The organism is Acidicapsa dinghuensis (assembly GCF_025685685.1).
Taxonomy (GTDB): Bacteria; Acidobacteriota; Terriglobia; order Terriglobales; family Acidobacteriaceae; genus Acidicapsa; species Acidicapsa dinghuensis.
Genome location: NZ_JAGSYH010000002.1, coordinates 402,873 through 460,543 on the forward strand (window position 1 = coordinate 402,873; position 57,671 = coordinate 460,543).

Here is a 57,671-nt window from a genome sequence, read left to right on the forward strand (position 1 = left end):
TATGCAGTGTGCTAGCTAATCCAGTGTTGATGCCACACAATCTATATTTCTGTGGCGCAGTAGTTGTCGGTTGAGGTGTAACACTCGCGGCCGTCATGAATCTGTAAGTAAGCAGTCAGGTTGGCGTATGTCGTCTTAAATTATATCTATATCTCTTTCAATCAATATTTCTTCGGCCGCATCATCGCAAGAGATTCTGCGTCTAAAGGAGTGACGGATCGAGAGCAGTTTTTGGGGAGCGCCGACTTAGCGCCTGCTCCGGTCTGGAAGGAGTAATGGAAATGAAGTTATGGAAATATGTTGCCGGTAGCGCTGCCGTGCTGGCATTGCTCGGTGTTTACGCCTTTCCGCAAGAGTACAGCGGAGGACAAGGTCAGGCAGTTATTACCGTGTTGCCGAAGAATGGCGCGCCGTCTCCCGACTCGCTGACGCAGGGGCTGTCACTTAAGGTCAATGGCAAGGACGTTAAGGTTACCGATCTGAGGGAGTTGCAGAACAGCCCAGTAGAGCTCGTGATCCTGATCGATGGTTCTGCGCGAACCAACTTTGCGCAGCAGCTTCGGGACATTGCACAGTTCGTAAAGTCGCTTCCTCCCAACGTACGAACCGCTGTTGCCTACATGCAAAATGGCACGACAAGATTCGCAGGAGCCTTCACGGCTGATCACAATGCCGTGCTCCAGGGACTTCGCGTCCCGGCTGGGCTTCCTGGCTCCAATGGCAGTCCTTATATTTGCCTATCCGATCTGGCAACGCATTGGCCGTCTCAGGACCGTGCAGCGCGCCGCGAGGTGATCATGATCACCGACGGTTTCGATGAATATAATCCGCGCTACGATCCCGAGGACCCCTACCTGCAGGCTGCGCTTCACGACTCCATACGAGCTCACCTTGTCGTCTACTCGATTTACTGGCGCGATCTGGGCCGTATCGATCGCACACGGTACGCTGACGACGCCGGACAAAATCTGTTGCAACAGTTGACCGACACGACAGGCGGAAAGAACTACTGGATCGGCCTCGGCAATCCTGTCTCCTTTCAGCCCTACCTTGAGGATCTTGCGAAGCGCCTGCAAAATCAGTACGAATTGAGCTTTACAGCGCAGCTTAAGGGGAAAGCTGAAATCCAGAGCCTCAAGCTGAAGCTCAACACGCCAGGCACAAAGGTGGATGCACCGCAACAGGTTTATGTCGCGCCTCCTTCAGTTGCACAGGAGTAGCGACGTGACCCAAATTTCGATGAGGGAGCGACGAAAAAGAGCAACTATTTGGTTGCTCTTTTCTATTGTCCCAATTAACATGCAACCAAAAGGTTGCTTATGGAAACAATGTTGAATAACGTCATCGAAAAGCAGATTGAGCTGAATGCGCCAGTATCCCGGGTTTGGCGAGCCATTACCGATCACCGTGAATTTGGCGAATGGTTTCGCGTCAATCTCGCGGGCTCATTTGAAGCAGGTAAGACAGCCCGAGGCAATATCACGTGGCCTGGATATGAGCATCTCGTCTGGGAAGCAGTCGTGCAAGTCATCGAACCGGAGCGTCTGTTCAGCTTCACTTGGCATCCCTACGCGGTTGATCCGAGTGTTGACTACGCAAAGGAACTGCCCACGCTGGTTGAGTTCAAGCTCGAACCGACGGCAACCGGAACCCGGCTGACCATTACGGAGAGCGGCTTTGAGAACGTGCCGGAAGCACGGCGCGCCGAGGCATTCCTGCGCAACGATGGCGGATGGACGCAACAGATTAGAAACATCGAAGTGTATGTCGCAACCAAGCCGTAAAAGCGCGCGCAAGCAGCGTCATAGGCTTGTCCCCGGACCGGAGCATGCCGCCGTCTTTGCTGCGCTGGGCGACCAGACGCGTCTGGTGCTGCTTTCACAGCTGATGGATGGCGAGCATGTTTCGATTGCCGGCCTTACCGAGGGCTCTGGTCTTACCCGCCAGGCAATCACGAAACATCTGCGCGTGCTGGAAAAATCCCGCATAGTCCGCTGCACTCGACGAGGCCGCGAGCAGCTTTACTCGCTCAATCCTAAGCCATTGATGGAACTACGCGAGTATCTCGATCTGGTGTCACGCCAGTGGGATGGCGCGCTCATGCGGCTCAAATCTCTCGTTGAAGAGCGATAGCAAAGAACCTCACAAAGAATGCGGAGCGGCGTAGGCTACTTCTTCGGCCGCTTGTAAAACGGTGTCGGCACCTGCTTTGCCCGCACCTTGTTTGTGCGCACCTGCACGAAAACATCTTCTTTGCTTTCGGCCACCGCAGCCGGCACGTAGGCATAGGCGATGTTGGTCTTCAGGAATGGTGCAGGCGATCCGCTGGTAATAGAACCGATCTCTTCACCAGCCGCGTTAAAGACGGGATAGCCATCGCGCGCGATGCCCCGCTCCACCATCTCAAGCCCCACAAGCTTGCGTATAGGGCCGCCGGAGTCTTTGACCGCCTGCAATGCTTCGCGTCCCAGGAAATCGGAATCCTTTTCGAGCTTCAGCCAGCGGTCGAGGCCCGCTTCAAAGGCATTGGTCTGCTCGGTGATCTCGTGCTCATAGAGCGGCATGCCCGCTTCAAGACGCAGCGTATTGCGCGCTCCCAGGCCGCATGGAATGATGCCAAACTCAGCGCCCGCCTCCATGATTGCGTCCCAGGCTTTCTCGCTCGTCGCCACATCCGAAGGGACATAGATCTCGAATCCGTCTTCGCCGGAATAGCCTGTGCGCGCGATCATTGTGTTGTGAATACCAGCAACCTGGCCCCAGGTAAACCAATAATTCTTGATCCCGGCGAGATCTACCTTGGTGAGCTTCTGCAGCGTCTCCGGAGCTCGCGGCCCTTGAATGGCTAGCTGAGAATAGTACGTGGAATAGTTGCTCACGTGTGCGCCCTGCATAGCGCCCACTTGCTTGCGAATCCAGGCGAAGTCTTTGTCTGTGGTGCCGGCGTTGACTACCAGCAGATAGTCATTGTCACCAAGTTTGTGGACAAGGATGTCATCAACGAACGTGCCTTCGGGCGTGAGCAGTGCGGAATATTGCGCCTGCCCGTTCTTGAGACGTGAGGCATCGTTCATCGTGATACGCTGGACGGCCGCGAGGGAGTTGGGCCCGCGGAACTGGATCTCGCCCATGTGACTTACATCGAACAGCCCCACACCGGTACGCACGGCCATGTGCTCTGCGATCAGCCCCGAGTACTCGACCGGCATGTCCCAGCCGCCGAAATCGACCATCTTGGCCTTAAGCTTGCGGTGGGTCGCGTTCAGCGCGGTCTGTTTCAGTGCAGGAGTTGTAGTGGGCGTTGCCATGATGATCACCTCGCAGGAACGGGAGCAATTTTTGACGGCTGCACGAAGCACTTGCTTCCGGCCGATCTTCCTGTACCTTAAGTGAAGATAGGGATTTCGGCCGCACCCGGTCAAACGAGCCTTTGACTGGGTTTCAATCTTCCCCCGCTGGCGAGCTTCGCCACTCGACCCTGGAGATACATTGCTCATGAGCGATAAGATTCGCGGCGCGCTCGCGATCTTTGTTGGCGCCTTCGGCCTCTTCCGCAGTTATCAGCTCTGGCATGCCGGCGTTCGAGGCTGGAATCCGCCATTGCTGCTGCTTGCCGGACTTGTGCTGATCGTCCTCGGAAGCTGGCGACTGCGCAAGAAGCGGGTCGATGTGCGCTCGGACTTGTTACAGTAGCGAACACATGATGGAGGCGATTTGCCGGCGGCGCTCTATAACGCAATCCAGGGACGCAGCAACGAGCGGCTGGCCGCGCTGAGCGATGGCATCTTTGCCGTCGCCATGACGCTATTGGTGCTCGACATCCACATTCCTTCCGCTGAAGCCATCCACTCCGAGGCTGCTCTATGCCACGCGCTTTTGGCGCTTGGTCCCCAATGGATTGCTTACCTGATGAGCTTTTTGACGCTAGGCATCTTCTGGGCCGGGCAGCAGACGCAGCTCAACCATTTCCGCGAGGGAGCGCGCGATCTGACCTGGATTCATCTCGGGTTTCTTTTCACCATTACGCTGATGCCGCTGACCACGCGCCTGCTGGCGGAATTTATCGAGTATCGCTCGGCACTCATTCTGTACTGGCTCAACATTCTGTTACCCGGCCTGATGCTGCTGTGGAGCTGGACCTACGCGACGCACCACGAACTGATCAAGAGCGAGACACCGCCCGAGGTGCATGGCGCAATCTGCCGGCGCATCCTGATCGCTCAGGGCCTGTATGCCTTTGGAGCGCTGCTCTGCGTCTTCAGCAATTATGTGAGCATTGCGTTCATCGTTCTTATCCAGTTGAACTATGCGATTGCGCCACGAGTGGGAAAGCGGCTGGGCTAGAGCCAGGTCGAAATCGGTCTGAGATCTTCACTTTTTTTTTAACCGCAACTCAAAGCGCAAAATCCCGTTAGTACAAGTGAAAGCGGCAGCTATGCAATCGATCCGCCGCAAGGAGACTTTATGACTATGAGTTCTTTAGCGCTTTACTTTCGCGGATGGCACGGAGGCGGTCGTGGTGGTGCAGAATTTTTACTAATTCTGCTGGGACTGGGATTTGCCGGATTGGTTGTATGGGCGATTGAGCGTAGCAGTCGGCCGAAAATTTATCGCTCTTAAAAATCCCTTAAGCAGGGCCCACAATTGGAAGCTGCACTACCTGATCATGATCTTACCCCCAGGCTGCATCTCGAATTCTGGCTCGGACAGCGTGGTTGTGAATTCGACACCATGTTGAGAAAGTTCCCATCGGAGCCGTCGCAGGCCAGCTAGGGGAAAGGTACGCTCCAGCTCTATGCTATTTCCGTTGTGCCATAGGCTAAGAACGCAGGTTCGTGCGAGACCGCCATGTGCTTTAAAATACCCGCCCAGGTCTGTGAGTGCGTTCCGGGGATAAACACTCGGAGCTCCTAATGGAATCCGGAACCAGGTGCGCTGCATCCGGATAACGTCCGATTCGATTTCCATTTCCACCCTTGCCACCATGGGAACGATCACAAACCAACTGGTGATGACAATAGAAAGGGATCCTCCCCACAGCAGGCTCAAGATCATTCCGTTGACAGAAAGTACGCTCAAGAGGATAACTGGCGTAAGCACAGCACCTGTACTGAGCAGTAGGGTTATGACTGTACCTGCTCGACTGGAAAGAAAACGAAGACGCAAGACGTCGCCTTGTTTGTCGAGAATAAAGTCGGGACGAGGAGGCATGGTTAGATGCTAACGCTTTCGCGATATTCGCCGAAGACAGAGCGGAGCGTATCAGCGATCTCGCCTACTGTGGCTAGGGCTTCCACGGCTTGCACGATGTACGGCATGAGGTTCTCTTCGAACCTGGCTGCATGCTGGAGCTGACTCAGGGCATCCTGCCATGGATGTTGGTCGCGCTTAACGCGCAGAGCACGGACGCGATCGATCTGGTGCCGCTCTAGTTCAGGATCGAGACGTTCGATCTTGGGCGCGGATTGCTCTTCGTTTATGAATTTGTTGACGCCGACGACGGTTGTTTCGCCTGCGTCAACTTTGCGCTGCCACTCGTAGGCCGCGGCCTGAATCTGGCGCTGCACCCATCCTGACTCGACGGCCCGGATTGGACCGCCCATTGCTTCGATTTGCGTGAAAAGGGTTTCGGCTTCGGCCTCCAGTCCGTCCGTCAATGCTTCGACGTAGTACGAGCCGCCTAAAGGATCGACTACCTGCGGCACCCCACTCTCGTGTGCGATGATCTGCTGCGTGCGCAGCGCGATGCGGGCAGCCTGCTCGGTGGGCAGCGCCAGCGCTTCGTCATAGCCGTTGGTGTGCAGGCTTTGTGTGCCGCCGAGCACCGCCGACAGGGCTTCGAGCGTAGTGCGGACGATATTGTTTTCAGGCTGCTGCGCGGTGAGCGTCGAGCCGGCGGTCTGGGTGTGAAAACGCAGCATCCACGACCGCGGATTCTGCGCGCCGTAACGCTCGCGCATCCAGCGCGCCCAGATGCGGCGTGCGGCGCGGAATTTGGCTACTTCTTCAAAAAGGTTCGAATGCGCATTGAAGAAGAAGCTGAGGCGCGGCGCGAAGCTGTCGATGGCGAGGCCGGCGGCAAGAGCGGCATCGACATAGGCGCGGCCATTGGCGAGGGTAAACGCTAGCTCCTGCGCCGCGGTGCACCCTGCCTCGCGCATGTGGTAGCCGCTGATAGAGATGGTGTTCCACTCGGGAACATGCTGACCGGCCCAGGCGATCAGGTCAGTGGTAAGCCGCATTGCCGGGGCCACGGGATAGATGTACGTACCGCGAGCGATGTACTCCTTCAGGATGTCATTCTGCACCGTCCCTGAGAGCTTGCGCACTTCCGCGCCGCTGCGTTTTGCCGCTGCCACGTAAAGCGCCAGAAGCGTGCTGGCTGTGGCGTTGATGGTCATCGACGTCGAGACCTGATCGAGCCGAATACCCGCGAAGAGCCGCTCCATGTCTTCGAGCGAGCTGATGGCAACGCCGACACGGCCTACTTCCCCGAGAGCCATCGGTGAGTCGGAGTCATAGCCGGTCTGCGTGGGCAGATCGAAGGCCACACTCAGGCCGCTGGTGCCCTGCGAAAGCAAATAGTGATAGCGCTTGTTCGATTCCTCGGCGTCACCCATGCCAGCGTACTGGCGCATAGTCCACAACCGGCCGCGGTACATGGTGGGCTGAATGCCCCGGGTGTAGGGGTATTCGCCGGGGAGTTGGCTCTTGAGATCACTTTGTAAATCTGCGGATGTATAAACAGATTTTGTTGGATCAGGTTTCATCACAGTCAGATCGTTTATCGGAAGCTGAGTGTAACAGCTTGTCAGGTACACATGCTGACTTGGATGGTTATTTGCGCTGCGCTCTCCAAAACGCGCTCACGCACAAATAGCAGAAGACCACAGTCATTCCCACGGCAATGAGGAAGTGCGTATGCTGCGGACCGGCGGCGTAACTCAGCCTTGTGCGCCATATATCGATTGCGAAGTACAGACCGAAGAGACCGAAGAAGAATCCCGTTACCTCAAGCCACAGAATGCCGCCCACACGGCCAAAGGGTCGCAGAAAACCGCCGATGCCGCGGCCCAGATTGCGCGTTGCGGCTCCGGCGGCTCTGCCATTCTTACGGCTGTTGGCTGGGGAGTAGATCGCCGGCTGCGACGCAGGACCAGGTGCATTGGGGACTGCATGTGATTTTGCCTGCGCGGAGGCTGCTGCTCGTTGCTGAGCAATGCGTCCGGCGACACGGACGCCAATTCCCAGCCGCTTTCCCATCTCTTCGGGCTTCATCTGCATCTGAAGTTTAGCAGTGTCCGCGGCTCGCGGCTGTCTTGGGCACATCAACCTGTGAGGCCGCCGGAGCTCTAGACCACGGTCCCGGCAAAAGGAGTTGATGTTGGTGATTCGCCGTCACTTCCGTGGGTAAGACACGTTGACTGTCGCAAACGGTACTGATTTCCCACACGCGGATACCGGTTGGCAGTTGCTCCAACCGCCGGTGAGAAGTAAGGTAAAAGGATATTAGCCGTGCCCGAGCTGGTCCCCGCTGTAGCATCGGGGCGCAGTCCATGCCGGAGGGAAAAATGAACCCACGCATGCACCCTCGCTTGCGCGAACTGATCCAGCAGCTTGGAGAGGCCATCCACGAATCCGTCACCGAATCTGAGCAGATCGCCGGTGTTGTGCAAAACATCCGCCGCCATGGCTTTGATGTAATGCTGATGCTGGAAGCGACGATTGGCCTGAATGATCTTTCAGAAGATGCCGGCGAAGGCGCTGTCGATGCAGAAGAGACAGAAGCAGAGGCGGAAACGGGCGCGTTCACCACGCATGACGTGAACTTTCTCAAGTCGCTGAGGATTTCTGTCGAAGGCGATGAGGAAGAATAAAGCCTGAGAGGTCTGAAACGCTGACCGCAGGTAGACACAAGCCACAGGTCCTCAACTGTGTGCGCTCTTTTGCATTGCTCTGAACCACATGTGAACGGCACACTACCCTTCCTTCCCAAACCCGGCATCTATTGTTTCGTCTGGCTTCGGTGGAACTGCGGCAGAGTGGCGCAATGATTTCGAATCACCAGCTGTCACATCGCTGTGGTATTCTCCCCCGTCTAGTGGCATTCAGGTTTTTCTGGTTCGCCGGATAACCTTTGTACCGGATCACGAAATAGCCGGGCACAGAACGAGACCACTTCAGTAAACGGGAGAATTGTCATGTCCATGAAAGATACCCTTGGAGTGCTTTTGGCCGGCGGCGCCGGCGAGCGGCTTTTTCCTCTTACCCGCGACCGCGCCAAACCCGCGGTACCCTTTGGCGGCCACTACCGCATCATCGATATCACTCTCTCAAACTGCATCAACTCGGGCCTCCGCCGGGTCTACATCATGACCCAGTACAAAGCGCTCTCGCTGAACCGCCATATCCGCGAAGGCTGGACGGGCATCGTTGCGCAGGAGCTTGGCGAGTTCTTCGAGATTCTGCCGCCGATGCAGCGCACCGGCGCGAACTGGTACATGGGCACGGCAGACGCCGTTTATCAGAACATTTATTCCATCGGCTCGGAACAGCCGAAGTACGTCATCATTCTCTCCGGCGACCACATTTACAAAATGGACTACAGCCGGATGCTGGATCACCACATCGCGACCAAGGCTGAGGCCACGCTGGCCACTCTCCCGATCGCTCCCGATGAAGTCTCCCGCTTCGGCGTTGTAGAAGTCAGCCAAAGCGGCGAAATCATGGGCTTTGAAGAGAAGCCCAAATCAACCTCGTTCCGATCTCCGTTCAACCCCAACGCGGTCGATGCTTCAATGGGTATTTACATCTTCAATACCGAAACTCTGCTCAAAGAACTGATTGCCGACGCGGAAGATCCAAACTCGAAGCACGACTTTGGCCACAACATCCTGCCCAACATTCTGGGCAAGAAGAAGATGGTGGCTTACAACTTCGTGGACGAAAACCGGCAGCAGGCGCTATACTGGCGCGACGTAGGAACGCTGGATGCCTACTACGATGCCAATCTGGACCTCTGCTCGGTTTCTCCCACCTTCAATCTTTACGACAAGCACTGGCCTCTTCGCACCCGCGTCCGCCAGTATCCGCCAGCAAAATTTGTCTTTGGCGAGCCGGGACGTACCGGCAAAGCCGTGAACTCGGTCATTACCGCCGGCGTGATCATCTCCGGCGCGGAGGTTCTGAATTCCGTGCTGTCGCAGGATGTGCGCGTCAATTCGTACTCCGAAGTTGACTCCAGCATCATATTCAGCCATGTGAATATTGGGCGGCATTGTCGGATTCGCCGGGCGATCATCGATCGTGATGTTCAGATTCCCGAAGGAACAGTCATCGGCTATGACCAGGTGGAGGACAAGCGGCGGTATTTCGTAACTCCGTCGGGGCTGACGATCGTCACGCGCGACCGGTCGCTGTTCGAGAACCCGGTTGAGCCGGAGTTCCAGCAGCGGTATTGACACGCAATCAGTCTCTTAAAACTTCGAATCTTCTTTGTTTACAGCCGCCATGCAGATTATGTGCTGAGATCGCATAATCTGCATGGCGTTTTCCTTCCCTTTGCCAATAAGCTCCGCTTGATCGCCGACAGCACCGGTCAGGATCTTACGGAACTAACCAGCATCAACCTCCGTACCTCTTTGCATGGCATGCGCAGGTACAATGAGTTGGTTCCAAACTGGTTGCGCGATCCCGCAGCGGGACGCGGCCAGTGGCAGCCACCGTCCGGCAGCCATCCACCGCGAAATTGGTGAGCGGGCTAAATCAGGCACGCCCTGGCGATCAGATGCAGGGCCAGTGGGGCCGACGAAAGGACCCATCGGGCCAACCAATCCGGCGCACCGGCAGTCTTCCGGTTCAGCCGCTGGGGCGTCTCCGCAGATTCACGGGGCCAGGGAGATCAGGCAGGGCATGGAGGCGCAAGGCAAAGTGGAACCAGACTGGTCCGACGTCGTTCGCCGGTGCCTCTCAGGAGAGTCCCCTGCCTGGAGCGAACTGGTTCGCGCGCACCATCGCAAGGTGTATTCGCTCTGCTACCGGTTCACCGGTTCGGGCACGGATGCCGAGGATCTGACTCAGGACGTTTTCGTCAAAATTTACGCCAATCTTTCCAGCTTCGATATGGCTCGCGGCAGCCTGCAGGTCTGGATCACGACCATGACCCGCAATTTGCTCGTCGATCATTTCCGTCGAACAAAAAATCTGCGTGCGACTGATTCACTGGATGAAGGCTGGGACGAAACCGGTGAACTGCGGCCCATCGACCGGCTCGAATCCCACGGCCCGACACAACACGATATGGCCGCAAAGCGCGAACTGGCCAAGATGGTACAGCAGGCGCTGGCGCAGGTTTCACCAGAGCTACGCGAGGCCGTTATACTACGGGACCTGCAGGACATGGATTACAAGGAGATCGCCCAGGTGCTGAATATCCCTGAAGGCACAGTGAAGTCCCGTATCAGCCGAGGACGCGCGGAACTTGCGCGGCTCCTGGAACGTAACAAAAAGGAGGTGATGTAGTCATGGTAGAACGTCTCAACATTCCGAACTCTCCAGCCTGCGGACAGTGGGAGACACTGCTGGCCGATGCGCTGGACGGTCTGCTGAGGCCGGAGGATGAAGCCACCTTCTCCAATCACATGGCTACCTGCGCCCCCTGCACCGAGATGTTCGAGCAGGCTCGGCGAGGCCGTGAATGGCTTGAATTCCTCAGCCCAGAACCAGAGGTCCCGGCCGGCCTTCTGGATAAGATCCTGGCCGAGACCGGACACGGAAAGATCGATACGACGCGGCTGGCAGTTGCCGGCGGCGGACAGATTCCCGGAAATGTCGTGCCTTTAGTCCCGGCATGGCAGCGCCCCGGTCTGGCGGCACGTTTGCGTCGCTTTGCCGAACCTCGGTTGCTGATGACAGCGGCGATGGCCTTCTTCTCCATCGGCCTGACCCTCAGCATGACGGGGGTACGCATCACCGGAATCAAGATGGCCGATCTGCGGCCCTCAACAGTGCGCTCGCAACTGGAAAAGCGCATCGCCACAGCCTCGACACCGATCATCCGCTATTACGACCATCTCCGCTTTGTCTACGAGATGGAATCCACCATGCGGCAGATTCGCCAGTCGCGCGAAACTGAGCAGCAAAGCCAGCCGAATGGCCAGAGCACAAGCCCTGATGGCCAGACGAAACGAAAGGACGGCGGCTCAAACCTGAACCCTAAAGACGCTCCACAGCAGACGGTAAACCCTCCGGAAAGCCCGTGGAGCGCCCAACTTGAAGAGGCGGCGCTGGAAACTGAGCGCCCTCTCGCATCGCTTTCCCAGAATCTTCAGGGCTTTTCCAAACACAGTGAGGCATCGGAATCAATCGACGAACCCGTGTTGGCAACGCCGGAACGGAGCAAGCCATGCCTTGCGTAAATCATCCTAACAAAGACGTTCAATCGTACTGCCAGAACTGCGGCAAGGCGCTGTGCTCGGAGTGCGTGCGCACGACGCCTACGGGCCAGGTTCTCTGTGAGCAATGCTTTACCTCCGGGGCCGGCGCGGTGCCTCCAGGCGCAATACCACCCTTTATTCCCATACCACCGGGTGGGCCAAATCCGTCGGCTGCCGCTGTCCTGGGCCTGATTCCGGGCGTTGGAGCCATGTACAACGGCCAGCTCTTCAAAGGGCTGATCCATGTGGTGATCTTTGCCATCCTGGTCTCCATTACCGATCGCTATGGGGTGTTTGGCATCTTCATCGGCGCCTGGGTGCTCTACCAGTCGTTTGAGGCGTATCACACAGCCAAAGCGCGCCGGGACGGCCAGCCTGTACCCGATCCCTTTGGTCTAAATGAGCTCGGCAATTGGCTCAATATCGGCTCCTGGTACCGCAACCCCGGTGCGCCACCGGCACCAGACACAAATCCGGGACAAGGCAATCCCTACGGTGGCACGACACCGCCTTACGGCACGCAGTATCCATCGGGACAATATCCTTCGGGTTGGACAGGAGCTCCCGGTCCAGGGACAACCCCCGGTGCTGCCGGTGGCCCTGGCTCCGTTCCGCCGCAGGCAAATTATAGCGAGCCTTTTACCGGATATGGCCAGACTCCATACCCCGCCCAGGATCCATATTCCGAGCCCTACCCGCCGGGTGCTATACCGCCAATTCCGCCGATGCCGCCCTTTGGCTGGCGCCGCCGTGAACCGGTTTTCGCTTTTGTTCTGATTGGCCTGGGACTCATCTTTCTGCTGCAAAGCATGGGCTTTGTCTCGCACGTGATGCACTACATCTGGCCGCTCATGCTGATTGGACTGGGTGTCTGGCTGGTAATGCGCCAGATGGGTTACACCCAAGGAGGACGTAAATGAACCGCTATCTCATGGTCTGCCGGCTTCGCTGGCCCGCACTGCTTCTGCTGACCGGCATTATTGCCTTGCTGAACCAAATGGATGTTTTGTCCTGGGGACATGCCTGGCCGCTATACCTGATTCTGCTGGGCGTACTGGCCCTGGCCGAGCGCGCCGCACTGGCAGCGGAGCCGGTGCCACCAGCCGGCTATCCTCCCTACGGCTATGACCCTGGTGTATATCCAACCGGCGGACCGCAGTATGCCACGGTTCAGCCAGCCGCGAATCCCGCGCCCGAGCCTCGACCGGGATCGACAGGGATTGTGCCCGCCAACACTGACCTTGGACTGAGTGCGAACGAGCCTCGCAAGAGCTGGGATCAGGAGGAACGCTAATGGCCACCATCCCTCCATCTGGAAATCCTCCTTCGGGGGGCGCGCCTCCGCCAGGCGGATATCCGCCCGGACGTCCACCTTATGGTGGTCCACAATACGGCGCACCCTACGGCGCGAGCCCCAAAGATTACTGGCGCTTTCAGAAAGAACAGAGCCGTGCCGCATGGCGTGCGCAACGTTCTGTATGGCGTGCCCAGCGGGATGTGCTGCGCGCTCAGAACCGTTCGATGCGAGTGCCTTCCATCGCCGGACCGATCGTGCTGATTATGATCGGCGTCATCGCGTTGTTGCTGATGACGGGCCGCCTCAATGCGGATCAGTTCTGGACATGGTACGGCCACTGGTGGCCGTTGATGCTGATCGGCATCGGCATTGTCGCCCTGGCTGAATGGGCTATTGATCTGCGCCGCGACAACCCACCCTACCGGCGATTTGGCAGCTACGGCGGCATTATCGTGTTCCTGGTCTTCATCGGCATTGCCAGCGCTGGCTGGCATCACTTCTGGGGACCGATTCGCGCACAGTTTGGCGACAACGATGATGACTTCTTTTCCCTTGGCGAACCACAGCACCAGATGGATCAATCTGTGATCGACACCAAGGTGCCGGCGAATGCCCAGATCACCGTGCAGGTTCCGCGCGGCGATGTCAGCATCACGGCAGCCGATGGCGACAATGTCTCAGTAAAGGCCCATCAGATTGCTTTCGCCAGCACCGACGAGGGCGCGAAGAGGATATTCGACGCACAACAGGCACATGTCACTGTCAGCGGCAATGCCGTTGTCGTTAAGGTAGACGGAAACCCGAGTGGCCGCACAAACCTGATCATTTCGATTCCGAAGTCGGCGTCGATTAACGTCACGGCAGACCACGGCGGCGTGACGGCGGCGGGGCTTGGCGGCGACATCGACGCCGAGGTGCAGCACGGCGACATGGAAGCTACGGCGATTCATGGTCACGTGCATGCGCACATGGCCAACCATGCTGACTTTGCCGCACATGACATTTCAGGAGACGTGACGGTCGAGGGTAACGGCAGCGATCTGACGATCTCTGACATTCATGGCAAGGTAAATCTCCAGGGCGAATATAGCGGCGATATTCATCTCGAGCGGATCGATCAGGATATTCTGTTCCACTCCTCGCGCACCGACATGGGCTTTGCCAGACTGCCGGGCGATATGTCGATGACGCTGGATTCGCTGCACATTACCCAGGTTGCCGGCCCAATCCATATCGAAACTCACTCCAAAGACATCGAGATGAGCCAGGTCTACGGAGACACGAATATCGAGGATCGCGACGGACGAGTTGAGCTGGATATGGCTGGCGCGTATCAGGTGGAAGTGAAAAACAACAAAGGCGATGTTGAGGTTTCGCTTCCTCCGGGCGTGAACCAGACGGTCGACATGCGCACGCACAACGGCGATATCGTCTCGGACTTCCCGCTACAGATCACCGGCGACGAAAATAAAACGATGACCGGAAATGTCGGCAACGGCGGTCCGCGGCTGGTGCTTTCAACCGAGCACGCCGATCTCGGCCTGCACAAAGGCGATGTGGCTGGACCGCTGCCAGCGGTTGCGCCGAGGGTTCCGGGCGCGCCACCGTCGCCAAAGGTTCCTCACCTGAAGGCGTCAAAGAGCGAAGCAACCCCCACACCAGTTTCTCAGTAAGAAGCCAAAGGCCTGTCGATCAGCCATTTCTGGTTCCCAGAGACGGTTTAATCGGCAGGCCAATTTCTTTTCTCAATCCACGAAATACGCTCTTTCTATCCGGAAATCACCCTTCAGCTTTCCTGCGAAGCCTTAGTGATAGTGATTCCTAGATCGAAATAAGGCGCCAGCATTTCTTCGCTCGTCTCTGCTACTACGATCATGCCTGTGATCTCAGCGAGCGGCTCAATAACGTAAGGCGAAACCGCGTTTAATTTTTCGGGAGAAGCCAGAACAACGGTTTCGGCGGCGCTGGCGCTAAGTGCCTTCTTGATATGTGCTTCTTCAAAATCGCCCGTGGTTAATCCGAACTGCGGATGGATGCCGGTTACGCCCACGAAATAGGTGTCCGCGCGTATCTTAGCGATGCTCTCAATGGCGGGCGCTCCGACCACCACGACAGAATGCTTGAAGAGGCGGCCTCCGATCAGGATCACCTCGACACTCTCATGACTGACCAGCTCTACCGCGATCGTCGGACTGTGCGTCACGATGGTCGCCTTCAGGCCTCGAGGCAGATGCCGTGCAATCTGAACGGCCGTGGTGCCACCATCAAGAATAACTACCTGCCCGGCCTGGATCAGTTTTGCTGCGGCCTTCCCAATGCGTTTCTTCTCTTCCGAAGCGACGCTGAGCCTGGAGGCAAAATCTCCCATTGCGGGCGACGCCGGCAGGGCTCCGCCATGCACCCGCTGCAAACGGCCTTCGGAAGCCAGCTCGCGCAGATCGCGCCGGATGGTGTCCTCCGACAGCCCAAGCTCCTGGCTAAGCTCTTTGGCCACGACCTTACCAGTCTGCCGGAGAACGTCAAGAATAAGCTGTTTGCGCTGACTGGTAAGCACCGCAATCACTATCGCATGTTTGCCTCACAATTGCACGATTTTTCTTGCTATTGCATGAATATGCACAAATTGCTAGATTGTGAGCGGAGATCACATGCAAAACACGCAACCGCTCATCATCCTCGTCGCTGGGCCGTACCGATCCGGCACAGAGGACGATCCTGAAAAGATCGCGCGCAATCTCGATCGACTTGAGTCCGCAGCCTTATCCATCTATCGCGCCGGGCACATTCCGATGATCGGAGAGTGGGTGGCGTTGCCGCTGATGAAGCAAGCCTGCTCAGCGCATCTGGGAGACGCGATCGCGGAGCAGTTTCTTTATCCGGTGGCAGCACGCCTGATAGCACGCTGCGATGCCGTGTTGCGCATCGCGGGAGCATCGAAGGGCGCGGATGGGGATGCCCGGCTGGCCCGCGAACGCGGTTTGCCAGTCTATTTCAGCGTGGAAGAGATACCGGTTCTTTCCAATGACCCGGAGCCGGCGGCATGACCGCGCTTGGCGAGCGAATCCGCGTTCACTCGGTCGTTGTGCTCTCAGACGACTGGTACTTGCTGAAGAAAACCACCTTCGACTTTTTGCGCAGCGACGGAACCTGGCAGCGCCAGTCGCGCGAGACCTACGATCGCGGCAACGGAGCCACCATTCTGCTGTATAACCGAGCCAGAAAAACCGTGATCCTGACCCGCCAGTTTCGTTATCCAGCCTATGTAAATGGTCACGAAGATCTATTGCTCGAGACGCCTGCAGGACTGCTGGACGCGCAATCACCCGAGGAAGCGATCCGCAAGGAAACGGCGGAAGAGACGGGATATATCATCCATAAAGTAAAGAAGGTCTTTGAGGCTTTCATGAGTCCTGGTTCGGTGACGGAGAAGCTCTATTTCTTCGCAGCCGAATACGATTCCGCGGCCCGGCAGGAACAAGGCGGTGGAGTCGCCAGCGATGGAGAAGATATCGAAACTGTAGAGCTCACGCTGGACGAAGCTCTGGAGAAAATCGCTAACGGTGAAATCAGAGACGGCAAGACGATCATGCTGCTGCAATACGCGAAGCTGCACCTGTTTGCTTGAGTGCTGAAATCTTTTCGAGCTGTTTCTATGCTTGCCCGGCCGGAGCGATCGCCAGTTTTTCCTGCACAATCTCTTCGGCGCGCGTTACTACCTGCTCCAGCGTCAGGTTTGTCGAATCAAGAATGACGGCGTCTTCCGCAGCCTTTAGCGGGGAATCTGCGCGATTGCGATCGCGCTCATCCCGTGCGCGCAGCTCACGAACGACAGCTTCGGGCTGAACCTCGACAGACTGCGCAGAGCCCATTTGCTCATAGCGCCGCATGCCACGCACTTCCGGGGCAGCGTCGAGAAATATCTTCACGTTGGCGTGGGGAAAGACGACGGTTCCAATGTCGCGGCCTTCCATCACTACGCCGCCCTCCGCGCCGAGCTGCTGCTGCAGGCTAACCATCCAGGTGCGTATGGGAGGATGCACGCTCACCCGCGAAGCTCCGTCTGTCACGCACTGATCGCGCAGTTGTCCTGTGACATCCACGTCATCGAGAAAAACCAGATTCCCACCCTCGGCGGGAACGAGACGGATGGAGATCTGCGCCGAGAGAGCGAGCAGAGCAGAAACATCATCGAGCGCAATGCCGGCACGCATCGCTTTCAGGGCGAAGGCGCGGTACATGGCTCCGGTTTCAAGATTGAGCAGGCCAAAGTAGCGCGCCAGGTGGCGTGCGACCGTGCTCTTTCCAGCGCCAGCCGGCCCATCAATTGCAATGATGGGCCGGTTAGCTTTGGGTTGTTTCTGTGAATTGGCTGAAGTGTCCGTCAGACTCATTGCGCCGCTGTCATCCGCGCCGCTTGGCTGTTGCAGCCGGGCGAGCCGACTTGCCACGCGAAGCTGTCTGCGTTGGCTTTCCCTTTACGGAGCGACCTGCACCTGCCTTCGCGGCTGGCTTGGGAGCCTGCTTGGCCTGACCCGCAAAGCTGTACCGCTTGGAGGCGCTTGCTGTCGGCTTGCGGCTAGCAGAACCGGATCTTACAGCGGGTCTTGCACCGGACTTGGCAGTCTTGCCTGCAACCGGCCGTGAGCCGGAACGACCAGCTACGCTACCACTGCGAGCCTCGGTGCGGTGGGCGTTCGCCGAGTGCGCCGTGGGCTTGCCAGCGGTGCGCGCGTTTGCAGGGCGATGCTTCGCGCCGGAGTTTGCAGAGCTGCCGTTGCGGTTCGCAGCGTGTCCGTTGGTAGTGTTGCCATTGGCAGCGTGTCCATTGGCGCGCCCGTTACCGTTGGCAGGCTGACGGCTTCCGCTGGCTGCCTGGCGATTACCCCAGCTCTGGCCGCTCGACTTGGGTCCGGGGGCAGAGCGATGGGAACCATTGCTGCTGGAGTTGAATCCGTTGCCATGACCGTTGTTGCTGTGGCCGTTGTGCGTCTGCTTTCCTGCGTGGCGGCCGTTATTCTCATTTGCACTGTGGCCTGGACGCGAAGTGGAAGCAGAACGCGAACCGTTCGTCGAAGCTGCGCCGCGAGGCGCGGGAGGACGACGCCACTCACTGCCACCGGTGCGTGCTGCGCCGCGATTCTCGGTGCGCTCACCCCGGCTGCGTTCCCGAGGATGCGAGGTTGCAGCACTGCGTGCCGGACGAGGGCCCGGGCGAGGACGAGGCGCGGAAGCCTTGCCCGCCGGTTGCGGCTTGGCAACCCTCGGCTCTGCATGAGCTACTGCTACGCGATGAATCGGCGCTGGAGTCGGAACGGCGAAGGTCTCGGCGTCAATCTCAATCGACTGCACTTCAACAGCAGATGCAGCTACCTCAACTGGAACCTCTTCCGGTTCGGGCTCCCAGGTTTTGTGGTGACCATTGCTGGAGCCAGTCGCGTGTGCCGGCGCGGCAGCATGCGCAGCCACGCTGAGACCGGAACCGCCAAAATCCTCTTCCGGTGAATCATCAATGTAAGCAGGGAGATAGCTCGAGCGATAGCCAGAAGCAGCTGTCGTGGAAACATAACTCGTAACTGCTGGGAAATCGGGAAGCGTGCCTGCGACGTAATAGAGCGAGGCGTGGCCCATCGCTGTTGTGTGAACCTGGCGGGTAGCGGCTAAACCGCGTACCACTTCGCGGATCTTGCTGCGGCTGGTGAGTGGCGACAGGAATAGCTCCACGTCTTCCATAGATCCGGCAATCACTGCCTGTAGATAGATGGAAGCGAGCACGGAGATTGCCGTCACCTGAGAAGTGGATGCTCCCTCGGCAATGGCCTTCTGAAAGCGCTGACGCAGCGGCTGCCAAAGCGCCGGCGCACCCACAGCGTGAACAATTGGAATGACACGAAGCTGCTTCCAGAGCTCATGCAGTGCGCGAAGAACGGCAGCTTCGGTTACTTCTTTACCGAGCTGGTCGCGAAGCTGAGCCGCTGTCAGATTTGCAGGCTCCAGGTGCTTTGCCACCTGAACGGCGAGGGGAGAAACCTGCCGTGAACCAGTCAATTGCGGCGCGCGACGCCAGTCGCGATCACCACGCAGAGCATAGATATAAGGCAGCACCCAGGCGGCAACGATGTAGTCTGGCTGCTCACCCGGCTGACCAGCCAGATTAAGCCGCACAGCGATACCGTCTGCCTCAAGCCGTACCAGCAAAGACTCCGCTGTCTGTATCAGCTCAAGGGTAGGTTCGGGCGTTCTATGGCCGGCAACGGCCTCTACAAAAGAAGGGGTGGCGGGCGGAAAAATCTGGCCTGCCTGCGTGGGCCGAGGCAAATAGACGCACAATCCCGTCTCCTCAACCCAGGTACGGACATCCTCAAACGCAATTGCCCCGTGTCCGTTTTGGCGCATCCGTTCGGCGCGCGCTGCTTCCAACTGCTCTGCTGTCAAAGATAGACCTCTTTTCCAGGCTGAACCGCCTGCGCACAAGTCCATCAAACCCATACCGGTCAAAGCGATTCTTCGCAGGGACGAAGAATGCCGGCAGGGCAGGTAAGACAACGCAGACGAATCTGGCGTATTAAGCCGGGCGTCCGGGACCCTCAGGCACCCATCTGCCACTTTTCAGTGTATCTCGAATGTGGATTCTAGATCCTCTGAAAGGCCCGCTGGATCTCTTTCCAAGAATACCTCAAAGCGATAGGTCTGCCATGCGGACAACTGGTGGGAAATCTAGTTTTTGATAATTCTTTCAGCAGCCAATCCATTTTTTGGGATTCCAAAGGCGTATTTACCTTGATAGCCGAGTGGCAGGCAATGGAGGCGGCGATCTTTCCTCGCAGCGTTCCAAGGTCCTGGCTTCGGCCGCCAACCGGTCCGGAACCGCCTACAGATTCAATCACTTCCATCAACATGCGTTCGAGTTCCCCGCCCTCCAAACCGACCGGAGCAGCCTTAACCGCAAGCGTCCGAGGACCGAATGGCTCCGCCTCGAAGCCGTTTTTATCCAGCTCATCGGCGATCTCGGCAAAGACGGTCATCTGCCAGGGTTGTAGATCGACCAGCAGCGGCATCAACATCCTCTGCCGCTGGATCGCCTCCACATCTCGGCTGGCCAAAATTTTCTCGAAAAGAATTCGCTCATGGGCGACGTGCTGGTCGATGATCCACAAACCATCGTCGTCGACGGCAACAATAAAGGAATCTCGCAATTGTCCAAGCGGCTTCAGTCCAGCCAGCTGATTGAGATTGGTCTGGTCCCGGAGCAGCTCTGTTCCCGCGGTTCCCTGGGCAACTGCCTGATTCAATTCCTCTTCCGGCATTCGAATAGGCAAGGATGCCGCTAACGCTTGATTTGTCAGTGGGTTAAGCATCGACACCGCGGCTTGGCTCCAGTTCTCAACGGTAGACTCCGGCCCGAATCCGTCGTCGGTTTCCACGCCGAATGGCAACTTTCCCGGTGCGGGAGGCGGCATGAGGGGCATCAGTTGAAAGACAGGCTCGTGTACACCGGGCATCGGTCCATCCGGCATAAGTGGTTGGATTTGCGCGGCTTGCTCCGGCACTTCGTCCGCCTGCGGAAGGCGCGAAGCGGGCGATGGAATAAGCGACGGCGAAGCCAGAGGGCCATTATCGAGCGCAGCAACAAAACTCGCCGCAGGACGGGCAGCCATCAGCGCGTTTCTGAGACTGTCCCGCACAAAGTCGTGCACTACGTTCTGCTGCCGGAAGCGCACCTCGGTCTTGGCCGGATGTACATTGACGTCCACCTCTTCCGGAGGCATATCGAGAAAAAGCAGCACAACCGGAAACGAAGTCGGCGGAATGATGTTCCGGTAGGCTTCGCTGATAGCGTGCAGGAGTAATCGGTCGCGAATAAGTCGCTTATTGACAAAGATATAGATAGAGTTTCGATTGAGTTTTTGTAATTCTGGTTTGGAATAAAAGCCGCTCAGCCGCAGCGATCCAGGCTCTCGTTTCGGCTCATCCGGATCGATCTTCCACGGCGGCGGCTCCGGTAGTCCGGCGCGCTCCAGCGGAAGCTCCGCCGCAACCGGCAGCAGTTGCTCCAGCGTATCTGCTCCGAAAATCTGGTAAATCCGCTCCGAGGCCCGGTTGACCGGCGGCGCCTGGAGCAGAGTGTGGCTGGCTGAGATCAGCTCAAAATGCTTCTCCGGATGCACCAGCGCATAGTGAGTCACCAACGCCGTCACATGAGACAGCTCAGTTGACTCCGCGCGGAGGAATTTACGCCTCGCCGGAGTATTGAAAAAAAGATCCTGAATTGTGATCGAGGTTCCTTCCGGCACGGCGGCATCCTCAACCGTAAGGATCTTCCCTCCCGCAATCTCGACTCGCGTCCCAGCTGCGCTCCCTGGCTCGCGCGTCTCCAGCAGAACCCGAGCCACCGACGCAATCGACGGTAGCGCCTCACCGCGAAACCCCAGAGTTGCAATCGAAAGCAGATCGTCGGCTGTACGCAACTTCGAGGTTGCGTGGCGCTCAAAGGCCAGCAGTGCATCATCGCGGTTCATGCCATGGCCGTCGTCGGCAATGCGAATGAGTTTCCGTCCTCCCGCCTCGACCTCAATGCGGATTCGCCTGGCGCCAGCATCGAGCGCATTCTCAAGCAGCTCCTTGACCACCGAGGCTGGCCGGTCCACAACCTCGCCCGCGGCGATCTGGTTCGCCACCTGATCCGGAAGCACTCGTATGCGGCCCATAGCTCTTGAGAATATCGCAGCGCATGCGACCTTCCGCCGTAGGAAAACTCATCTGCCGCTGTGCGGAAAAGGGGTCTTGTCGCGACGCATCGGGTTCTCTTGATTCAGGAGCCGCTAGAAGTGGAAGAATTTCTCCCGCAGCGCGTCTTCGTAAGCTTCTTTGGCGTCCTTGGCCCGCCCGCGTGCCTCTTCCTCAGCATCATCAGCCGCTTCCCACGCGTCAATTTCCGTAACGGAGTGGTCGGCCTGGGAAGCCAGCGCTTCCTCATGCCGAATCGCTGCTACCCATGCATCTACCGCTGCTTTATACGCGGCCTGCTTCTCATCCAGATCACTGATTTCTACCGGCATCGTTCCTCTTCCTTTCCGGGGAAACCCAAGTGTAGGAGCTGGTCATGAATGGATGATGTACGCATCTCACGGCGATGAAAAAAGCCCGGCACTGGTTAACTCGATACCGGCGACAAAAGCACCGGGCATACCATTAAGGCTTGGTTGCAAGAATCAACGGCGAAGGGCCCGGTGATTCCAGCAACCGAGCATCAACGAACCCTGCCTCGGCCAGCCACGCGGAAATTTCCTCGAAGCTGAACGTATTGCCGACATCTGTGTTTACCAGCATATTCACGGCGAAGAAGAGCCCGGCCACCGGCCCGGTTCGATCTGCATTCACCAAAAATTCAGCGATCGCGACGGTCCCACCAGAGGCCAAAGATCCGAAGGTTTTCGCCAGCAGAGCCTTGCTACGAGCCTCACCCTCGCTGTGCAGAATGTGGCCGAGTATCGCCAACTGATACCCCGTTCCAAAATCGGCTTCCAGAAGATCACCCTCGACAAATGAGAAGCGCTGACTGAGTCCGAAGCGGTCCACGGTTTTGCGCGTAATCGGCAGCACGCCCGGCCAATCGACAGCGGTCACATGTGCCTGTTCAGAGCTTTGCGCCTGGGCGATTCCCCATACACCTGAGCCTGCGGCAAGATCCAGCACACGGAATTGGCTGCCAGCCGGAGTTTTTGCCGTTACGTGATCACTAAGAGCTTTCGCTGCCGGATAGCTCATGGGGAAAATGTCGGTCACGAACTCATGGAAGAATGCGCTGCCTGACTCTTCCTGATTAACCGCGGAGACAGGCAACCCAGTCTCGACAATTTTGTTGATGTGCAGCCAGCGCGGTATCAAGTGTTCACTGGTGTGCCGGATCAGCCCACCCATGAAGCTCGGCTTGGTGCTGACGAGGAATGTCTCGCTCTCCGGCGTCAGCGAATAGCGACTCTCGGCATCTTTCGCAAGGAGATTAAGGCCGACAAGGACATTCATGATTGCGGTCAGCCCTCGCTCGGAAGAGCCCGTTGCCGCGCTCACTTCTGCGACAGTGGCTGGACCTTTATCGAGTGTGTCGAACACCCGGTTGCGAATGGCTGCCTCGATAACCAATGGAGGAACATAACCCCAGGCAAACTGCTGAATGCGCTCAGGCGTAATCGGAGCGGTGCCGTTGCTTGACATAGATGACTCTCGGAATGCGAAATTGGAGACCGTGGCAATTGTATCGTCGGCAACAACAGTGACGCGTTAGGAAGAAGGAATGTTACCGGAGATGTTCAGTGGTGTTTCCCATGAACCACCTCGTCAACTCCTCTTCACTCATATCGCCGGCGGCGAGATCGTAAAAGACACGGTAGCGTTCCGCCTGATTCGCAGTGACTTCGAGTCCTTTCAAACGAAGAAAAGTAAGAGATGCAATCAGCGCAGCCCTCTTGTTGCCATCAGCAAACGGGTGGCATGAAGCAATCCCGTAGGCATATGCAGCGGCCAACCTCTGTAGGGAAGGTGCGATTTCAGAGTAAGCGACTAGGTTCTGTGGACGTGCTAGTGCTGACTCCAGCAATCCTTTGTCACGAATGCCAGTTAAACCGCCATGCTCCGCCAGAGTCTCTTCGTGTGCAGAAATAATTGTTTGCATTAGCACCCAGACCGGCTGCGTCATCATTCAGCAAGTTTCCGCAAAGCTTCACGATTGTCCCGCATTACCTTGCGCGCTACTTCCATCTGCTGAGCAAACTCTTCGTCATATGGAGTCAACTGAATTCCATAAGGGGTCCTGGAAACGTAGAGCGTGTCACCCTTCTCGACATTCAGGTGCGACAGCACTTCTTTAGGAAGCACGATTCCCGCCGAGTTCCCGACCGTCGTAATCTTCACCGCAGTAGCCATACCCACCTCTAAATTAATTATAACTGATGTTCTAATATGCGGCCGAGTAACCATCAGCTTGTGTATCGGAGACCGCTCGAAAAGAGTGGTTGCGCGTTGCGTCAGCGCCAGTCATCGTTGGCGCGTGCCGAAATCTCGTTGATCACGTTCTCAAACTCGGTGTTCTTCTTGATGAAGATTTCACTGAACAAGCGGTCCTGATTGAGCAGGATGGCCTGCAACCGCACGAGTTCCAGCAGCGCCAGAAACATCGCGACAATGGCGCGATGCGAGCGCGCATTGCCAAGCAACCGCCGCAACGAAACTGGCCGGTCTTCCATCGTCAGCCGCCGCCCGAGAAACTGAATCATCTGGCCTACCGTGACGGAGTCTTCCTGCACGTTGAGAACAGGACGGCGGCGTGCACGCTCCAAAATGTCGCGGAATACGCGCACTAGATCTACCGTATCGGCCGCGATCTCCGGCTCTGCCGCAACGTCATCACGGAATTCCCGAATACCCGGATTCGTCCACGATGCGGCCTCAAGCACCTGCTTCTGCTGCAGCATCTGAGCTGCGTTCTTGAAGCGCTCATGCTCCAGCAGTCGCTCCACAAGCTCGCGGCGTGGGTCTTCGGATGCCTCTTCCGGGCCAGTAGCCGTGCGCGGCAACAGCATCTTGCTCTTGATGTGAATTAGCAAGGAAGCCATGTAGATAAATTCGCCGGCGGTATCGACATCGGTCTCTTTGAGCCGCTCCACATAGCTGAGGAACTGCGCCGTGATCTTGGCGATGGGAATGTCATATACATCAATGTCCTGCTTGCGAATCAGGTCCAGCAGCAGGTCCATCGGACCGTCATACACCTGGCCCACGGTAACGGAAAAGGGGAAGGCATTGGGGTCATCTTCGGCAGCCTTGGCTTTCGCAGCAATCTTGGCCGCGGCAACGTCTTCTGCCGAAACCGCAGTAGCATCGTTCGCAGGTGCAGGAAATGACAGTGGTTCCTCTGAACTCAACGGGACCCCCCACTGCGTAAAGATGCCGACGGCAAACGCATCGCCGACCGGACCTCAACCATCGTTTGCTCAGCACGAACTTGTGCACGAGCCGAGCCCTCTTCGAAGATCGCTTCTACATCCTCGTCTGTATAGCGCGCCCGGCGCTCCTGGATAGGGGTTAGTATCTGCACCAACGCATCTGCAGCCCATCCCTTGCATTGAATGCAGCCAATCCCCGCAGATCGGCATCCGTCATACACCTCGGCCAGCTTCTCCGGAGTAGAAAACACCTTGTGCAGATCGCCTACCGGGCATTTGTCCGGATCGCCGGGATCGGTACGGCGAACTCGCGCCGGATCTGTAACCATCGTCTTCAGCTTCTGTCGAATCACCGGCTCGGGGTCTGTGAGCTGAATCGTGTTGCCGTAGCTCTTCGACATCTTGCGTCCGTCCGTCCCTGGCAACTTGGGCGCGGGAGTAAGAAGCACCTGGGGCTCGGGCAAAACATGAAGGGATTCTTCGGAGCCTGCTTCTGCTAATTCGCTAGCGAAACTGTGGCTTCTCCTGGGATAAAAATGGTTAAACCTGCGTGCCACTTCACGCGTTAATTCGACATGTGATGCTTGATCCTGACCAACCGGAACAAACTTCGGCTGGTACAAAAGAATGTCTGCCGATTGCAGCAGTGGATAGCCGAGAAATCCGTACGTGCTCAAATCCTTGTCGGCAAGATTTTCCTGCTGCTCTTTGTAGCTGGGGATACGCTCTAACCAGCCTACAGAAGTGATCATGCTCAACAGCAAATGAAGTTCGGCATGTTGCGGAACAAGACTTTGCACAAAAAGCACCGACTTCTTGGGGTCCAAACCAGCCGCCAGGTAATCGAGTGCCACTTCCTTGATGTTGCTGAGCACATTCGAGGTATCGGCATAGTCGGTCGTCAAAGCATGCCAGTCCGCAATGAAGAAATAGCACTCATAGTCATCCTGTAGCTTCACCCAATTGGCGAGCGCGCCCATGTAGTTGCCAAGGTGCAGCTTGCCGGTGGGGCGCATGCCGCTCAGCACGCGAGGACGCGAAACATTCTTCTGCTCGGGGGAATCGCTTGACATGAACTTGGCTGCTTCCGGAATTCAGATCGAGACCGTTCTCTCAGGAAGGAAAATCTCCCTCCCATTTTACATTTCAGCCGCCACTCACCTTAACCGCATCGAACATCCGCCACGGCATTCCCCGACATGGTATCTCTTGCGCTCAGGCTACAATGGCTCCCAGCCGCGATGACTACGCCACCTGATCCGCCTAAATTTGACTTGCCCAAAGACGACCCCATCTTTGCAAGACTCGAAGACCAGCTCTCCTGGTACAGTGCCAAGGCGCGAGCGGCGCGCACCACCTTCAAGCGCATCAAGGTTATTGAAATCGTTGCAGCCGCGATGATTCCCTTCCTCACCGGCCAGCCATGGCCTGGGATTGCCTATATCGTCGGCGGACTCGGCGTTCTCATCACCATTCTTGAAGGCCTGTTGCACCTGAACCAGTATCAGGAAAACTGGACCGACTACCGCAACACCGCCGAATCGCTCAAGCACGAGAAATTTCTCTTCCTCGCCAAAGCTGGTCCATACGCCGGTGTTGCCGACCTGCGGGTCATGCTCGCGGAACGTACAGAAGCGCTTATCTCACAAGAGAATTCGCAGTGGCAGTCTGTGATGCAAAGGTCCTCTCAACCAACTTCTACGAAAGGCACCTCGAATATTTAGCTATCGAAGACGATGGCTACTGCACTTTCGTAAATTCGAACTGGTTGTAGATCTCGCGCGTCTGCCCATTTTGCATCTGGTAGTGATTTTTGATCGTTACCTGCAGCGAATTGCCTTCGGTCAGCAGTGATAGCGCCACGCTCCGTTGGTTTCTCTGCTCAGCTTCTGTATTGCGAAGCTGCCAGCTTCCGGTCACAACAGCGGCCCCCTGTACCGTTCCCTGCCTGCTCCCCCACGCGCACAGGTGTCCTGCGCATTGCCCCCAAACCTCCACCAGAATCCTTCCCCCGAAATTCGCTACCGTGATCTGTGCAATGTCATCGCCACCCGCCGGGTTTTTCGAGTTCTGCCATTTGCCGAGCATGGACTCAGCGACTGCCGGGATTCCAGGTGGTGCAACCGTGCCGCCATCCTGCGAATTACCTCCAGCGGTATCCGGTGGCGTCTTCTGCTGGGGTTGAGTTGCCGTCGGCTCGCCTTGCAAACCCGGCGAAGGCTGCCGGCTACGAGTCCAGAGCAGAGCCAGCAGGACCACCAGCACAACAGAGATCCCTCCAAGCCCCAGCATCAATGGCAGCTTTGAGCCTCGTGCAGGTTGAGCGTTCTCGCTTTGAGGTGCAGGCAACTGCACCGGAACCGTCGCATGTACCGGCTCTGTCTGCGCTGCCAGATCTACATGAACATAGCTCTTGAGTGCGTCAATCAACAGCGTCACATCAGAGTTCCACCGCGTGTGCGTCAACTCCACACTATTGCGATAGCGCAGATCTCTGAGATCTTCCGGAAGCTGTTCAAGCGCAGGCATCTTGGCGTCATGCACCAGCACCGGAATTACCGGAATACCGCGCTTCAATGCAGTAGAGATTTCGAGCCGCACATAGTCTTCAGGATTGTCGAGCCGCCGCGTTCCATCGTGACCGGTAATCGTAGCCCACGTGGGTCCAATCACCGCCAGCAGCACGCCGCAGCCCGAAACATTCTTATCGATCGCCTGGCGGAAATCCACTCCCGGCTCGATCCCCGACACGTCCATAAAAACGTTCGTGTCGCCATAAGCCCGCACTAGATCGTCGAACAGCCGCCCAGCTTCGCCCTCAGTATCATCGCGCCGATAGCTGATAAATATCGCGCGTCCGGTCCCCGTCGCAGTACCGCTCTCCGCAGTCATGCCGCATCCCCCGAGCCAGAATAGGTGGCAAGACGCAGGACTTCAACGGCAAAGAGTTACGAAGTCTTATTTCCGTATCTTTCCCCGAACATTCGCAACTTAGCCAATGTAGCCGCAGCTTCGCCCGAATCAATCGCCTCAGCTCCGCGTTCGACGCCTTCCTTCATACCGCTGGCAATCCCAACAGTCACCAGTGCAGCGGCAGCGTTGTAAAGAACAATATCCCGCTTCGGCCCTTTGATACCGGTGATCACGTCATAAAGCAACTCCGCATGGGGCAGTGCGTCGGTACGATCAGGCCCAAGCAATTCCTCCATCGCGGCAACCGGCAACCCTGCCATCTCCGGCAGATATCGCGCTGCTTTGAACGGAGGATCTTGGTCTGGCTCTACCCGCACCACGAGCGATTCGCCGGTCAGCGTGAGCTCATCCATGCCATCCAGACCGTGCACCACAAACGCTCGTCGCGTCGTGCCCAGCTCCACCAGTGTGCGTGCCACCAGCAATGCCCGGCTTGGCGCCAACACACCAATTACCTGCGCACGCGCACCTGCTGGATTCGTCAACGGGCCACAAAGGTTGAAGATCGTCCGGAACCCGAGCGCCTTCCGCAGAGGAGCAACCACCTTCATTGCCGGATGCAGCATCGGCGCATACAGGAATACAAAATTCGTCTCGCGGAGGCACTCCGCGGCCAGGTCGGGAGGCAGAGAAATCGGCACTCCCAGCGCTTCCAGCACATCCGCCGATCCGCAACGCGAAGTCACCGCCCGATTGCCGTGCTTTGCCACCTTCGCACCGGCCGCCGCTGCCACCAAGGCCGCTCCGCTTGAGACGTTGAATGTCGGCGGACCGCCGCCGCCCGTTCCGCAGGTGTCGACCAGCTCTTCGCGTTCCGCATCCGTCAGCGGAATCGGAGTCGCCCGGGCACGCATCTCCTCCACGAATCCAGCCACTTCCGGAGCCATCTCGCCGCGCGTCGCAAGCGCCGTCAGCAGCGCCGCCGTCTCCACCTCCGGCACCTGCTCATCCAAAATCGCGGCCAGCGCCCCCCGCGCCTCTTCCCGCGTAAGCTGCGTTCCATCCTCCGCCAGCGGCTTCAACAACGATCTCAAACTTGCCATAACTCCATCCTAACGGCCCGGCTTCCTGCTCACACTCCGCACGCCCACCTGCTTCTGTTCCACACTATGCCGCAGAGCGTTTGCCGCCCCTTTGCCGCGTCCGATACTATTTTTTTGCTGCTGAAAAGCCCCGCACGCCATCATTTTTCGCGGTTCCAGAGCTGTCGCGCGGGCACATTTCTTGCGTTAGGGATCTCAATCGACTATGAAAATTCATGAGTACCAGGCTAAAACGATCCTGGCTAAGTACGGCGTGCCGGTGCCGAAGGGCGAGGTAGCAAACACCCTGCCTGAAGCATCTGAAGCGGCACGACTGCTGCTCGCCGGTGGCGCCTCGGGCGTCGTAGTCAAGGCGCAGATTCACGCCGGTGGCCGCGGCAAAGGCGGCGGCGTCAAGGTTGCGCGCGATCTCGCAGCCGCTGAGGATGCGGCCAAGGCCATCCTCGGCATGCAGCTTGTCACCCACCAGACCGGACCGCAGGGCCAGAAGGTCCAACGGCTGCTGATTGAAGAGACAGCCGCCATCGACCGCGAGCTGTATCTGGGAATTGTGCTCGACCGCGCCACAGGCAAGCTGGTCTTCATGGCTTCGCAGGCTGGCGGCATGGAGATCGAAGAGGTCGCCGCGAAAGATCCAACCGCGATTTACAAAGAAGAAATCGACCCGGTCATCGGTCTGGCCGGCTACCAGGGGCGGAAGATCGCTTTCGCACTCTGCCTGAAGCCAACACAGATCAATACAGCCGTTGGCTTCTTCCAAAGCCTCTACAAGGCATTCGTCGAGAGCGATGCTTCTCTCCTTGAAATCAATCCTTTCATCACGACGAAAGATGACAAGCTCTTTGCTCTCGACGCCAAGATGACCTTCGACGACAACGCACTCTTCCGTCATCCGGACGTCAGGGCTCTGCGCGATGTCGCCGAAGAAGATCCGCTCGAAGTGGAAGCCAGCAAGTATGCGCTCAACTACATCAAGCTCGATGGCTCCATCGCCTGCATGGTCAATGGCGCTGGCCTCGCCATGGCCACAATGGACATCATTCAATACGCCGGCGGCAGCCCCGCCAACTTCCTCGATGTAGGCGGCGGCGCTACGCAGGAGCAGATCGAGCATGCATTCGAGATCCTGCTCTCGGACAAAAATGTGAAGGCCATCTTCATCAATATCTTCGGCGGTATTCTGCGCGTCGATCGCCTTGCGACGGGCGTGGTCAACGCAGCGCGCAATCTCAACGTTACGGTGCCCATCGTGCTTCGCCTCGAAGGAACCAACGTTGAAGAAGGCCGCAAGATCCTCAAGGAATCTGGTCTCAACTTCCAGGTTGGTTCAACCATGAAAGAAGCCGCCGATCTCGTCGTAGCGGCAGCAAAGGCGGTGGCATAAATGGCTGTTCTGGTTGATAAAAACACGCGTCTTATCGTTCAGGGAATCACCGGTAAGGAAGGTACCTTCCACGCAAAGGGCGCCGCCGAATACGGCACCAACGTTGTCGGCGGTGTAACCCCCAGCAAAGGTGGAACCACGCACGAAGGCTGGCCGGTCTTCAACACTGTTTCTGAAGCCATTGAAAAGACCGGCGCCAACGCGACCGTGATCTTCGTCCCTCCGCCGTTTGCAGCCGATGCCATCCTCGAAGCTGAAGATGCGGGTATTCCGTTGATCGTCGCCATTACCGAAGGCATCCCGACGCTGGACATGGTAAAGGTCTGGGCCAAGATCAAGAACTCCTCATCCCGGCTCATTGGTCCCAACTGCCCAGGAGTAATCTCTCCCGGCAAGGCAAAAATCGGCATCATGCCCGCTCGCATTCACAAAGAAGGCTCCATCGGCATTGTTTCCAAGTCCGGCACACTGACCTACGAAGCGGTGCACCAGCTCACGCAGCGCGGTATCGGCCAGTCCACCGCCATCGGCATCGGTGGCGATCCCATCATCGGTACCACGCACATCGATGCGCTTAAGCTGCTGAACGACGACCCTGACACCGAAGCCATCATCATGATCGGCGAGATCGGCGGGGCCGCAGAAGAAGCCGCGGCAGCATGGGTAAAGGAGAATGTGAAGAAGCCAGTTGTCGGCTTCATCGCCGGTCAAACCGCGCCTCCAGGCCGTCGCATGGGCCACGCAGGGGCAATCATCTCCGGAGGCCAGGGCACTGCCAAAGAGAAGATGAAGGCAATGACCGAGGCCGGAATCCACGTAGTTGTTTCGCCCGCAGACCTCGGCGCAAAGCTGGCTGAAGTTATCGGCAAAGCCTGAATAACTCTGGTCACATAACGTGAAAGGCCCGCTTATTGCGGGCCTTTTCATTTGCCAGTCGCAGGCCGCATCCGTGCACCGATTACAATAGGACAATAAGAATCAATCCGTAAGGAGTAAGTTTCGTGTCGCAACGCACTTTCAGCATCATCAAGCCGGACGCGGTCCGCAAGGGTTTTACCGGTGCTATCCTGGCAGAAATTGAAAAAGCCGGATTCCAGATCGTCTCCATCAAGAAGCAGTCGATCTCAAAGAAAGAAGCTGAGGGCTTCTATGCCGTGCATAGCGCACGTCCCTTCTTCGATTCACTGACCACCTTCATGTCCTCGGGACCGATTGTGCTGATGGTTCTTGAAAAAGAGAACGCCATCGCCGACCTGCGCAATCTCATGGGAGCCACCAACCCGGCTAACGCCGAGGAAGGCACTATCCGTAAGAAGTTCGCCGGCTCTATCGAAGAAAACGCCATTCACGGCTCCGATGCGCCGGAAACCGCCGCATTCGAAATTGGCTACTGGTTTGCTGGGCACGAACTGGTCTGATCGAGCACGAATATCAGGCGCGAATAGCGGAGGCTACTGTCTCCGCGCAGCGCTCGATCGATTGATGCGCCACATAAAATCCGTGCGTGCGATCCACGAGCTGCTGCAGCACTTCCTCGGGAATCCTGCCGTCCGGTGACCGTAAAGACTCCAGCTCTGGCACATCGACATACGATCTGGGCTCATCTTTCGGCACAGGCCTCGGCTCAAGCGCGACCATGACAGGCAAAACTCCGTGCGCCGCATACGAGGCGATGACTCCAGACTTTGCCCAGACATCTGGCCAATAGCCGATGACCCCGGCGAGGCTCTCCGCCAAGAGCTGGCTCAACTGAGCCTCACTCATCCAGCCCATTCGCTCCACCGGCGTTCCAGCAACAAAATCTGGAATTTCAGGACCGCTTCCACTTCCCGCGTCCACGATCTTGTCGGCTCCGATCGAGCGGCACACCATTTCAAGAACTTCTTTTTTCTGATAGAGACGGCTTCTGGTAGGAAGCTGCCCGAAGATCACCATCTGCCGTTTTCGCGCTGACAGAGCAGATATTTCCGACGGCTCACCCACGTTGGAAAAGATGGGAATACGAAGAATCTCGCTTCCGTTGCTGGAAAACTGCTCGATCTGCGTTACAAATCTTTGATTGGACGTAAACCCGGCTTTGCGAATCTTCTGCAACAGCCCAACGGATCGCATCTGCTCCCCGCGCGTCCAAAAGGCACGTTTCCACGGAGGCCCTTCCGCATACACCTCATGAAAAAAAACATGAAGCGCAAGGCGGCGGGCCAATTCCTCCATCACCTCACAAAATGCGTAGGGCTTGCCGTCGGAGGAATAAGCGTACGAACCATAATGCAACAACGCGGAGCTGAACTTGTCCCGCTCAAGCACGGCTTGCAGTTCGGAACGAAACTGTTGCGGGCTCGCGCCGTCTGCATAAGAAATAGTATTCGGAGCAATCTCCGCAGGATCGATCAACTGCTGCGGCTTGCGATAGACGAGAAAATGGGTCCGGATACCGTGATTCTTTGCCAGCGCTTCTCCGAGCAACCGTGCGAAGTCACCCACGCCATCGGTGCTCGGTTTGAAACCTGAAGCGATCTGCAGGATAGTCGTATCTGACACTCGCACCTCGCACGGCTCATCATCCGCTCACAAGATCGCATAGCAATGAATTGAGAAGCGATTAGCTACCGTACTGTCTCAGGGTAGTTCTCCTTCTGCCATGCACCTTTTCATTCAGCGATATGCGGCCTTTCTTGAGAAAAACCACGACAGCAGCGATCGCTCGGCGTATGTCTGAAGGAGAACTGCTTTAGCGCTTGCCCTTGAACTTGTACTGCACACCGGCGGAAATGCCGAACTGCCACTGCGTATGCGGATACTGGCTGGTTCCGTCATACCCCGTCAATAACGCATCGGGCGTGATGCGAAAGACCCAGTGTGCCGAGCGGTTGAGGTCGATGTGTCCACCAAAGGCTCCGCCAAGCGCGACCTGATTGTCATAGAAGCCGGCAATACCCGTGGGACCGGTCGTCGAACCGGCGTGGCCGAGTTCCTTGTTAAAGTCGCCGTATGCACCGCCAATCAACGCGTGCGGAATCACAGCAATGTGCTTGTTGTGCGGTCCCAGGTACTCCACGCCGCCCAGAAACATGTATTGAGCGACAAACACACCGCTCTCGTTGTAAGGCGGCCCAGCTGCTGACGGTGTGGTACCGCTGGAACCAAGATAGCCGCGGCCACTGGCTTCCAGGCCCCAGTGCTTGGTCAGCCAGTAGGAACCGGAAACATCTAGTCCGCCAAGATCGGCGCCTTCGCGAATATTCGGTCCGGCATGAATATGCCCAAAAGCCAGGCCGACGGAAACATCCCAGCGATTGTCATAGCGCACGCCCGACAGCGGGTCGATCGAGACATACGTGCCGTTGGGCAGCTGCTGTTGGTTTTGGACTGCAGAGTCTTGCGCCGCAGGCGTTTGCGAAGAGGCCTGAGCATTACCGGAAACCGCCGTCCAGCAGAGAACCGCGCCAGCAAGCGCAGCAAGAGTAAGTCGTGTCAAAACTGGCTTCAAAAGGGACATCACTCCACGATGGTAAATGGCTGAGCGCACAGGAAACAAACTTCCGGGAAGCCTTCGTTTCTCAATTTTCTGCGGCTCGCGGGGCTGGAATTTAGACTCTCTGGATCACTTTCGGGTAGTTCCATCCATATTCATTCCTCGGGTGGCAGGCAGAAACCCCGCAGGCGTACTGGTTGAGTTCTCTATACGGCGCATCGTTCCACCCAGCGCGCCCACACAAGGTAGCGCGCTGTCTTCACAATTTCGATCAGTCCGGCTGTCCGGCTGTAATAGCCGGGGGTCAGATTGTTAGGCGCGGCATGCGAACGCCATTGGATAGGCATCTTCGAAAAGATCATCGATGCGCGCTGCAGATGAAACGGGCTGGTCACCACTTCCGCCGAGTTCCATCCATGGTTCTTCATGATCTGCGCCGAGTTGCAGGCGTTCTGGATCGTATCCTTCGCCTGTGTATCCTCAAAGATCATGGAAGGCGGCACGCCCTGCGATTCGGCGATCCGCGCCATTACATCCGCTTCTACAAAGCGATTATGCGCAGCGCTTCCTGAAAGAATAATCCGCGGCGCAATGCCTCGGTCATACTCACGCACGGCCTCGCCCACCCGATCCAGCATCTGTGGAGTAGGATTGCCATCACCGTCCGCCGGAGTGCCCAGCACAATGATCGCGTCAAAGGCCTGGCGGTCTGTGTTGCCCGCCCGAGCAATATGACGCGCGATTGTCGCATATACCAGCACAAACAGCATCACCGCGCCAGATACGGCCGCGATGAACGGATAAGGGCTGCCGATCTTGAATCGCACACGCAGCCGCGCCGGACTCCTGCGTATAGACCTGCCGGAACGGCTGCCAGATTTTCTAGAACTGCGCGCAGTTGGGGGCACTCGCGGTCTCCATCTTCCAATCTAACGGACCGCGATCCCCATCCGCTTTATCCTTATGAGTGTCAGAACTGAGCTGGAACTCCCCACGCACTGAAGACAGTCTCCGACAGTGGCCGCCGCCGCCGCTCCGACTCTTCCTGAGCCTGCATCTGTTCATTGGGCAACGCTGCCGGCTCGCCCTGATATCCAAGCGCAATCGCAGCCCCGGCGATGAAATCCGCGGGCACGTCGAAAACCTTCACCGCCGCGTCGTAATCCAGACCGGCCATCGAATGCGTGTAAAGACCCAACTCTGCCGATTGCAGCGTCAGATAGGCCGAAGCCGCTCCCAGATCATGCAGAGCAAAGCGATTCTCGCTTCCGTTATGTGCAAACTTCGTCGAAGCAAAACCGAGAATCAGCACAGGCGCAGTCTTCGCCCAGGCCTGATTGAATGGGTTCAGCACCGAGAGAATTTTTCCATACGCCTCATCCCCTTTAAAACCAACTACATAACGCCAAGGCTGCTCATTATAGGAGGACGCTGCCCAGCGAGCAGCCTCAAACGCTTTCTCGACAAGAGCTTTATCCACCGGCTTGTCGATGAAAGATCGAGGGCTCCAACGTTTGAAAAACACTGGAATCACACCTTCAACAACAGGGGCCTGTTTGCGTTGGTTTACTTCAACAGCAGAAAGCGCCATGAGAACTACTCCTTAGAAATTGAAATTCACGATTGTTGGATGACCTTTAGATCCCGGTGATTCTGGATCTCTTTGAAATTTCTACTATTTGTGGCAGCATCAATGCCGCACTATGAAATCAGCCAATCACAACCCGGCCAATCGCAGAAGCAAGAATTTCACGTGTAATAACAAGCTGATCGGTCTGTGAAGTGCGGCGGCGAAAGAGCGCAGCCGTCTCACAGAGCACGACAATATCCTCAACCTCGGCCGGATTCATCGCCTCAGCCAACACCAGAGCACAGAACTCGCTCTCATTCATGCCTTCCAGGCAGAATCCACGCTTCTGCGCCGCCGCGAGATAGTAGCGCACCACCGAAGCCATCATTTCGCGGATCTCCGGCTGCTGCTCCTCTGGAATTTCGCGCCGGTTTTGGCCAATTACCTGCGCCCCTGGCAAAGCGAGCTTGATGCCGAAGAGATTGTCGAGATCGCTGTCCGGCTCAAAGCTTACCGCGGTCGCCACGACCAGCACATTCTGCTTCTCCGACGTGCTCTCAATCAGTGCATCAAGCTCGGTCAACACCTCAGGATCGCTTTGCGTGAAGACAAGATCGATGCGTGGAAGCATCAACATCACCTTGTGTCGCTTATACCCGTCGACCAGGCTTTTCGCCTTGGCCAATGCGTCAGAGTCACGGGGGTTATAGACCGTCACCAGCCGCTCCATGCCGCTCGCCTTGGCAAGCGTTTGGGCCAATGACTTCTTTCCACTCTGGCTCGGCCCGATGATCAAAATCTCGTTGCCGATCTTCAGATCCACGTACGCTTCCGGAAATCGTGCTCGATCAACAAGATCCTCGACCGAACGCAGTAATTCATCCATCCCTGCAAGCCTCGGATGAAGTAGTTCGACAGGTTCGTCTTCAAGAGAAAGATCGATGCGCTCACGACGCTTGTGGCGTTCGGAGATGAATTCGATAAAGCCCGGCAGCGCCGCCACCGACCCAATGATCGTCGCCAGCACCAGCACCTGCTCAGTAAAGAGCAGAGCTGTGTCGCTACCAGCCGCCGGGTCAAACATACCGGCAGCATAGCAGGTAATCTATGCAGGGCATTGATCTGGGTACTTCAGACTGAAGTCCTTGCCCCGTTCGCGCCATGCTGCCGCGGTCGCATCGTGGGATAATGAAACCACTCCCTCCAAAGGCATTACTTAGCCCTTAAACCTATTCAGTGACGTTGTACTAAAGGAGCGATCTTTCTCCTATGCCGCGCCTCGAAATATCCCGTTCTTCGTCCGATCGACGATTCGCCAGCGACTGGCTGGCAACCATGGCCACGTGGCTGCCAGGCTCCCAATGGATGGAGAAAATCGCTACCTGGCTCATGGTCATCTCAGCCGGTGGGTTTGTCGGACTGATCTATTGGATCGCATATCGGAGGCTGCGCTATCCCAACGAACTGGAATGGGCGGAAGGCGGAATGATCGATATGGTGCGGCGCGTTGCCGCGCATCAATCGCTCTATACGGCCCCAAGCAAGCACTTCGTGCCATACATGTATACGCCACTCTACTACTATGCGTCTGCGGCTCTGGGGCACTTTACCGGCATCCATCTCAGCACACTTCGCCTGGTAAGCCTGGCCGCCTCCACGGGATGCCTCATCCTGATTTTTCTGCTCGTTCGTCAATGGACAGGCAAGCTCTTGCCTGCAACCTTTGCCTGCGGTTTATTCGCCGCACTCGACGCCGTTGCACACTACTGGTTCGACCTTGGCCGGGTCGATATGCTGTATCTCTTCTTTATTCTTGCCGCCATCCTGCTGGCGCGGGATGGCCGGCCAATCTTGGCAGCGATCGCGTTTGCTCTTGCCTTCGACACAAAGCAAACCGCACTCGTAGTTGCTGTCTGCGTTCTTGCACATGAGCTGGATCGCCCGCGCAAGCTGCTCCAGGGGCTGCTGACATTCGCTGCTCTTGCAGGAGCTTCGGTGTGGTTTCTCAATCATCAGACACAGGGATGGTTTAGCTATTACGCATTCCGTCTGCCATCGCATCAAGCCTGGATGGTGCATAAACTGGGATCGTTCCTGCTCCGCGATCTCGTCTTTCCCTTGAGCATTTCGCTGGTACTGATCGTTGCAGCATGCGCATTCAAGCCAGCCTCCTTCGTCAGAAACCCTCGCCAGCTACTATTTCTACTCTTCACCACCGCAGGACTAGGAATTTCCTGCATCACAGCCCGGCTTCACCTCGGTGGCACCAACAATGTCACGCTACCCCTCTGGGCATGGATCTGCATCCTGGCAGCGCTAAGCCTGCATTCTCTGCTCGAAGCCACCAACGAGATGGAAAGCTCCGTCGGGGCGAAGCTGCGTCTTGTGTTGATGACTGCGTGTCTTCTGCAATTCCTGCAACTGGTCGAATCGCCTTCACAGTACGTGCCTACACATCAACAACAGCTTCTGGCGCAACAAATGAATCAGAAGATCGCAGCCATCCAAGGCAATGTCTTTGTTGTTCACAATGTCGTGGATGCAGGCTCAGCAGGCAAAGTAACCTACGCCAACAGCATGGCCATCTGGGATGTGCTTCGCGCGGACCGCGGCCCCGCCGCGCAGAATCTCCGAACTGAGCTGATCCAGTCATTTCAGCAAAAGGAGTTCTCCGCGGTTCTGGCCGATGCGTCGCCCGATTTGATGATGCCGGTCGAAGAGCCTTATCTCACCGACATCAATCATGCCGCAACTGTTGCTTATCCCCAGGAGCAACAAACGATGCCGCCGTGGGATCAAATGCTTTTCTACACAAGTCCGGATACGCCCGGCATGAAGCCGAACGTCCTGTTTCTGCCGCAAAGCCACTAAGTTTGCAGGCGTTGTCGTGCCATCGGTCATACGTGCAGACTGCATAGAGACCATTACGATAAAACCATGCAAATACAAAAGGCGACGGCTCAGAACATCGCACAAATCATGACGCTCGTGCGCCGTGTAGTGCCCCTGATGCGAGCTGTAGGCAATCTGCAGTGGGATGACACCTATCCCAACCCAGAAGTCTTCCTGCGCGACGTAGAGAAGGATCAGCTTTGGATCGCCGTGATCGATGGCGCCGTAGCCGGTGTCGCCGCCATTACTCAGGATCAAGAGCCGGAATACGCCAACGTCGGCTGGGACATTGCAGAGCCCGCGATCGTTGTGCACCGTCTCGCCGTCGACCCGGAATTTCGCGGGCGTGGCATCGCCGAAGCGCTCATGCGCCACGCCGAGGAGATTGCCCTGTCACACGGCATCTCCATCCTCCGCGTAGATACCAACACGAAAAATCCCGCCACGCAGCAGCTTTTTCCAAAGCTCGGATACACATTGTCGGGGGAAACAGAACTTGGCTTTCGCGCAGGATTGCGGTTTCTTTGCTATGAGAAACGATTGTGAAGGATTTTCTGCTCTTCCCAATTGGATTCGTCATGTGCAAATCAAAAGACGTTGCTATTTATGGACTGAATCAGAGACAAACATTTCTTCCGTCGGCTCGGCGTATATCGTTACCCAGCGATTCTTGTCCATTTGTATCGAGCGGATATACCACCGATAGCCAGGTTGATCCGAATCAATCAAGTGGACACGATCGACGGACGCGAGTTCAGGGTGATACCTGCGGATTAACTTTACGATGTGATTGCGAGTCGGTGTTTTCAGAGATTCTCCTCTGAGCGTTTCTTCACGGCTTGCAAGCTCCTCTCCGCGGAAGTTCCTCTCCACCCATAACAATTTGACCAGCATGTTTCGCGCACCTTTCGCAAATACCGATTATGGGCTATTCGGTGCAAAGAAAAAGCCCAATCTTTCGATCGGGCTTTTTAAGTTTTGCGGGCAAAGCCCACGATTGAGTCAGTAAATTACTCAGCAGCCATCTCTTCCGCTTCGCCTTCCTGGCGCATGATCTCGAGCTCGCGTTCCTGAGCTTCGATCTCTGCAGAAACTTCCTGCTTGACTCGCTCTGCCGCTTCCTCCAGCTCCGGTGAGAGCTGGACGTTGCGGTAGTATTCGAGTCCGGTTCCGGCAGGAATCAGGCGGCCGACGATGACATTCTCCTTGAGACCGCGCAGGCTGTCGATGGCTCCGTTGATCGAGGCTTCGGTGAGCACGCGGGTGGTCTCTTGGAAGCTCGCGGCCGAGATGAAGCTGTCGGTCGAGAGTGACGCCTTGGTGATGCCCAGCAGTAGCGGACGGCCAATTGCCGGACGAGCACCTTGGGTAAGCACACGCTCGTTCTCTTCATTGAAGCGGAAGCGATCCACCTGCTGCTCGAGCAGGAAGTTCGTATCGCCCACGTCTTCAATGCGGACCCAACGCAGCATCTGACGCACGATCACCTCAATGTGCTTATCCGAGATAGCCACACCCTGCAGACGATAGACTTCCTGGATTTCGTTCACCAGGTAAGCCTGCAACTGCTTCTCACCGAGCACAGCAAGAATGTCGTGCGGGTTGAGCGGTCCGTCCATGAGAGGATCGCCGGCCGAGAGCCGCTCACCTTCCTGAACGTTGACGTGCGTACCACGCGGCACCGAGTACTCACGCTCTTCGCCATTGTCAGCCGTGACGTAGATGCGGCGCTGACCCTTGGTGACTTCACCAAAGCGAACCACGCCATCGATCTCCGAGATGATCGCGGTTTCGCGCGGCTTACGCGCTTCGAACAACTCAACGACGCGCGGCAGACCGCCGGTGATGTCCTTGGTACGAGTGGACTCACGCGGAATCTTGGCCAGGATGTCGCCCGGTCCGACAGTGTCGCCATCGAGTACCATGAGGTGAGCGCGGCTGGGCATGAGATACCGCTTCTTGCCCTTGGCGCCGTTGATCAGAATCGCAGGCTGACGCTTCTCATCGGGAGCGTCGGCAACCACCAGACGCGAAAGACCGGTGACTTCGTCGACTTCTTCGTTGAGAGTAATGCCTTCCTGCAGATCCTTGAACTGCACCGTGCCGCCGATTTCGGTGAGCACCGCGTAGGTGTAGGGATCCCATTCAGCCAACTGATCGCCAAGAGAAACCTTCTTGCCGTCGACCACGTGCAGACGCGCACCGTAAACAACCTGGTACCGCTCCTTTTCACGTCCGCGATCATCCACAATCGCGATCGAACCCGAGCGGTTCATGGCGACCAGCATGCCATCCTTCTCAGACTTAACCGTGTTGAGGTTGATGAAGTGCACGGTGCCATTGTTCTTGGCATCGAGACGGCTCTTGTCGGAAACACGTGAAGCCGTTCCGCCAACGTGGAAGGTACGCATCGTAAGCTGCGTGCCGGGCTCGCCGATAGACTGCGCCGCGATAACGCCGCAGGTTTCACCGAGTTCCACCATGCGTCCCGAACCGAGGTTGCGGCCATAGCAAAGAGCGCAAACACCGCGACGCGACTCGCAGGTGAGCACCGAACGGATCTTAACCCGCTCAACGCCAGCACCCTGAATGGCCGAAGCGATCTCCTCGTCGATCGGCTGGTTTACTTCCACCACAACGTTGCCGTCGAAGTCCTTGATGCGCTCAAGCGATACGCGGCCAATGATGCGGTCACGCAGAGGCTCGATGATTTCGCCAGATTCGACGATCGGGCTCACATAGATGCCCTCGACTGTGCCGCAATCCATCTCGGTAACGATGACATCCTGCGCCACGTCGACCAGACGGCGAGTGAGGTAGCCCGAGTCCGCGGTCTTGAGTGCGGTATCGGCCAGACCCTTACGCGCGCCGTGCGTCGAGATGAAGTACTCGAGCACCGTGAGGCCTTCGCGGAAGTTAGCGGTAATCGGCGTCTCGATAACTTCGCCCGAGGGCTTGGCCATCAAACCACGCATACCCGAGAGCTGACGGATCTGCTGTTTCGAACCACGGGCGCCGGAGTCAGCCATGATGTATATCGGATTCATGGTTCCGTCTTTATCCGCCTTCTTCATGTTGCCGAACATCTCATCGGCAACCTGCTCCGTCACAGCCGACCAGATCTGAATAACCTTGTTCGAACGCTCGCCGTTGGTGATCGCGCCGTCCAGATACTGCTGCTGCACTTCAATCACACGCTTGTCGGCGTCAGCAACGGTGGTGTACTTGGAATCGGGAATGACCATGTCATCCAGACCCACCGAGAGACCCGAGCGCGTAGCGAACTGGAAGCCCAGTTCCTTGATGCGATCGAGCATCTTCACCGTAACCTCAAGGCCGAGGTTCTGGTTGCAATAGCTTACGAGTTGACCGATGCCCTTCTTCTTGAGCAGGCCGTTCACAAACGGCATACCCTCAGGCAGAGCGTCATTCAGAAGAGTACGACCGACCGTGGTCGACAAATACTCTTTGTTGAACTCAACCGCATCAGTGTGCATCAGATCCTGGTCGTCATAAGCCGTCGTCATGTCGAGCACACGGCCCGTGTAACGCAGGCGAATTGGCGACAGCGTCTCTACTTCACCGGCATGCAACGCCATCAGAACTTCTTCAGCGTTCGCAAAGGTGCGTCCCTCGCCCTTGGCTCCCGCCTTGGACTTGGTCACGTAGTAGAGGCCAAGCACCATGTCCTGTGTGGGCACGGTGATGGGCGATCCCGAAGCAGGCGACAGAATGTTGTGCGCAGCCAGCATCAGCACCGAGGCTTCAATCTGCGCCTCAGGCGAAAGCGGAATGTGCACGGCCATCTGGTCACCGTCGAAGTCTGCGTTGAACGCAGTGCAGACCAGCGGATGAATCTTGATCGCCTTGCCTTCCACCAGCACCGGCTCAAAAGCCTGAATACCGAGGCGATGCAGCGTTGGGGCGCGATTCAGCAGAATGGGGTGATCCTTGATGACTTCTTCGAGGATGTCCCAAACCACTGGCTCCTGCATCTCCACCATTTCCTTGGCTTGCTTGATGGTGGTGCAGTGGCCCGTCTGCTCCAGGCGGTGATAGATGAAGGGCTTGAACAGCTCAAGCGCCATCTTCTTCGGCAGACCGCACTGGTGCAGCTTCATCTCAGGACCAACCACGATCACCGAACGGCCGGAGTAGTCCACGCGCTTGCCGAGCAGGTTCTGACGGAAGCGGCCCTGCTTGCCCTTCAGCGTATCCGAGAGCGACTTCAGCGGGCGGTTGTTGGCGCCACGCAACACGCGTCCGCGGCGCCCATTGTCAAACAGCGCGTCGACAGCTTCCTGCAGCATGCGCTTTTCGTTGCGCACAATCACTTCAGGAGCGTGCAGATCCATCAGCTTCTTCAACCGGTTGTTACGGTTGATGACGCGACGATAGAGATCGTTCAGATCAGAGGTCGCAAAGCGGCCGCCGTCCAGCGGCACCAGCGGACGCAGCTCCGGAGGAATAACCGGCAGCACATCGAGAATCATCCACTGCGGCTTGTTGCCACTCTTGCGGAAGGCTTCGATGACCTTGAGACGCTTCGAGTACTTCAGCTTCTTCTGCACCGAAGTCTCACTGCGCATCTTCTCACGAATCTCAGTGGCGAGCTCTTCCGGCTCGACGCGCTTCAACAGCTCCTTGATAGCCTCAGCGCCCATCATGGCCTTGAAGCCGGTAGGGCGATACTGCTGATCGAGCTCGCGGAAGCGATTCTCGTCCTTGATGACCTCGCGCTCCTTCACCGGCGCGTCGCCCGCATCGACAACCACGTACGACTCGAAGTACAGAATGCTTTCGAGATCGCGCAGTGAGATGTCGAGCAGATGGCCGATACGCGAAGGCAGGCCCTTGAAGAACCACACGTGCGAGCAGGGCGAAGCCAGTTCAATGTGGCCCATGCGCTCACGGCGCACCTTGGACACAGTCACTTCCACGCCGCACTTGTCGCAGATCACGCCGCGGTGCTTCATGCGCTTGTACTTGCCGCAGAGACACTCCCAGTCAGTGACGGGGCCAAAGATGCGGGCGCAGAACAGACCGTCGCGCTCCGGCTTGAATGTACGGTAATTAATGGTCTCCGGCTTGGTCACTTCGCCATGCGACCAGCTCCGGATCTTTTCCGGAGAGGCAAGCATGATGCGGATTGCGTCGAAGTCCTTAATCGGGCTGGTAAGTTCGAATGGATTGGAACGGAACAAGGCGACCCTCCTATACGTGATCGTCGCTGTTTCCAGGGCATCTACTGCGGGGATTTCTGCCTGACCCTGGGAAGCGGTTTCTAAGCCACTCCGGCAGTTCCCTCAATGTCTTGCTGCGGGTGCCCCACCCTTGCCGCGTTCTTTGCGGCAAGGGTGGGAAAACCACAGTTAATCGGCTACGGCCACATCGATCAGCTCCGGCTGCGGCAGCTTCTTCAAGTCCGCGCGCTTGATCAGCTCGACATCCAGGCAAAGCGCCTGAAGCTCGCGGATCAGCACGTTGAAGCTCTCCGGCACACCCGGCTCGATCGCCGCTTCGCCCTTGACGATGGCCTCGTAGATCTTCGTACGGCCATAAACGTCATCGGACTTGGCGGTGAGCAGCTCCTGCAGAATGTAGGCCGCACCGTATGCTTCCAGCGCCCACACTTCCATTTCACCGAAGCGCTGGCCACCGAACTGCGCCTTGCCACCCAGCGGCTGCTGGGTGATGAGCGAGTACGGTCCGATGGAGCGAGCGTGAATCTTGTCGTCCACCAGGTGCGAGAGCTTCAGCATGTAGATGTAGCCAACGGTGACAGGCTGTTCAAACTGTTCGCCTGTCATGCCGTCATAAAGCGCCGTCTTGCCCGAGCTGGGCAAACCGGCAGCTGCGAGCAGCGCCTTGATTTCGCCTTCCTGCGCACCGTCGAAGACCGCAGTGCCAAACCAGATACCGCGCTTCATACCCTTGCTCACGCGGATCAGCATCTCGTCGTCGAGCTCGAGCAAATGATTCAGTGTCGCCGTTCCCTTGAAGCCTTCCTTGATCTGCTCGCGCAGATAGTTCACATCACTGTTCTGCTTGACGACTTCGGCAATCTTCGCGCCGAGTCCGGCAGCAGCCCAGCCGAGATGCGTCTCAAGAATCTGTCCGACGTTCATACGCGAAGGAACGCCGAGCGGATTCAGCACGATCTCAACCGGTGTGCCATCGGGCAGATACGGCATGTCTTCCTCAGGAAGGATGCGCGCGATCACGCCCTTGTTGCCGTGACGGCCAGCCATCTTGTCACCCACCGAAAGCTTGCGCTTCATGGCGATGTAGACCTTGACCATCTTGATCACGCCCGGCGAAAGCTCATCACCCTTCTGGAGCTTGGCAATGCGCTCGTTGGTGATCTTACGCAGCACTTCGATCTGACGCGAGGTCATCTCTTCGATCTCGTCGATCTGCTCATTCACGCGCGGGTCCTTGTCCGCAAAGCGAATGCGCTTCAGGTTCTTCGTCGAGATGCGCTCGATGGTCTCGCGATCGAGGATCATGCCCTTGGTCAGCAGGCGTTTGTTGGTGCGCTCGTCGTGCAGATCGGCAAGCACTTCCTTGTTGCCCAGAATGCCGTCGAGGCGCTTGAGACGCTCGTCCGTCAGAATGCGGATTTCATCGCCCAGGTTCTTTTCAAGCTTGGCCGTGTTCTCCGCTTCAATCTGCTTGGCGCGCTCGTCCTTCTCCTGGCCCTTGCGGCTGAAGATGCGGACGTCAACGACCGTACCTTCAATGCCCGGAGGGCAGGTCAACGAAGCATCGCGCACATCGCCGGCCTTTTCGCCGAAGATTGCGCGCAGCAACTTCTCTTCCGGAGTGAGCTGCGTCTCGCCCTTCGGCGTAACCTTTCCGACCAGGATGTCGCCATGCTTGATCTGAGCGCCGATGCGAATGATGCCGCTCTCATCCAGATCGCGCAGCGCCGACTCGGAGACGTTCGGAATATCACGCGTGATTTCCTCCGGTCCGAGCTTCGTGTCGCGGGCTTCGATTTCAAACTCCTCGATGTGCACCGAGGTGTAGTAATCCTCCTTCACCAGCTTCTCGCTGATAAGGATGGCGTCTTCGAAGTTGTATCCGCGCCACGGCATGAAGGCCACCAGCACGTTGCGGCCGAGCGCAAGCTCGCCCTGCTCCGTGCAAGGACCATCCGCGATCACCTGCCCCTTCAGCACGCGGTCGCCTTCGCGAACCACCGGCTTCTGGTTGATGCAGGTGTTCTGGTTCGAGCGCTTGAACTTGATGAGCTGGTAGATGTCCGAACCCACCTCGCGCGAGAGCTGCGTCGGATGATGCTCGCCCTCGACACGGATGATGATGCGCTCAGAGTCGACCGAGTCCACAATTCCATTACGCTTGGCGATGATCACAGCGCCCGAGTCGCGAGCCGTGACGCCTTCCATACCGGTACCCACCAGCGGCGCTTCAGCCACCAGCAGCGGAACCGACTGGCGTTGCATGTTCGCACCCATCAGAGCGCGGTTTGCGTCGTCATGCTCGAGGAACGGCACCAGCGATGCAGCCACCGAAACAAGTTGCTTCGGGCTCACGTCGATGAAGTCGACCTCGGCGCGATTGACCAGAACAAAGTTGCCCTGGCGGCGAGCATTGACCAGCTCTTCCGTGATGTTGCCGTTCGCATCGAACTCGATGTTTGCCTGCGCAATCGTGTGCCGGTCTTCTTCCCATGCGGAAAGATAGAAGCTGAACGGCATCCAATCGATCTTGCGCTTGCCAGCCGCACCGAGTTCTTTGTTCTTCTCGATAGCCGCAAGCTTCTCGATGGTATCGCCCACGCGCATTCCGCTCTCGCCGGCATTCACCACTTCAACGAAGTCGAGAATGCGGCCATCTTTCACCTTGCGGTAAGGCGACTCGATAAAGCCGTACTCGTTGATGCGCGCAAAGCAGCTCAGCGAGCTGATCAGACCGATGTTCGGACCTTCCGGCGTTTCGATCGGGCAGATACGTCCATAGTGCGTCGGGTGCACGTCGCGGACTTCAAAGCCCGCGCGCTCACGCGACAAACCGCCCGGCCCAAGAGCCGACAGACGCCGCTTGTGCGTGATTTCCGATAGCGGGTTTGTCTGGTCCATGAACTGCGACAACTGCGAAGAACCGAAGAACTCGCGGATCGCCGCCATGACCGGCTTGGCATTGATCAGGTCGTGCGGCATCGCCGTCGAGAGCTCCTGATACACGCTCATCTTTTCCTTGATCGCGCGCTCCATGCGCACCAGACCGATGCGGAACTGATTCTCCATCAGTTCGCCCACGGCGCGGACGCGGCGGTTGCCAAGGTGATCGATATCGTCCACCGTGCCGATGTTCTTGCGCAGCTTCAGCAGGTAGCGGATCGTCGCATAGAAGTCCTCAGGCGTCAGCGTGCGGCGGTCCAGCGCGCTGGTGTCGTTGTCGTTCGACTCGTACAGCTTGATGTTGAACTTCAGACGGCCCACACGCGAGAAGTCATACTTGCGCTGGTCGAAGAACATACCTTCAAAGAGCGCAGTCGCGGTATCCAGGGTCGGTGGATCGCCCGGACGCAGCTTGCGGTAGATTTCGATCAGCGCCTCTTCAGGCTTACGCACCGAGTCGCGCCGCAGCGTGTTGGTGATGACGTTGCCCACGTCATCGCGCTCAGGGAAGAAAACCTCGATTGAAGACGCGCCCGAAGCCTGAATCTTGTGCAGGCGATCTGCGGTCAGCTCGGTGTTGGCCTCGACAATGATCTCGCCAGTCTCCAGGTCGACCACGTCAGAAGCCGTCAGCGTGCCATCAAGCTCGGCATTCTCGATCTCGACACTCTCGACGCCGTGCGAGCGGAGCGCCTTCAGGATCGACGCTGAAATCTTGCGGCCCGAGTGCGCGATCTCTTCGCCATTCACGATCACCGCATGCGCCGGCTTTGCACCCAGCAAATGGGTGGCCACGCCCGCTTCCTGCGGAACAGTCCAGAAGATCTTGTTGTCCTTGAGCTGAATCTTGTCGACCGTATAGAAGGTCTTCAGAATCTCCTCATCCGAACGCAGACCCAGCGCGCGCAGGAAGATAGTGCCCAGGAACTTGCGCTTGCGGTCAATGCGGACATACAGCGTGTTCTTGGTGTCGTACTCGAACTCGACCCACGAACCGCGGTACGGAATGATCTTGCCCAGGAAGTAGGTCCGGTTGTTCGCCGTTTCAAAGAAGACGCCAGGCGAACGGTGGAGCTGCGACACGATGACGCGCTCGGTGCCGTTCACGATGAACGTGCCATTGGGCGTCATCAGCGGAATATCGCCAAAGAAGACTTCCTGCTCCTTGATGTCGCGAATCGTCTTCGAACCGGTCTCAGGGTCCTTGTCGAAGATCGTCAGGCGCACCGTCACCTTCAGCGGAGCCGAGAACGTCATGCCGCGCTCTTCGCACTCCTGCTGGTCATACTTCAACTGCAGGCCCACAGGGTCGCCGCACTTGTTGCAGAAGTCCGGCGTGTTCTTGTTGTACGTGCCGCAGTGCTGGCAAAGTACGTCGCCGGGATGGAACGGATCAGTGATCACCATCGAACCGCAGTTCACGCAGGCGGTTCTCAGGTGGTGCAATCCTTTGAGGTGGCCGCACTTGCACTCCCAGTTGCCGATGGAAAAGTCGACAAAGTCGAGCTGCGAGATATTCCGGAAATCGGTGATCGGAAAGACCGAGGTAAACACCGACTGCAGGCCATTGTCGTCCCGCTCGTTCGGGAGCTTGTCCATCTGCAGAAACCGCTCATACGAGCGGCGCTGCACTTCGATCAGGTTGGGAATCTGGATGGCGGTAGGAATCTTGGAAAAGTCGAGTCGGCTGCGAATAGCGCGATTCTCGTTCGGCATGCTTCACTCCTGAGACCCGTGTCCCCGGAGTTCCAGCCTCTTGCCCGGCTGGAGAACCGCCGTCCCAGGTCCTGGACGCACGGCATACTCCGGAATTTATTTCGTGCGGTACTGCTAGTCCGCAATCGCGGAATTCATCTGCGAATTCCGTCCTGCCATGTCGCGCGCTGCAACCAAACTACCCGCGGCGCAACTCAAATACTGCAATCGCCAGACTTCGGCGGCGGAACTCTGAGGTTTTTCCACTTGCCCTATTTCGACCGGCGCGGCTAAACTCCCGTTTGTTGGGAGCCTGCGGCCCTCGAAAGCGCGAGTGGTCAGGCTTTTACAGGTGTGGCAGCGGCTTGGACAGCGCGATTCGATTCCGCAGTTAGGGGATTGGATAGCAGAAATCCGGACACGCCAAATCGCCCGCAGAGACAAAGTGTCCCGCGAGCGCAGCTAAATTTCTGTGCCCTGATTCCGAATTTGCTCCCCACCCTTGCCGATCCGACGCTCGCTTCTAATTAAGCCCGCTCAGCTCACGATCCAGTAATTACTCCGCACGCAATTACCGGCCATGCGCAACTCGCGCGGTACCATGATGTACCGCACGCCACATTTCCGATTCCGCCTGAAAATTTCTCCGAGTACGCATTTCCGGCCCCTCCCAAACGATCGGGACGCAAAAAGGGACGGCAAGACGCGCAACTTTTAATGTAGCGCGTCTTGGCCGCAATTGCAAATGCGTGGTATTGAAATTGCTAGGAAAGCCTTCCGGCTTCGCACGAAACCATGAAAACCGAAAATCCGGTTACTTGATTTCGACAGTAGCGACGCCTTCGAACTTCTTCTTGACGGTCTCAGCCTCTTCCTTGCTCACGTTCTCCTTGAGCGGCTTCGGAGCGCCATCGACCAGGTCCTTGGCCTCCTTCAGGCCGAGCGAGGTCACTTCACGGACAGCCTTAATGGTCGCGATCTTGTTCGCGCCAGCATCCTTCAGGATGACCGTGAACTCGGTCTGCTCTGCGGCAGCCTCAGGAGCCGCGGCGCCAGCGCCACCAGCCGCCACAACAGCCACCGGGGCCGCTGCCGCCGCGGAAACGCCGAGGCGCTCCTCAAGGGCCTTCACCAGAGCCGCTGCTTCCAGCAGGCTCAGGCTTACAATCTGCTCTTCAATCTGCTTAACATCCGCCATTGTTCTTCTCCAGTCCAAAAACTTGTTTGATTACTACTGCCCGCCTGCCAGAAGCCAAGGTTTCCGATGCGCCAGACTCGCGCCCCTTGCCGCCTTCAGCGGAAAACTTATTGCCAAACCAGCCAGTTACGCGGCTGGTCCGGAAAACTTCTCGGCCTTCACGGCCTCGTTGACCACCACCGCCAAGTCGCGGCCCGTGGCATTCAGCACCGTTACCAGGCGCTGCGCCGGAGCGTTGATCAGGAAGAGCAGCTTTGCGTAAATCTCTTCCTTCGGAGGCATCGCCGCCAGAGCCTTCACTTCTTCAGGCTTGATCAGCTTGCCGTCAACAATGCCCAGCTTGAAAGTAAAATCGGCATTGTCTGTCACCCACTTCGAGAAGGCCTTGGCCAGCTCGACCGGGTCACCCGAGGTGAACGCCGCAGCGCTCACACCCTTCAGCCCCTTGAGAGCCTCTTCGACCTTCGTGCCCTCGCCGGCCTTTGCCGCCAGCTTGTTCTTGAGCACGTGGTACTTACCGCCGGCCGCGCGCACAACCTTGCGCAGCTCGAAGTCCTGAGCCACCGTCATCTTGGAAAAAGTGCCAATGATCGCCGTCGTGGAGGTTTCAAGCTCCTTGGCCAGCACCTTCACCTTCTCACTCTTCTTCGCCCTGGATAATGCCATCGCTTTCGCTCCTGCCCCTGGCTTCACACCCGCTGGCGCTTCGCGCCATCCATCTCATCTTTTCGGCGTCACCGCGCCAGAGGCTCAAAAGAGGAGTTTTCGGGAAAAACTGAAATCCTGCCTGGAATCGCCCACAATCCTGAAGGCTGCTTACGCCTTCACAGCTGCATCCGCCGCAGCGCCGTCAATCGGAACCCCAGGCCCCATAGTCGAGCTCAGCGTGATCCCCTTGACATACTTACCCTTAGCCGCCGAAGGCTTGGCGCGCATCACGCTCGCCAGCACCGTGTTCGCGTTATCGACCAGCTTCTCAGGCGCAAAGCTCAACTTGCCCACCGGCACATGCACCAGAGCGGTCTTATCGGCGCGGAACTCTACCTTACCGGCCTTGATTTCCTTAATCGCCGCAGCCACATCCTGCGTCACCGTACCCGTCTTCGGGTTCGGCATCAGGCCGCGCGGTCCGAGCACCTTACCCAGGCGACCCACCGACTTCATCATGTCCGGCGTCGCGATCAGCGCATCAAAAGCGGTCCAGGATTCCTTCTGGATCTTCTCAACCATCTCTTCGCCGCCGACAAAATCCGCGCCGGCCGCCTCGGCGTCCTTCAGGCGGTCGCCCGAAGCGATCACCGCCACAATCTTGGTCTTGCCTAGTCCGTGCGGCAGAACCACCGTTCCACGCACCATCTGATCGGCATGCCGGGTGTCGACGCCAAGACGCAGGGTCAGATCGACGGTCTCGTCGAATTTAGCGAACTTGACCTTCTGCAGAAGGGTAACTGCCTCAGGCAGCAGATAGTTGCGCGATTCCACTGCGGCGCGCGCCTTCGTAATATTCTTGCTGGCTTTCTTTGCCATGCTCCCTCATCTCCCACCGCACATGCCAGTCCCGGTCATTTCGACCTTTTACAGGAAGCTCGGAGATCCTCCTCGATCGGCCATTCGCCCAATCAAGTCTCAACGAGCCCAAGTGCCGTGGTGCTTTTGATGGGCCACTCGGTGAGAGTGGACACATCTATGAAGTATGCCAGAAAGCCGTTCCGAGAGCAAATGCGGCTGAGCCGTTTTACTTCGCTGGCCTTAACCGTTGCATTCGTGCCGCGCCGGAAAGCACCTGCCGGACGACCACCTCAACCCGTCCGCCTCTGCCCTCCCGTTCCCAGCGATACGCCCCATCCGTAGTACGCCGGTAGAGCGGCATCGGGATCACGCTCCCTCGACCATTGGTCGGATTGGCCTCATCGTGGTGGGCAGCACAGTTTCCCCGTGTCAGTACCGGCCCTAACGCCTGAAAGCTGTACGGCGAAGTCATCCGAATCTTAGCCTCGACATTTTCGCTGATCAGCATTACCGGCAAGCCGGCTTCAAAAATCTTCGCCAATACGTCACTGTTGCTGGACACACGGCAGCAGCCACCCGCGGACTTGCGTCCCGCAATTCCACAATCTGCCTCTTGATAACGATAGAAAGAAAACTTCACTTCGATCTCAGTTCCACCCATCAAACGAATCTTTCCTGCCTGACTTGTTAGCACTGAAATCACGCTGCCTTGATTCGTCATAACTACCCCTTTGCGTTTCCTACCTGTGGATAGTAAGGCGACTTTCGCCGGGCGCGGGTGACGAACAGCACAGCAGTTACACCACCTTCAGGTCACAAGGCCAACGGATTTCATTACGGGCATAACTGGATGAAACAAGCTATCGGCGCGGCATCCAGCCGAGTCCAAACGAGACTTAGCCGAAAGAGAGCGTTTTTGATGCTCTGCCCCGCACTCAGACCTGAATTACCAGGCGGTCAGTGAGTCTCAAACAGAAAAGGAGCAGCATATTGCCACTCCCTCTCAAACAAGTGAAGCCTCAAACGAGTTCAGTTACTTCGTTTCCGGCACCACAGTCAGCGTCATGCTGCTGGGATACTGCGCGCTGTGATGAATGGAAGTGTGAGCCACCACACCAGTGGTTTCGTCGTAGTTATTGCCACCCGTATTCAGGTTGCGATCAAACCGCGGAAAGTTTGCGCCAGCCACTTCCAACCGGATGCGATGGCCTCTTCCGAAGTAGTTACTCGTAACCATCGGCGTCAGCGTTACCTTGTACACCTTCCCATTCTCCATCAGCACCTTCTTGTCATCGCCCTCGCGATAGCGCAGCCGCTGAATCGTCTCGTCCAGGTTGTAAGCAGTACCATCCGGCTGCACGTCGATCAGCTTGGCCGTCACATCCGTATCCTTCACATCGCTGCTGACGTAGTAAGTGACGGTGATAGGACCGCTGACCTCCACACCATCATCCAGCGGATCACTCGTATATACGAGGATGTCGTCGCGAGTCTCCATCTTGCGCTGATCCAGCGCCCCGCCATTGCCAGGGATGGTATTCGCCGCGCAACACACATTGCCGCCATAGCTCGGCGTTGGATTCATCGGGTCATACGTGAAAGTGTCCGGCGCATCCGGCGCATTCTTCACGGCCTTCGTCTCCGCTGCCGCAAACTTCAGCAACGGAGCCTGCCCCTTATCCGCAACAAGCAGCAACTTGCCGTCGCCGTTCATCGTGTTCGCATGCCCATTGCTCGTAAGCGCCAGCGTCACCGGAGCTGCCCCCTTGGGCGGCCACGTTTCGCTCTTCTTCCACTGATTCACGCCCATCTCGTAATACATCACCTTGGGCTGCTTCTCCAGAAACCCGTTATCCTCACCCTTCAGGAAGTGGTCAAACCACGAGAACGTCATCTCGTCGTAGTCCAGCCGCGCATCGCCCATATCGCGTTCGCCTACCACCGTCTTCTCTGTCGCGCGCTTGTACCCGCAATGCAGCGTCGGAGCGATCACCGCATACTGATCCTCACGAAACAGATTCGACTGGTCGTTGCGCACAAAGTTATACGCCGCCAGATTCGGCCCAATGCTTACGTCATACCAGGTCATAAACCAAAATCCCGGCTTATGAATCGGCATCGTGTCGCTCTGCCACAATCCACCCTTGCGCCACGCCGGGTCGCCCGGAGTGCGCTCAATCATCGCGCCACCCGTATCCACCGGCATCTTATCCGCATAAATACCTGCAGGCCCACCAGCCGCCTTGATGATGTCCTGCTCAGGAAGGTGCTTGAACGCCTCGGCCCAGTCAATCTGCTTCATCTGTGGAGCCAGATCGAACAGCTTCGCTCCTTCAATCAACTGCTCCTGTGTAGCATCCTTCGGAAACATCGGCCGGATCTGATTCTGCTCCCCCGCTATCCAGTCGATAAACAGCATCTGCACCGCGCCCCCGCGGTACCAGTTGCCCTGCTCGTTGTACGGGCCCACCTTGCCCACGCCCGCGCCAAAGCTCTGCGGAATGATCGTTGTCAAATACTGATTGTTCAGCGACGCCGCAGCAAGCTGCCACTCAGCAGTCGAAGAACAGCCGATCAGGCCGATCTTGCCGTTGCCCCAATCCTGCTTGCCCATCCAGTTGAACTGATCTTCCGCATCCGTCAACGGCGCGCCAAGAATGTCATAGTTCCCTTCGCTGAAGAAGTGCCCGCGCTCATTCATCTCCACAATGGCGTAGCCGCGCTTCACATACTCCAGTTCCGTGCTCATATCGCGCCAGGTACCGTTGCGCACATCCCAAAAATTGAAGTTATACGGCGTGCGGCTGAAGACAATCGGCACTTTCTTGCTCGTGTCCTTGGGCCGATAGATGTCCGCCTGCATGCGTGTGCCATCGCGCATCGGCACCATCACCTTCCGATCAATGATCGCGATATCTTCAAGCTGCTTTTCAACCTCTTCCCGATGCTTGATCAGCGCAGCGTGCTCTTCCGGCGTCATAGGAGCACGTGGCCCTTGCGCATACAAAGAGGTGAAAGCAGATACAACAGCAACAGCGACAGCAAGCGACCGCACGCGCATCGGACAAGCTCCTGGAAGGTCTCTGAAACAAATACCGACAGCTTAACAGCATGCACACATGCGATTGGCAGGAAAGATTTAGCCCCAGACGCCTTGCGGCGCGTTACCATTGCGGAAATACTTTTCCCGCCGGAGCCCGAGCCCATGTTGAAGCATGCTGGTGCGGTACTGTTGTTTTGTGTTGTTGCCCTTCCGGTCGCGTCCACAGCTCAGAAGATGGATCCCGACTATGCGGCCCACGTTAAGGAGTGGACCACCAAGCCCGAATTCCTCAGCCCACTGATCGACCATCTTCCCGCAAGCTCCGGCGTTCCCTCTCCAAAAGACATCCTCGGCCACGACATCGGCGCACCCAAACAACTCACCTACTACGCCGATGTCCTCCGTTACTACGATGCACTCGCCGCCCACACCGGCCGCGTCAGAGTGCTGCGCATCGGCAAGACCGAAGAAGGCCGCGACTCCATCATCGTCTTCGTCGGCTCCGAAGATTCCATCGCTCACCTCGACGACTACCGCGCTAACCTCGCAAAGCTTGCCGATCCGCGCGGCCTCACCGACGAGCAGGCAAAAGACCTCATCGCCAAAACCAAACCCATCTACACCCTCTCCGGCGGACTCCACAGCGCCGAGCTTGGCCCGCCCGAGATGCTGATGGAGCTGGCCTATCGCCTCGCCACCGAAGACTCGCCGATGATCCAGAAGATCCGCTCCGAAGTCGTCGTCGCCATCATGCCTGTCGCCGACCCCGACGGCCGCGATCGCTCCATTGATTGGTATTTCGCCCACAATGTCGACATCACCGACTATCAGAAGATGTCCGGCGCGCCCTACTGGGGTGAATACACCAAGCACGACGACAACCGCGACATCAACTACGCCGGCCTCGCCAACCAGAACTTCCTCCGCTGGTTCCTCCAGTGGCATCCGCAGGTCATCCACGACCTCCACGAATCCGTCCCGTTCCTCTACATCTACAGCGGCCAGGCCCCGCAAAATCCGCTATGGAGCCCCATCGTCTACAGCGAGCTACCCATGCTCGCCAACTGGGACATGACCCAGCTTGAGCGCTACGGCATGCCCGGCGTCTGGACCCACGCCTACGTCGACGCATGGTCGCCCGGCTACGTCGCGCAGATGGCCACCAATCACAACGCCCTAATGCGCTTCTACGAGATCATGGGCAACGGCGGCGCAACCACAATGGAGCGCACCATCGTCCAGCACAACCCCGCCATCATCGGCGGCGGAGGCCCCGGCGGCGACTACACCAAGCGCGAATGGTACCGTCCCAACCCGCCCTACAAGACCGTGCAATGGTCCATGCGCGACAACACCAACTACGCCGAGACTGGCGTTCTCTCCTCGCTCCAGTTCGTCTCGTCTGTCCCCCAAGTCATGCTCGAAGACTTTTACACCAAGGGCCGCGACGCCATCACCGCGGGAACAAAAGACGAGCCCTACGGCTACATCCTGCCCGCCAGTCAGGAAGATCCCACCCGTGTAGCCTTCGTCATCCACATCCTGCGCATGCAGGGTATTGAAGTGGGCCGCGCCAAGTCCGCCATCAAGCTCAAAGACGGCGAGTACCCCGTTGGCTCGCTCATTGTAAAGACCAACCAGCCCTACGGCCCGCTCGCCAAAACGCTGCTCGAAAAACAGACCGACCCCAACCCCGAACTAACCACCTACGACGACAGCGCATGGACCATGAGCCTGATGACCCACACGGAAATCAAGCCCTCCACAGACATCGCCATCCAGGCCCTCGCTGTCGATCCAGTCGACAAGTACGAGCCCGAAGGCATCGTCAAAGGCGCGCACGATGCAGCAGTCTACGCCGTCCCCGATCACGGCTCACCCAACCTCGTCACTCTTCGCTACGGCCTCAAAGACGTGAAGATACAAATCGCCGAGAAGCCCTTCGAAGCCGCCGGCACAAAATTCGCCGCAGGCACATTCCTCATCCCATCGAGCGCTGGCGACACTCTGAAGCCGCTCGCAGAAAAGCTCGGCCTCGACATAGTCGGCCTCGCCGCAACTCCTAAAGTCGCAACCCACGACGGCGCACTGCCGCGCCTCGCCATCTTCAGCACCTGGGCCGGAACGCAGGATGTTGGCTGGGTGCGCTTCACCTTCGATCAGTACAAAGTCCCTTACGATCTGATCTTCAAAGAGCGCGTCCTCAAGGGCGACCTCGCCAAAGACTACGACCTCATTCTTATCCCGACGCAGGCGCGCAGCGCAAAATCGCTGGTCATCGACATCCCCAAATCCGACAAGCCGCTCGCCTACGAAAAGACTGACAAATTCAAGTTCCTCGGCGACTACGGCTCCTCACCAGACATCTCCGGCGGCATGGGCGGAACAGGCGTAGCCGAGTTCGAGAAGTTCGTCGAAGGCGGTGGAACACTCGTCACCCTCGGCGCATCCAGCTCCTTCCCACCCGACTACGGCATCACCCCGGAAATCGACACCAGCAACACCGGAGCAAAGTTCTATGCACCCGGCCCCATCGTCGATGCTGATATCCTCCAGCCCGAAAACCCCATCTTCTACGGCTACTCCGACAAGACCGTGCCCGTGCGCTACGCCAACGGCCCGCTCTTCCGCATGACCGAAGAGATGGATAAAAACGACGTCCTCATGCGCTTCCCCGGCGGCGACAAATCCGTCCTCAGCGGCCTCTTCAACGGCGCCGACGACATCAAGGGCCGAGCCGCCATCGTAGTAGCCCCCGCAGGCAAAGGCGAAGTCGTCATGTTCGCCACCAACCCCATCTGGCGCTGGCAAAACCTCGGCGAGTACCGCATGATGTTCAACACCCTGATGAACTACCGCAACCTGACCCCAAAGCCCGAACCCACAAAACCCGAATCGGTAAAACCCGACTCAGCAAAGCCGACACACAGCAGCGAAAAGAAAACCACAATCTCAACACGCTGAGACAAAACAGGCCGAGGATCACTCCTCGACCGTTGTCTTTGCTGTTGCCGTTGTCTTTGCTGTTGCTGTTGTTCTTTTCTCTGTCATCCCCGCAGGGGATCTGCTTTTCGCCCACATCACCGCAAAGTCGCCGTGCCCCATTCATTCCGCTCACTATGCGGAATGAGTGGGAAACCACCAAAGCCTCAATGACCCCAATTGCCGTTGCCGTTGTCTCTGCTGTTGCTCTTTTGTCCGTCATCCCCGAAGGGGAATCTGCTTCTCCCTGAAAAAGCCGAAAAGCACAAGCACCCTCTTCCCAGCCATGCACACAATATCTCGAAGAGATATGGGCCAAATTCGCGCGCAGCGCGAACCGGAGTGAGCAGGGGCATTCATGCCCCTGAAAAGCCAGCGACGCCAGAAAGCAGCTTCAGCCGCGGCCTCTCCAATGCCAAGACGGGCATATCACTATCCACCGGAAAGACATGCGCGACATCACAACAGCCCTTTCCTATCGAAATCAAAGACGATCTCTCTAACGATTCTGTGCATGTTGTTTAGCGTGGAGAGAATCTCTTTCCCCCGCATAGAAGCTGGCTCTCCGAAGGCCATTTGAAATCTGAACTGCATGTCATCGTCGACCTCAGAGATCGGCAGGGTGCACAATTTGCTGCCGTCTTCTAGAGGCACGCTGAAGTCGATAGACGATCCAATCATCACCCTCGCGCTTTCGCTACCAAAAGCCTCACGCAAAGTTTCGGCCATTTCTGTGCGCTTAGTCTTGGTGATGCTATGGGCGGGTGCAGCTGCCCATGCAGGAATCAAAAGGCGATGCTTATCTTGCACGTTGAGAGCGCTCAGCCAATACAGAGCAAGGTTTCCGATTCCGGCACTGAGGTTATTCTTGTCCAACCTTCCGTATGGCTTGATGTCATCAATGGCTTGTATCGCAGCGTCGGTCATGCCTTCTATCTTTCGAAGCTTCCCCCTTTGATATTCGCTGGCGTCCTCAAAGATCGGGAAATAAATGTCCCTATCTCTGGCCTTAGGAGTGACAGGGCTAGTTTGTACCAAGTGCCAAGCCAAGTGATCGAGAGCACTTCTCAAATTCTGAGCAATATCGCC

Annotated in this window: 50 protein-coding genes (1 of these 50 only partly in view); 21 read left to right on the forward strand and 29 right to left on the reverse strand. The window is 57.4% G+C overall.

Going from position 1 to position 57,671, the window contains the following annotated elements:
• Positions 1 to 281 precede the first annotated feature (281 nt).
• The 3 genes from OHL22_RS05205 to OHL22_RS05215 all read left to right on the forward strand — a co-directional run bounded on the left by OHL22_RS05205 (position 282) and on the right by OHL22_RS05215 (position 2,133).
• Positions 282 to 1,220 (forward strand): vWA domain-containing protein, encoded by a 939-nt coding sequence (locus OHL22_RS05205; protein WP_263333977.1) that lies wholly within the window; start codon positions 282 to 284, stop codon positions 1,218 to 1,220.
• A 99-nt stretch (positions 1,221 to 1,319) separates the two neighbouring features.
• Complete coding sequence (locus tag OHL22_RS05210; RefSeq protein WP_263333980.1) at positions 1,320 to 1,784, forward strand: SRPBCC family protein; 465 nt, start codon at positions 1,320 to 1,322, stop codon at positions 1,782 to 1,784.
• Positions 1,765 to 2,133 (forward strand): ArsR/SmtB family transcription factor, encoded by a 369-nt coding sequence (locus OHL22_RS05215; protein WP_263333982.1) that lies wholly within the window; start codon positions 1,765 to 1,767, stop codon positions 2,131 to 2,133. Before OHL22_RS05210 ends, OHL22_RS05215 begins: the two co-directional genes overlap by 20 nt.
• 35 nt (positions 2,134 to 2,168) lie before the next feature.
• Here OHL22_RS05215 and gcvT read toward each other — a convergent pair whose 3' ends face one another.
• Positions 2,169 to 3,308, reverse strand: coding sequence for a glycine cleavage system aminomethyltransferase GcvT (gene gcvT, locus OHL22_RS05220; RefSeq protein ID WP_263333983.1), 1,140 nt, complete (start codon positions 3,306 to 3,308; stop codon positions 2,169 to 2,171).
• Between the two features lie 187 nt (positions 3,309 to 3,495).
• Here gcvT and OHL22_RS05225 point away from each other — a divergent pair, with 187 nt between their 5' ends.
• Complete coding sequence (locus OHL22_RS05225; protein WP_263333986.1) at positions 3,496 to 3,693, forward strand: hypothetical protein; 198 nt, start codon at positions 3,496 to 3,498, stop codon at positions 3,691 to 3,693.
• Between the two features lie 21 nt (positions 3,694 to 3,714).
• Complete coding sequence (locus OHL22_RS05230; RefSeq protein WP_263333988.1) at positions 3,715 to 4,344, forward strand: TMEM175 family protein; 630 nt, start codon at positions 3,715 to 3,717, stop codon at positions 4,342 to 4,344.
• 312 nt (positions 4,345 to 4,656) lie between these two features.
• Here the strand turns inward: OHL22_RS05230 and OHL22_RS05235 are convergent, their stop codons facing one another.
• From OHL22_RS05235 to OHL22_RS05245, 3 genes are all read right to left on the reverse strand, one after another.
• Positions 4,657 to 5,211 carry a hypothetical protein gene (locus OHL22_RS05235; RefSeq protein ID WP_263333990.1) on the reverse strand — a complete coding sequence of 185 codons (555 nt, stop codon included), beginning with the start codon at positions 5,209 to 5,211 and terminating at the stop codon, positions 4,657 to 4,659.
• 2 nt (positions 5,212 to 5,213) lie between these two features.
• The gene (locus OHL22_RS05240; RefSeq protein ID WP_263333993.1) at positions 5,214 to 6,770 is read right to left on the reverse strand and encodes an acyl-CoA mutase large subunit family protein; all 1,557 of its coding nucleotides are present in this window, start codon (positions 6,768 to 6,770) and stop codon (positions 5,214 to 5,216) included.
• A gap of 67 nt (positions 6,771 to 6,837) precedes the next feature.
• A complete protein-coding gene (locus OHL22_RS05245) occupies positions 6,838 to 7,278 on the reverse strand; it encodes a hypothetical protein (protein ID WP_263333995.1) in 441 nt (146 codons plus the stop codon).
• Positions 7,279 to 7,571: 293 nt separating this feature from the next.
• Here OHL22_RS05245 and OHL22_RS05250 point away from each other — a divergent pair, with 293 nt between their 5' ends.
• From OHL22_RS05250 to OHL22_RS05280, 7 genes are all read left to right on the forward strand, one after another.
• On the forward strand, positions 7,572 to 7,877 hold the full coding sequence (locus tag OHL22_RS05250; protein ID WP_317890886.1) for a hypothetical protein: 306 nt from the start codon (positions 7,572 to 7,574) through the stop codon (positions 7,875 to 7,877).
• A gap of 330 nt (positions 7,878 to 8,207) precedes the next feature.
• Positions 8,208 to 9,461, forward strand: a complete 1,254-nt coding sequence (gene glgC / locus OHL22_RS05255; protein ID WP_263333997.1) for a glucose-1-phosphate adenylyltransferase — start codon at positions 8,208 to 8,210, stop codon at positions 9,459 to 9,461.
• 202 nt (positions 9,462 to 9,663) lie between these two features.
• Entirely contained in the window at positions 9,664 to 10,521 is an 858-nt protein-coding gene (locus OHL22_RS05260) for an RNA polymerase sigma factor (RefSeq protein ID WP_263334000.1), read from the forward strand.
• A gap of 2 nt (positions 10,522 to 10,523) precedes the next feature.
• Entirely contained in the window at positions 10,524 to 11,417 is an 894-nt protein-coding gene (locus tag OHL22_RS05265; RefSeq protein ID WP_263334002.1) for an anti-sigma factor family protein, read from the forward strand.
• Positions 11,405 to 12,355 (forward strand): B-box zinc finger protein, encoded by a 951-nt coding sequence (locus OHL22_RS05270; protein ID WP_263334005.1) that lies wholly within the window; start codon positions 11,405 to 11,407, stop codon positions 12,353 to 12,355. The genes OHL22_RS05265 and OHL22_RS05270 overlap by 13 nt, the downstream gene beginning before the upstream one ends.
• Positions 12,352 to 12,729: a hypothetical protein gene (locus tag OHL22_RS05275; protein ID WP_263334007.1), complete on the forward strand. Its 378-nt coding sequence runs from the start codon at positions 12,352 to 12,354 to the stop codon at positions 12,727 to 12,729. The genes OHL22_RS05270 and OHL22_RS05275 overlap by 4 nt, the downstream gene beginning before the upstream one ends.
• Positions 12,729 to 14,405 carry a DUF4097 family beta strand repeat-containing protein gene (locus tag OHL22_RS05280; protein ID WP_263334009.1) on the forward strand — a complete coding sequence of 559 codons (1,677 nt, stop codon included), beginning with the start codon at positions 12,729 to 12,731 and terminating at the stop codon, positions 14,403 to 14,405. Before OHL22_RS05275 ends, OHL22_RS05280 begins: the two co-directional genes overlap by 1 nt.
• Before the next feature lie 113 nt (positions 14,406 to 14,518).
• Here the strand turns inward: OHL22_RS05280 and OHL22_RS05285 are convergent, their stop codons facing one another.
• Positions 14,519 to 15,295 carry a DeoR/GlpR family DNA-binding transcription regulator gene (locus tag OHL22_RS05285; protein WP_263334012.1) on the reverse strand — a complete coding sequence of 259 codons (777 nt, stop codon included), beginning with the start codon at positions 15,293 to 15,295 and terminating at the stop codon, positions 14,519 to 14,521.
• An 85-nt stretch (positions 15,296 to 15,380) separates the two neighbouring features.
• Here OHL22_RS05285 and OHL22_RS05290 point away from each other — a divergent pair, with 85 nt between their 5' ends.
• Positions 15,381 to 15,776, forward strand: a complete 396-nt coding sequence (locus OHL22_RS05290; protein WP_263334014.1) for a DUF4406 domain-containing protein — start codon at positions 15,381 to 15,383, stop codon at positions 15,774 to 15,776.
• Complete coding sequence (locus OHL22_RS05295; protein ID WP_263334017.1) at positions 15,773 to 16,357, forward strand: NUDIX domain-containing protein; 585 nt, start codon at positions 15,773 to 15,775, stop codon at positions 16,355 to 16,357. The genes OHL22_RS05290 and OHL22_RS05295 overlap by 4 nt, the downstream gene beginning before the upstream one ends.
• A 25-nt stretch (positions 16,358 to 16,382) precedes the next feature.
• Here the strand turns inward: OHL22_RS05295 and cmk are convergent, their stop codons facing one another.
• The 9 genes from cmk to trpS form a co-directional block, all read right to left on the reverse strand.
• Positions 16,383 to 17,123, reverse strand: coding sequence for a (d)CMP kinase (cmk, locus tag OHL22_RS05300; RefSeq protein ID WP_263334019.1), 741 nt, complete (start codon positions 17,121 to 17,123; stop codon positions 16,383 to 16,385).
• Positions 17,124 to 17,133: 10 nt separating this feature from the next.
• The gene (locus OHL22_RS05305; RefSeq protein WP_263334021.1) at positions 17,134 to 19,164 is read right to left on the reverse strand and encodes a hypothetical protein; all 2,031 of its coding nucleotides are present in this window, start codon (positions 19,162 to 19,164) and stop codon (positions 17,134 to 17,136) included.
• 197 nt (positions 19,165 to 19,361) lie between these two features.
• Complete coding sequence (gene mutL / locus OHL22_RS05310) at positions 19,362 to 21,437, reverse strand: DNA mismatch repair endonuclease MutL (RefSeq protein ID WP_263334024.1); 2,076 nt, start codon at positions 21,435 to 21,437, stop codon at positions 19,362 to 19,364.
• 114 nt (positions 21,438 to 21,551) lie between these two features.
• On the reverse strand, positions 21,552 to 21,788 hold the full coding sequence (locus OHL22_RS05315; protein WP_263334027.1) for a hypothetical protein: 237 nt from the start codon (positions 21,786 to 21,788) through the stop codon (positions 21,552 to 21,554).
• A 133-nt stretch (positions 21,789 to 21,921) separates the two neighbouring features.
• Entirely contained in the window at positions 21,922 to 22,944 is a 1,023-nt protein-coding gene (locus tag OHL22_RS05320) for an acetylserotonin O-methyltransferase (RefSeq protein WP_263334029.1), read from the reverse strand.
• Between the two features lie 82 nt (positions 22,945 to 23,026).
• Positions 23,027 to 23,425: a type II toxin-antitoxin system death-on-curing family toxin gene (locus OHL22_RS05325; protein WP_263334031.1), complete on the reverse strand. Its 399-nt coding sequence runs from the start codon at positions 23,423 to 23,425 to the stop codon at positions 23,027 to 23,029.
• Positions 23,425 to 23,652: an AbrB/MazE/SpoVT family DNA-binding domain-containing protein gene (locus tag OHL22_RS05330; RefSeq protein WP_263334032.1), complete on the reverse strand. Its 228-nt coding sequence runs from the start codon at positions 23,650 to 23,652 to the stop codon at positions 23,425 to 23,427. Before OHL22_RS05330 ends, OHL22_RS05325 begins: the two co-directional genes overlap by 1 nt.
• Before the next feature lie 101 nt (positions 23,653 to 23,753).
• Complete coding sequence (locus tag OHL22_RS05335; RefSeq protein ID WP_377819036.1) at positions 23,754 to 24,650, reverse strand: segregation and condensation protein A; 897 nt, start codon at positions 24,648 to 24,650, stop codon at positions 23,754 to 23,756.
• Positions 24,647 to 25,744 carry a tryptophan--tRNA ligase gene (gene trpS / locus OHL22_RS05340; RefSeq protein ID WP_263334035.1) on the reverse strand — a complete coding sequence of 366 codons (1,098 nt, stop codon included), beginning with the start codon at positions 25,742 to 25,744 and terminating at the stop codon, positions 24,647 to 24,649. The genes OHL22_RS05335 and trpS overlap by 4 nt, the downstream gene beginning before the upstream one ends.
• Positions 25,745 to 25,912: 168 nt before the next feature.
• Here trpS and OHL22_RS05345 point away from each other — a divergent pair, with 168 nt between their 5' ends.
• Complete coding sequence (locus OHL22_RS05345) at positions 25,913 to 26,395, forward strand: DUF4231 domain-containing protein (protein ID WP_263334037.1); 483 nt, start codon at positions 25,913 to 25,915, stop codon at positions 26,393 to 26,395.
• A 16-nt stretch (positions 26,396 to 26,411) separates the two neighbouring features.
• Here OHL22_RS05345 and OHL22_RS05350 read toward each other — a convergent pair whose 3' ends face one another.
• Positions 26,412 to 27,563 (reverse strand): toll/interleukin-1 receptor domain-containing protein, encoded by a 1,152-nt coding sequence (locus tag OHL22_RS05350; RefSeq protein ID WP_263334039.1) that lies wholly within the window; start codon positions 27,561 to 27,563, stop codon positions 26,412 to 26,414.
• 56 nt (positions 27,564 to 27,619) lie between these two features.
• Positions 27,620 to 28,687, reverse strand: a complete 1,068-nt coding sequence (gene trpD, locus OHL22_RS05355; RefSeq protein WP_263334041.1) for an anthranilate phosphoribosyltransferase — start codon at positions 28,685 to 28,687, stop codon at positions 27,620 to 27,622.
• A 205-nt stretch (positions 28,688 to 28,892) separates the two neighbouring features.
• Here trpD and sucC point away from each other — a divergent pair, with 205 nt between their 5' ends.
• From sucC to ndk, 3 genes are all read left to right on the forward strand, one after another.
• On the forward strand, positions 28,893 to 30,071 hold the full coding sequence (sucC, locus tag OHL22_RS05360) for an ADP-forming succinate--CoA ligase subunit beta (protein ID WP_263334043.1): 1,179 nt from the start codon (positions 28,893 to 28,895) through the stop codon (positions 30,069 to 30,071).
• Positions 30,072 to 30,947: a succinate--CoA ligase subunit alpha gene (gene sucD, locus OHL22_RS05365; protein ID WP_263334045.1), complete on the forward strand. Its 876-nt coding sequence runs from the start codon at positions 30,072 to 30,074 to the stop codon at positions 30,945 to 30,947.
• A gap of 125 nt (positions 30,948 to 31,072) precedes the next feature.
• Positions 31,073 to 31,489, forward strand: a complete 417-nt coding sequence (gene ndk / locus OHL22_RS05370; protein WP_263334047.1) for a nucleoside-diphosphate kinase — start codon at positions 31,073 to 31,075, stop codon at positions 31,487 to 31,489.
• 13 nt (positions 31,490 to 31,502) lie between these two features.
• Here ndk and OHL22_RS05375 read toward each other — a convergent pair whose 3' ends face one another.
• From OHL22_RS05375 to OHL22_RS05395, 5 genes are all read right to left on the reverse strand, one after another.
• The gene (locus OHL22_RS05375; protein ID WP_263334050.1) at positions 31,503 to 32,612 is read right to left on the reverse strand and encodes a hypothetical protein; all 1,110 of its coding nucleotides are present in this window, start codon (positions 32,610 to 32,612) and stop codon (positions 31,503 to 31,505) included.
• 190 nt (positions 32,613 to 32,802) lie between these two features.
• Entirely contained in the window at positions 32,803 to 33,549 is a 747-nt protein-coding gene (locus tag OHL22_RS05380; protein ID WP_263334052.1) for a hypothetical protein, read from the reverse strand.
• Positions 33,550 to 33,752: 203 nt separating this feature from the next.
• Positions 33,753 to 34,373: a YdcF family protein gene (locus OHL22_RS05385; protein WP_263334054.1), complete on the reverse strand. Its 621-nt coding sequence runs from the start codon at positions 34,371 to 34,373 to the stop codon at positions 33,753 to 33,755.
• Between the two features lie 143 nt (positions 34,374 to 34,516).
• A complete protein-coding gene (locus OHL22_RS05390; protein ID WP_263334056.1) occupies positions 34,517 to 35,137 on the reverse strand; it encodes a nitroreductase family protein in 621 nt (206 codons plus the stop codon).
• Positions 35,138 to 35,255: 118 nt separating this feature from the next.
• Positions 35,256 to 36,200 carry a P-loop NTPase family protein gene (locus OHL22_RS05395; RefSeq protein ID WP_263334058.1) on the reverse strand — a complete coding sequence of 315 codons (945 nt, stop codon included), beginning with the start codon at positions 36,198 to 36,200 and terminating at the stop codon, positions 35,256 to 35,258.
• Positions 36,201 to 36,385: 185 nt separating this feature from the next.
• Here OHL22_RS05395 and OHL22_RS05400 point away from each other — a divergent pair, with 185 nt between their 5' ends.
• Both OHL22_RS05400 and OHL22_RS05405 read left to right on the forward strand, forming a co-directional pair.
• Positions 36,386 to 37,987: an ArnT family glycosyltransferase gene (locus tag OHL22_RS05400; RefSeq protein WP_263334060.1), complete on the forward strand. Its 1,602-nt coding sequence runs from the start codon at positions 36,386 to 36,388 to the stop codon at positions 37,985 to 37,987.
• Positions 37,988 to 38,053: 66 nt separating this feature from the next.
• Positions 38,054 to 38,554, forward strand: a complete 501-nt coding sequence (locus OHL22_RS05405) for a GNAT family N-acetyltransferase (protein ID WP_263334063.1) — start codon at positions 38,054 to 38,056, stop codon at positions 38,552 to 38,554.
• Positions 38,555 to 39,018: 464 nt separating this feature from the next.
• On the opposite strand, the gene rpoC is transcribed toward OHL22_RS05405, so the two are convergent.
• The 7 genes from rpoC to OHL22_RS05440 form a co-directional block, all read right to left on the reverse strand.
• Positions 39,019 to 43,212: a DNA-directed RNA polymerase subunit beta' gene (gene rpoC, locus OHL22_RS05410; protein WP_263334066.1), complete on the reverse strand. Its 4,194-nt coding sequence runs from the start codon at positions 43,210 to 43,212 to the stop codon at positions 39,019 to 39,021.
• Positions 43,213 to 43,380: 168 nt separating this feature from the next.
• Entirely contained in the window at positions 43,381 to 47,871 is a 4,491-nt protein-coding gene (gene rpoB / locus OHL22_RS05415; RefSeq protein ID WP_263334068.1) for a DNA-directed RNA polymerase subunit beta, read from the reverse strand.
• Between the two features lie 793 nt (positions 47,872 to 48,664).
• Positions 48,665 to 49,048, reverse strand: a complete 384-nt coding sequence (rplL, locus tag OHL22_RS05420; protein ID WP_263334071.1) for a 50S ribosomal protein L7/L12 — start codon at positions 49,046 to 49,048, stop codon at positions 48,665 to 48,667.
• Between the two features lie 126 nt (positions 49,049 to 49,174).
• Complete coding sequence (rplJ, locus tag OHL22_RS05425; protein WP_263334073.1) at positions 49,175 to 49,714, reverse strand: 50S ribosomal protein L10; 540 nt, start codon at positions 49,712 to 49,714, stop codon at positions 49,175 to 49,177.
• 150 nt (positions 49,715 to 49,864) lie between these two features.
• Positions 49,865 to 50,575: a 50S ribosomal protein L1 gene (gene rplA / locus OHL22_RS05430; protein WP_263334075.1), complete on the reverse strand. Its 711-nt coding sequence runs from the start codon at positions 50,573 to 50,575 to the stop codon at positions 49,865 to 49,867.
• Positions 50,576 to 50,783: 208 nt separating this feature from the next.
• Positions 50,784 to 51,278: a hypothetical protein gene (locus OHL22_RS05435; protein ID WP_263334078.1), complete on the reverse strand. Its 495-nt coding sequence runs from the start codon at positions 51,276 to 51,278 to the stop codon at positions 50,784 to 50,786.
• Positions 51,279 to 51,590: 312 nt separating this feature from the next.
• Positions 51,591 to 53,618 (reverse strand): CocE/NonD family hydrolase, encoded by a 2,028-nt coding sequence (locus OHL22_RS05440; protein ID WP_263334080.1) that lies wholly within the window; start codon positions 53,616 to 53,618, stop codon positions 51,591 to 51,593.
• A gap of 144 nt (positions 53,619 to 53,762) precedes the next feature.
• Between OHL22_RS05440 and OHL22_RS05445 the strand changes: the two genes are divergently transcribed.
• Positions 53,763 to 56,564, forward strand: coding sequence for a M14 family zinc carboxypeptidase (locus tag OHL22_RS05445; protein ID WP_263334082.1), 2,802 nt, complete (start codon positions 53,763 to 53,765; stop codon positions 56,562 to 56,564).
• Between the two features lie 477 nt (positions 56,565 to 57,041).
• Here OHL22_RS05445 and OHL22_RS05450 read toward each other — a convergent pair whose 3' ends face one another.
• Positions 57,042 to 57,671, reverse strand: the 3' portion of a protein-coding gene (locus OHL22_RS05450; RefSeq protein ID WP_263334085.1) for a hypothetical protein. 207 nt of this gene lie beyond the right edge of the window; only the last 630 of its 837 coding nucleotides appear in the window; the start codon falls outside the window, past its right edge; the stop codon is at positions 57,042 to 57,044.

Excerpts from the sequence above, each read along its gene's own strand:
- OHL22_RS05205 (WP_263333977.1), top strand. The coding sequence starts at position 282 with ATGAAGTTATGGAAATATGTTGCCGGTAGCGCTGCCGTGCTGGCATTG.
- OHL22_RS05210 (WP_263333980.1), top strand. The coding sequence starts at position 1,320 with ATGGAAACAATGTTGAATAACGTCATCGAAAAGCAGATTGAGCTGAAT.
- OHL22_RS05215 (WP_263333982.1), top strand. The coding sequence starts at position 1,765 with ATGTCGCAACCAAGCCGTAAAAGCGCGCGCAAGCAGCGTCATAGGCTT.
- gcvT (WP_263333983.1), bottom strand. The coding sequence starts at position 3,308 with ATGGCAACGCCCACTACAACTCCTGCACTGAAACAGACCGCGCTGAAC.
- OHL22_RS05225 (WP_263333986.1), top strand. The coding sequence starts at position 3,496 with ATGAGCGATAAGATTCGCGGCGCGCTCGCGATCTTTGTTGGCGCCTTC.
- OHL22_RS05235 (WP_263333990.1), bottom strand. The coding sequence starts at position 5,211 with ATGCCTCCTCGTCCCGACTTTATTCTCGACAAACAAGGCGACGTCTTG.
- OHL22_RS05240 (WP_263333993.1), bottom strand. The coding sequence starts at position 6,770 with ATGAAACCTGATCCAACAAAATCTGTTTATACATCCGCAGATTTACAA.
- OHL22_RS05245 (WP_263333995.1), bottom strand. The coding sequence starts at position 7,278 with ATGAAGCCCGAAGAGATGGGAAAGCGGCTGGGAATTGGCGTCCGTGTC.
- OHL22_RS05250 (WP_317890886.1), top strand. The coding sequence starts at position 7,572 with ATGAACCCACGCATGCACCCTCGCTTGCGCGAACTGATCCAGCAGCTT.
- glgC (WP_263333997.1), top strand. The coding sequence starts at position 8,208 with ATGAAAGATACCCTTGGAGTGCTTTTGGCCGGCGGCGCCGGCGAGCGG.
- OHL22_RS05260 (WP_263334000.1), top strand. The coding sequence starts at position 9,664 with ATGAGTTGGTTCCAAACTGGTTGCGCGATCCCGCAGCGGGACGCGGCC.
- OHL22_RS05265 (WP_263334002.1), top strand. The coding sequence starts at position 10,524 with ATGGTAGAACGTCTCAACATTCCGAACTCTCCAGCCTGCGGACAGTGG.
- OHL22_RS05270 (WP_263334005.1), top strand. The coding sequence starts at position 11,405 with ATGCCTTGCGTAAATCATCCTAACAAAGACGTTCAATCGTACTGCCAG.
- OHL22_RS05275 (WP_263334007.1), top strand. The coding sequence starts at position 12,352 with ATGAACCGCTATCTCATGGTCTGCCGGCTTCGCTGGCCCGCACTGCTT.
- OHL22_RS05280 (WP_263334009.1), top strand. The coding sequence starts at position 12,729 with ATGGCCACCATCCCTCCATCTGGAAATCCTCCTTCGGGGGGCGCGCCT.
- OHL22_RS05290 (WP_263334014.1), top strand. The coding sequence starts at position 15,381 with ATGCAAAACACGCAACCGCTCATCATCCTCGTCGCTGGGCCGTACCGA.
- OHL22_RS05295 (WP_263334017.1), top strand. The coding sequence starts at position 15,773 with ATGACCGCGCTTGGCGAGCGAATCCGCGTTCACTCGGTCGTTGTGCTC.
- cmk (WP_263334019.1), bottom strand. The coding sequence starts at position 17,123 with ATGAGTCTGACGGACACTTCAGCCAATTCACAGAAACAACCCAAAGCT.
- mutL (WP_263334024.1), bottom strand. The coding sequence starts at position 21,437 with ATGGGCCGCATACGAGTGCTTCCGGATCAGGTGGCGAACCAGATCGCC.
- OHL22_RS05315 (WP_263334027.1), bottom strand. The coding sequence starts at position 21,788 with ATGCCGGTAGAAATCAGTGATCTGGATGAGAAGCAGGCCGCGTATAAA.
- OHL22_RS05320 (WP_263334029.1), bottom strand. The coding sequence starts at position 22,944 with ATGTCAAGCAACGGCACCGCTCCGATTACGCCTGAGCGCATTCAGCAG.
- OHL22_RS05325 (WP_263334031.1), bottom strand. The coding sequence starts at position 23,425 with ATGACGCAGCCGGTCTGGGTGCTAATGCAAACAATTATTTCTGCACAC.
- OHL22_RS05330 (WP_263334032.1), bottom strand. The coding sequence starts at position 23,652 with ATGGCTACTGCGGTGAAGATTACGACGGTCGGGAACTCGGCGGGAATC.
- trpS (WP_263334035.1), bottom strand. The coding sequence starts at position 25,744 with ATGTCAAGCGATTCCCCCGAGCAGAAGAATGTTTCGCGTCCTCGCGTG.
- OHL22_RS05345 (WP_263334037.1), top strand. The coding sequence starts at position 25,913 with ATGACTACGCCACCTGATCCGCCTAAATTTGACTTGCCCAAAGACGAC.
- OHL22_RS05350 (WP_263334039.1), bottom strand. The coding sequence starts at position 27,563 with ATGACTGCGGAGAGCGGTACTGCGACGGGGACCGGACGCGCGATATTT.
- trpD (WP_263334041.1), bottom strand. The coding sequence starts at position 28,687 with ATGGCAAGTTTGAGATCGTTGTTGAAGCCGCTGGCGGAGGATGGAACG.
- sucC (WP_263334043.1), top strand. The coding sequence starts at position 28,893 with ATGAAAATTCATGAGTACCAGGCTAAAACGATCCTGGCTAAGTACGGC.
- sucD (WP_263334045.1), top strand. The coding sequence starts at position 30,072 with ATGGCTGTTCTGGTTGATAAAAACACGCGTCTTATCGTTCAGGGAATC.
- OHL22_RS05390 (WP_263334056.1), bottom strand. The coding sequence starts at position 35,137 with ATGGCGCTTTCTGCTGTTGAAGTAAACCAACGCAAACAGGCCCCTGTT.
- OHL22_RS05395 (WP_263334058.1), bottom strand. The coding sequence starts at position 36,200 with ATGTTTGACCCGGCGGCTGGTAGCGACACAGCTCTGCTCTTTACTGAG.
- OHL22_RS05400 (WP_263334060.1), top strand. The coding sequence starts at position 36,386 with ATGCCGCGCCTCGAAATATCCCGTTCTTCGTCCGATCGACGATTCGCC.
- OHL22_RS05405 (WP_263334063.1), top strand. The coding sequence starts at position 38,054 with ATGCAAATACAAAAGGCGACGGCTCAGAACATCGCACAAATCATGACG.
- rpoB (WP_263334068.1), bottom strand. The coding sequence starts at position 47,871 with ATGCCGAACGAGAATCGCGCTATTCGCAGCCGACTCGACTTTTCCAAG.
- rplL (WP_263334071.1), bottom strand. The coding sequence starts at position 49,048 with ATGGCGGATGTTAAGCAGATTGAAGAGCAGATTGTAAGCCTGAGCCTG.
- rplJ (WP_263334073.1), bottom strand. The coding sequence starts at position 49,714 with ATGGCATTATCCAGGGCGAAGAAGAGTGAGAAGGTGAAGGTGCTGGCC.
- rplA (WP_263334075.1), bottom strand. The coding sequence starts at position 50,575 with ATGGCAAAGAAAGCCAGCAAGAATATTACGAAGGCGCGCGCCGCAGTG.
- OHL22_RS05435 (WP_263334078.1), bottom strand. The coding sequence starts at position 51,278 with ATGACGAATCAAGGCAGCGTGATTTCAGTGCTAACAAGTCAGGCAGGA.
- OHL22_RS05440 (WP_263334080.1), bottom strand. The coding sequence starts at position 53,618 with ATGCGCGTGCGGTCGCTTGCTGTCGCTGTTGCTGTTGTATCTGCTTTC.
- OHL22_RS05445 (WP_263334082.1), top strand. The coding sequence starts at position 53,763 with ATGTTGAAGCATGCTGGTGCGGTACTGTTGTTTTGTGTTGTTGCCCTT.